The 56098-nt window shown below is 70.5% G+C and carries 41 protein-coding genes; 23 read left to right on the plus strand and 18 right to left on the minus strand.

The genetic code is table 11. The features are described 5' to 3' along the window. Window positions 1-353: 353 nt before the first annotated feature. From ACI3KX_RS13480 to ACI3KX_RS13490, 3 genes are read right to left on the minus strand one after another with little or no spacing between them, the layout of a single operon-like run. On the minus strand, window positions 354-2105 hold the full coding sequence (locus ACI3KX_RS13480; RefSeq protein WP_363354811.1) for an ABC transporter substrate-binding protein: 1752 nt from the start codon (window positions 2103-2105) through the stop codon (window positions 354-356). Between the two features lie 32 nt (window positions 2106-2137). Beyond that, window positions 2138-3094, minus strand: coding sequence for a carbohydrate ABC transporter permease (locus tag ACI3KX_RS13485; RefSeq protein WP_331910963.1), 957 nt, complete (start codon window positions 3092-3094; stop codon window positions 2138-2140). Window positions 3095-3104: 10 nt separating this feature from the next. Next, complete coding sequence (locus tag ACI3KX_RS13490) at window positions 3105-4106, minus strand: ABC transporter permease subunit (RefSeq protein ID WP_404910049.1); 1002 nt, start codon at window positions 4104-4106, stop codon at window positions 3105-3107. Between the two features lie 332 nt (window positions 4107-4438). Between ACI3KX_RS13490 and ACI3KX_RS13495 the strand changes: the two genes are divergently transcribed. Further along, the gene (locus tag ACI3KX_RS13495; RefSeq protein ID WP_363354815.1) at window positions 4439-5446 is read left to right on the plus strand and encodes a LacI family DNA-binding transcriptional regulator; all 1008 of its coding nucleotides are present in this window, start codon (window positions 4439-4441) and stop codon (window positions 5444-5446) included. A gap of 23 nt (window positions 5447-5469) precedes the next feature. On the opposite strand, the gene ACI3KX_RS13500 is transcribed toward ACI3KX_RS13495, so the two are convergent. Then, window positions 5470-6141 carry a rhamnogalacturonan acetylesterase gene (locus ACI3KX_RS13500; RefSeq protein ID WP_404910050.1) on the minus strand — a complete coding sequence of 224 codons (672 nt, stop codon included), beginning with the start codon at window positions 6139-6141 and terminating at the stop codon, window positions 5470-5472. A 52-nt stretch (window positions 6142-6193) separates the two neighbouring features. Here ACI3KX_RS13500 and ACI3KX_RS13505 point away from each other — a divergent pair, with 52 nt between their 5' ends. Next, entirely contained in the window at window positions 6194-7981 is a 1788-nt protein-coding gene (locus ACI3KX_RS13505) for an ABC transporter ATP-binding protein (RefSeq protein ID WP_404910051.1), read from the plus strand. Between the two features lie 105 nt (window positions 7982-8086). Then, entirely contained in the window at window positions 8087-9181 is a 1095-nt protein-coding gene (locus ACI3KX_RS13510; protein WP_404910052.1) for a Gfo/Idh/MocA family protein, read from the plus strand. Window positions 9182-9664: 483 nt separating this feature from the next. Here the strand turns inward: ACI3KX_RS13510 and ACI3KX_RS13515 are convergent, their stop codons facing one another. From ACI3KX_RS13515 to ACI3KX_RS13540, 6 genes are all read right to left on the minus strand, one after another. Beyond that, entirely contained in the window at window positions 9665-12307 is a 2643-nt protein-coding gene (locus ACI3KX_RS13515; RefSeq protein ID WP_404910053.1) for a Tat pathway signal sequence domain protein, read from the minus strand. Next, window positions 12304-12948 carry a DUF1961 family protein gene (locus ACI3KX_RS13520; RefSeq protein WP_363354825.1) on the minus strand — a complete coding sequence of 215 codons (645 nt, stop codon included), beginning with the start codon at window positions 12946-12948 and terminating at the stop codon, window positions 12304-12306. Before ACI3KX_RS13520 ends, ACI3KX_RS13515 begins: the two co-directional genes overlap by 4 nt. Then, a complete protein-coding gene (locus ACI3KX_RS13525; RefSeq protein WP_363354827.1) occupies window positions 12945-13826 on the minus strand; it encodes a carbohydrate ABC transporter permease in 882 nt (293 codons plus the stop codon). The genes ACI3KX_RS13520 and ACI3KX_RS13525 overlap by 4 nt, the downstream gene beginning before the upstream one ends. Beyond that, window positions 13826-14797 carry an ABC transporter permease subunit gene (locus ACI3KX_RS13530; RefSeq protein ID WP_363354829.1) on the minus strand — a complete coding sequence of 324 codons (972 nt, stop codon included), beginning with the start codon at window positions 14795-14797 and terminating at the stop codon, window positions 13826-13828. Before ACI3KX_RS13530 ends, ACI3KX_RS13525 begins: the two co-directional genes overlap by 1 nt. 67 nt (window positions 14798-14864) lie before the next feature. After that, the gene (locus ACI3KX_RS13535; protein ID WP_404910054.1) at window positions 14865-16412 is read right to left on the minus strand and encodes an extracellular solute-binding protein; all 1548 of its coding nucleotides are present in this window, start codon (window positions 16410-16412) and stop codon (window positions 14865-14867) included. A 57-nt stretch (window positions 16413-16469) separates the two neighbouring features. Next, window positions 16470-17129, minus strand: coding sequence for a YesL family protein (locus ACI3KX_RS13540; RefSeq protein WP_404910055.1), 660 nt, complete (start codon window positions 17127-17129; stop codon window positions 16470-16472). A 425-nt stretch (window positions 17130-17554) separates the two neighbouring features. On the opposite strand from ACI3KX_RS13540, the gene ACI3KX_RS13545 reads away from it, so the two are divergent. The 6 genes from ACI3KX_RS13545 (at window position 17555) to ACI3KX_RS13570 (ending at window position 25009) form a co-directional block, all read left to right on the plus strand. After that, window positions 17555-18856, plus strand: a complete 1302-nt coding sequence (locus tag ACI3KX_RS13545; RefSeq protein ID WP_404910056.1) for an ABC transporter substrate-binding protein — start codon at window positions 17555-17557, stop codon at window positions 18854-18856. Window positions 18857-18930: 74 nt separating this feature from the next. Then, window positions 18931-19926, plus strand: coding sequence for a carbohydrate ABC transporter permease (locus tag ACI3KX_RS13550; RefSeq protein ID WP_404910057.1), 996 nt, complete (start codon window positions 18931-18933; stop codon window positions 19924-19926). Further along, entirely contained in the window at window positions 19923-20846 is a 924-nt protein-coding gene (locus ACI3KX_RS13555) for a carbohydrate ABC transporter permease (protein ID WP_363354837.1), read from the plus strand. Before ACI3KX_RS13550 ends, ACI3KX_RS13555 begins: the two co-directional genes overlap by 4 nt. Window positions 20847-20869: 23 nt before the next feature. Beyond that, complete coding sequence (locus tag ACI3KX_RS13560; RefSeq protein ID WP_404910058.1) at window positions 20870-21517, plus strand: hypothetical protein; 648 nt, start codon at window positions 20870-20872, stop codon at window positions 21515-21517. Between the two features lie 48 nt (window positions 21518-21565). Further along, window positions 21566-23695: a beta-galactosidase gene (locus ACI3KX_RS13565; protein WP_404910059.1), complete on the plus strand. Its 2130-nt coding sequence runs from the start codon at window positions 21566-21568 to the stop codon at window positions 23693-23695. Window positions 23696-23725: 30 nt separating this feature from the next. Then, a complete protein-coding gene (locus ACI3KX_RS13570) occupies window positions 23726-25009 on the plus strand; it encodes an ABC transporter substrate-binding protein (RefSeq protein ID WP_404910060.1) in 1284 nt (427 codons plus the stop codon). A gap of 84 nt (window positions 25010-25093) precedes the next feature. Here ACI3KX_RS13570 and iolG read toward each other — a convergent pair whose 3' ends face one another. Genes iolG through ACI3KX_RS13605 form a run of 7 tightly spaced genes read right to left on the minus strand, consistent with a single transcriptional unit; the run spans window position 25094 to window position 32836 of the window. Continuing rightward, a complete protein-coding gene (gene iolG, locus ACI3KX_RS13575; protein WP_404910061.1) occupies window positions 25094-26104 on the minus strand; it encodes an inositol 2-dehydrogenase in 1011 nt (336 codons plus the stop codon). A gap of 46 nt (window positions 26105-26150) precedes the next feature. After that, on the minus strand, window positions 26151-27068 hold the full coding sequence (locus ACI3KX_RS13580) for a sugar phosphate isomerase/epimerase family protein (protein WP_404910062.1): 918 nt from the start codon (window positions 27066-27068) through the stop codon (window positions 26151-26153). A 40-nt stretch (window positions 27069-27108) separates the two neighbouring features. Then, entirely contained in the window at window positions 27109-28005 is an 897-nt protein-coding gene (locus ACI3KX_RS13585; RefSeq protein WP_404910063.1) for a deoxyribose-phosphate aldolase, read from the minus strand. Beyond that, window positions 28002-29702 carry a hypothetical protein gene (locus ACI3KX_RS13590; RefSeq protein ID WP_404910064.1) on the minus strand — a complete coding sequence of 567 codons (1701 nt, stop codon included), beginning with the start codon at window positions 29700-29702 and terminating at the stop codon, window positions 28002-28004. Before ACI3KX_RS13590 ends, ACI3KX_RS13585 begins: the two co-directional genes overlap by 4 nt. Window position 29703: 1 nt before the next feature. After that, window positions 29704-30597 carry a carbohydrate ABC transporter permease gene (locus tag ACI3KX_RS13595; RefSeq protein WP_404910065.1) on the minus strand — a complete coding sequence of 298 codons (894 nt, stop codon included), beginning with the start codon at window positions 30595-30597 and terminating at the stop codon, window positions 29704-29706. After that, complete coding sequence (locus tag ACI3KX_RS13600; protein ID WP_404910066.1) at window positions 30594-31559, minus strand: carbohydrate ABC transporter permease; 966 nt, start codon at window positions 31557-31559, stop codon at window positions 30594-30596. The genes ACI3KX_RS13595 and ACI3KX_RS13600 overlap by 4 nt, the downstream gene beginning before the upstream one ends. Window positions 31560-31561: 2 nt before the next feature. Then, complete coding sequence (locus ACI3KX_RS13605) at window positions 31562-32836, minus strand: extracellular solute-binding protein (RefSeq protein ID WP_349425281.1); 1275 nt, start codon at window positions 32834-32836, stop codon at window positions 31562-31564. A gap of 242 nt (window positions 32837-33078) precedes the next feature. Between ACI3KX_RS13605 and ACI3KX_RS13610 the strand changes: the two genes are divergently transcribed. From ACI3KX_RS13610 to ACI3KX_RS13645, 8 genes are all read left to right on the plus strand, one after another. Continuing rightward, window positions 33079-35988, plus strand: coding sequence for a glycoside hydrolase family 2 TIM barrel-domain containing protein (locus ACI3KX_RS13610; protein WP_404910067.1), 2910 nt, complete (start codon window positions 33079-33081; stop codon window positions 35986-35988). 64 nt (window positions 35989-36052) lie between these two features. Then, entirely contained in the window at window positions 36053-37585 is a 1533-nt protein-coding gene (locus ACI3KX_RS13615) for an alpha-N-arabinofuranosidase (protein ID WP_404910068.1), read from the plus strand. 116 nt (window positions 37586-37701) lie between these two features. Next, complete coding sequence (locus ACI3KX_RS13620; protein ID WP_404910069.1) at window positions 37702-40110, plus strand: beta-galactosidase; 2409 nt, start codon at window positions 37702-37704, stop codon at window positions 40108-40110. Then, the gene (locus ACI3KX_RS13625; RefSeq protein WP_404910070.1) at window positions 40107-41411 is read left to right on the plus strand and encodes an alpha-galactosidase; all 1305 of its coding nucleotides are present in this window, start codon (window positions 40107-40109) and stop codon (window positions 41409-41411) included. Before ACI3KX_RS13620 ends, ACI3KX_RS13625 begins: the two co-directional genes overlap by 4 nt. A 214-nt stretch (window positions 41412-41625) precedes the next feature. Continuing rightward, on the plus strand, window positions 41626-42828 hold the full coding sequence (locus tag ACI3KX_RS13630; RefSeq protein WP_349425286.1) for a Gfo/Idh/MocA family oxidoreductase: 1203 nt from the start codon (window positions 41626-41628) through the stop codon (window positions 42826-42828). A 14-nt stretch (window positions 42829-42842) separates the two neighbouring features. Beyond that, window positions 42843-44126, plus strand: coding sequence for a dihydrodipicolinate synthase family protein (locus tag ACI3KX_RS13635; RefSeq protein ID WP_404910071.1), 1284 nt, complete (start codon window positions 42843-42845; stop codon window positions 44124-44126). A 127-nt stretch (window positions 44127-44253) separates the two neighbouring features. Next, window positions 44254-45135, plus strand: coding sequence for a sugar phosphate isomerase/epimerase family protein (locus ACI3KX_RS13640; RefSeq protein WP_404910072.1), 882 nt, complete (start codon window positions 44254-44256; stop codon window positions 45133-45135). A 10-nt stretch (window positions 45136-45145) separates the two neighbouring features. Further along, window positions 45146-46342, plus strand: a complete 1197-nt coding sequence (locus tag ACI3KX_RS13645) for a dienelactone hydrolase family protein (RefSeq protein WP_404910073.1) — start codon at window positions 45146-45148, stop codon at window positions 46340-46342. A gap of 572 nt (window positions 46343-46914) precedes the next feature. Here ACI3KX_RS13645 and ACI3KX_RS13650 read toward each other — a convergent pair. Next, complete coding sequence (locus ACI3KX_RS13650; protein ID WP_404910074.1) at window positions 46915-49227, minus strand: beta-L-arabinofuranosidase domain-containing protein; 2313 nt, start codon at window positions 49225-49227, stop codon at window positions 46915-46917. A 105-nt stretch (window positions 49228-49332) separates the two neighbouring features. Here ACI3KX_RS13650 and ACI3KX_RS13655 point away from each other — a divergent pair, with 105 nt between their 5' ends. The 6 genes from ACI3KX_RS13655 (at window position 49333) to ACI3KX_RS13680 (ending at window position 55952) form a co-directional block, all read left to right on the plus strand. Further along, window positions 49333-50367 carry a LacI family DNA-binding transcriptional regulator gene (locus tag ACI3KX_RS13655; protein ID WP_404910075.1) on the plus strand — a complete coding sequence of 345 codons (1035 nt, stop codon included), beginning with the start codon at window positions 49333-49335 and terminating at the stop codon, window positions 50365-50367. Window positions 50368-50456: 89 nt separating this feature from the next. Beyond that, window positions 50457-51467: a LacI family DNA-binding transcriptional regulator gene (locus ACI3KX_RS13660; RefSeq protein WP_404910076.1), complete on the plus strand. Its 1011-nt coding sequence runs from the start codon at window positions 50457-50459 to the stop codon at window positions 51465-51467. A 93-nt stretch (window positions 51468-51560) separates the two neighbouring features. Next, window positions 51561-52910, plus strand: a complete 1350-nt coding sequence (locus ACI3KX_RS13665) for a Gfo/Idh/MocA family protein (protein ID WP_404910077.1) — start codon at window positions 51561-51563, stop codon at window positions 52908-52910. Then, window positions 52907-53953, plus strand: a complete 1047-nt coding sequence (locus tag ACI3KX_RS13670; RefSeq protein WP_404910078.1) for an NAD-dependent epimerase/dehydratase family protein — start codon at window positions 52907-52909, stop codon at window positions 53951-53953. The genes ACI3KX_RS13665 and ACI3KX_RS13670 overlap by 4 nt, the downstream gene beginning before the upstream one ends. Beyond that, a complete protein-coding gene (locus ACI3KX_RS13675) occupies window positions 53950-54849 on the plus strand; it encodes a 5-dehydro-4-deoxyglucarate dehydratase (RefSeq protein WP_404910079.1) in 900 nt (299 codons plus the stop codon). Before ACI3KX_RS13670 ends, ACI3KX_RS13675 begins: the two co-directional genes overlap by 4 nt. Beyond that, a complete protein-coding gene (locus ACI3KX_RS13680) occupies window positions 54846-55952 on the plus strand; it encodes a mandelate racemase/muconate lactonizing enzyme family protein (protein WP_404910080.1) in 1107 nt (368 codons plus the stop codon). Before ACI3KX_RS13675 ends, ACI3KX_RS13680 begins: the two co-directional genes overlap by 4 nt. Window positions 55953-56098: the final 146 nt, after the last annotated feature.

Consider the following 56098-nt stretch of genomic DNA (forward strand, 5'->3'; position numbering starts at 1 on the left):
CGGTTCACACACCGTCGATGAACTTCCGGCTCACACACCCCCGATGAACTTCCGGCTCACACACCCCCGATGAACTTCCGGCTCACACACCCCCGATGAACTTCCGGCTCACACACCCCCGATGAACTTCCGGTTCACACACCCCGATGAACTTCCGGTTCACACACTCGCATCAACGTCCGGCTCACACAGGTGCGCCGTTTGCCCCAAGGTTGTCTGTTGTGTGAACCGGAAGTTCAGCGGCCCCCACGAGGGATGTCTGGCGACGGCGAAGACCGACGCGGATGCCGTCACCCGGGCAAGAACGAAGGGCCCGGGATGCAGCATCCCGGGCCCTTCGCGTCATGCGGGTGTCAGCCGGCGAACTCCTCCGCCACGGCGACGCGCGCGTCGTTCTGCGACTTCGCGTTGTCCATGTCGAACTCGAGCACCTGCTCGTAGCCGAGGCCGTTCGCGGTCTCGATGAGCTCGTCGCGCAGCGACTCGAACTGCGCCTCGCTCTCGGCGAAGACCATCTGCCACGAGTACTGCTTGATGATCTCCTTGACCTGATTGCGCAGCGTCTCGATCTCGGAGTCGTCGGCGGGAGCCGCGTAGCTCGCGCCCGGGGCCACGAGCACCTGGTCGTTCGCCTGCAGGTACTCCATGGTCGAGGTCGCGTCGCCCATCTTCGCCGACCAGTCCTCGGTCAGCGGGTTGGCGATCGAGGCCTGGTAGGTCGGCCAGAACGTGTAGCTGTACGGCAGGCCGGTCTCGGCGTCGGTGTCGATCGGGAGGACCGCGCTCAGGTTCAGCGCGGACACGCCGTCGGCGTACTCGCCGCCGCCCCATTCCTCGGGAACGGTCGCGCCGCCCTGCAGGAACACCTCATTGCCGAAGTCGGTGAGCTCCGGCTCACCGGCGTCGTTGACCTCCCACGTGAGGCCCTGCGGGCCGGCCGAGGCTCCGGTCTGGCTGCTGTTGGCGTACGCGCCCTCGGCGGAGTACAGCCAGTCGACGAATGCGGCGATGCGCTCCGGGTCGTCGGCCTTCGAGCCGATCGCGAAGACCTGCTTGCCGCCGTACGCCTCGGCGCCGTACGAGAAGATGTTCTGGTCCTGCAGGGGCGCCATCTGGAAGCCCTTGCCGGCGGCCATGTTCTCTTCGGTGTTGAAGGCCGACTGCCCGAGCCAGGGCCACCAGGAGAACAGCACCTGGCCGTTCTGGAACTTCGAGAACAGCGTGTCGTAGTTCTGCGTGGTCGACTCCGGGTCGACCAGGCCCAGCTGGTTGGCGTCGAAATAGAGCTTCAGGTTGCGGATGTACTCGCCGTCGGGGTCGAGGATGCTCTGATAGTCCGAGCCATCGGCCTTGGACAGCACGAACCCGATCTCGTCGTAGCCGTAGAAGCACGCCGGCTGCTTGGCGGTCACCATCATGTTGCCGTCCCAGTCCTTGAACAGCGAGAAGGCGTAGGTGGGCTGGCCGTTGTCGGCGGCGGGGTGGGCCGCCTGCATGTCGGCGAGCACCGGGAGCAGGTCCTCGAGCGTGCCGATCTCGGGGTAGCCGAGCTCCTTGTAGTAGTCCCACCGCACGTACGGGCCGAAGGTCGGGTTCAGGCCCTCGGACGGCTCGGTGGGCTTGAGGGAGGAGACCGCGGACGGGAAGCCGTAGATGCCGTCCTTGCCGTCGTTGAGCTTCTCGACGGCCGCGTCGAACTCGGCGGCATTGTCCATCGCCGGGTAGTAGTTCGACGCGTCCTGCACCAGACCGCCCTCGATGAGCTCGTCGAGCTTCTCGCCCTTGTCGGTGATGATGAGGTCGCCGAGGTCACCGGCGGCCACGCGCGTGTTGTACAGGGTGTCGCCGCCGCCCGCGACGTTCGGGGCGATGATGTTCAACTTCATGTTGAACTTGTCCTTGACGATCTTGGCGAACCAGCCCTGCTGGACGCCCATGTAGTTCGCGAGACCGTCGAACACGTCGATCGTGATCTCCTCGTCCCACGCCTCGGGGAACTGGTCGATCGCACCTTGATCGTCGCCGCCGCCTGCGCTGCAGGAGGCCAGCGATCCCGCGGCGAGCAGCGCCACGAGCGCCAGGGACACCTTCTTTCGAAGCTTCATTGCTTTCCTTTCTTGGTGGTGCGTGGCCGCCGTCAACCCTTGACGGCGCCCAGCATGATGCCCTTCACGAAGAAGCGCTGGAACAGGGGATAGATGAAGATGATGGGCAGCACGACCAGCACCGAGACGGTCATGCGTATCGAGGTCGGCGTCTGCTGGGTCGCCACCCCGGCTATCTGGCCGAGATTGCCGCCCGCGTTCTGCGCGGCCTGCGCCAGACTCGACGCCTGGTTGATGAACATGTAGAGCAGGTACTGCAGCGTGTACAGGCTCTGATCGGTGATGTAGATCAGGGTGTCCTGGAAGCTGTTCCACTGCGTGACCGCGCTGAAGATCGCGATCGTCGCGAGGATCGGCGTCATGTTCGGCAGATAGACGCGGAAGAAGACCTGCAGGATGTTGGCGCCGTCGACCTCGGCGGCCTCCTGCAGCTCGCGCGGCATCGACTCGACGTAGGTCTTGGCGAGGATCACGTTGAACGGCTGCACCACGAACGGCAGCACGTAGACCCAGAAGTTGTTCGTCAGTCCCAGCGTCTTCATGATGATGAACACCGGGATCAGGCCCGCGCTGAAGTACATCGTGATGATGAGGAAGCGGTACCAGAACTTGCGTCCCCACATACGGGTCTGCGTGAACATGAAGCCGAGGAACGCGGAGGCGAGCACCGTCAGCACGGTGCCGATCACGGTGCGGCCGACGCTGACCACGGTCGCCATCGGCAGGCCCGGCAGCTGGAACACCTGCGTGTAGTTCGAGAGGTGGAATCCGACCGGCCACAGGCGCACATCCCCGAGCGCGGAGACGTCGTTGGCGCTGACCGAGTTGATGATCAGGTAGTAGAAGGGGTACGCGCAGATGATCGCGAACAGCAGGAACAGCGCATAGTTCGCGATGCGGAACAGCACATCGCCGACCGTCGCCCGGTAGCGGGCGGAGGTGTCTCCGCGCTTCGCGGTGGTGAGCGTCTTCGTCATCGTCGTGGTCATTGCCCGGCCCTCAGACGATCGATTCGCCGCGGACACGCTTGGAGACCGCGTTGACGGTGAGCAGGAGGGCGACCGAGATGAGGCTCTTCAGCATGCCGATCGCGGTGGCCAGCGACAGGCTGTTGCCCGTCATGCCGATGTTGTAGACGTACAGGTCGAGCACCTGGATCCACTCCTTGTTGAACGCGTTCTGGAACACGTAGTACTGCTCCATGCCGTTGTTGAGGATGTTGGCGATCGCCAGCAGCAGCAGCACGAGGTACGTCGGCATCAGCTGCGGCACGGTGATGTAGCGCATCAGCTGGAAGCGCCCGGCCCCGTCGATGCGGGCCGACTCGTAGAGCGACTGGTCGATGCCCGCGATCGAGGCGAGGTAGATGATCGCGCCCCAGCCGAGTCCCTTCCAGATGCTCCAGAGCGTCATGGTGATCCAGACGTTCTGGTCGCTGTCGAGGAACTTGATCGGCGTCGTGATGAGTCCCGCGTCGTTGAGCACGTCGTTGACCAGGCCCGAGCTCGAGAAGAGCGAGAAGGCGATCATGTACACGAGCACCCACGAGATGAAGTTGGGGAGCGCGGTGAGGGTCTGCACCGAGCTGCGGAACCACGGCGCCTTCACCTCGTTGAGGAGGATCGCGAAGAACAGCGGCAGCACGGATGTCGCGATGCCGAGGAAGCTGATCGCCAGGGTGTTCATCAGCACCTGGCCGATCTGGGCCATCTGCGTCGGCGAGCTCACGAGCATCTGGAACCACTGCAGCCCGACGAACTCGCTGCCCTCGAGGCCGAGGGCCGGCTTGTAGTCGTAGAGCGAGTAGATCCAGCCGTACAACGGGAGGTACGAGAACAGGAACGCGAGGATCAGGAACGGGACGATGCAGAGGAACAGCGTGAACGAGGTGCGGCTGCCCGCGGGGCGCGGCCGCCGTGCGCGACCCTTCCTCGAATTCTTGTCGAGGTTGTGGACCGCGGCCTCCTGGAAGACCGTCTGCGCTTGAGCCTGCGTGGTCATCGGACCGTGCCCGGGTGCGCGGCATCCGCCGAGACTGCCGCCGGGTGAGCATGACGCCGTTCCATGTCACTCCTTCGTGTACGTGGCTGCCGCTCCATCGAGGGCGGGTTTTCGGGTTCCAGTGTCGAACCGCTTCGATTTCGAACCGCTTCGATTGAAGAGTAGGCGGGAGGACCGGATTCGTCAAATGCCTTCCCGTAACGCCGAGGTAACGATCGGGAGCCGTCCGGCGGGGCGTCCGCACCATGGAAAGCGCCTACCATGGTCGGACCGGACGCGCGGAGGCGTCCGTTCCCGGCCGGATGCCGGGAGAACAGGACGGAACGAGCGACATGAAGCGAGTCGGCATCCGTGATGTCGCCGAACGCGCCGGCGTGTCGATCAGCACCGTCTCGAACGCGCTCAACCGCCCGCACATGGTCAGCGAGCGCCTCGTCGACCGGGTGCGCTCGGCCGCCGATCAGCTCGGCTACGTTCCGCTGCAGGCGGCGCAGCAGCTGCGCGCGGGCAGGTCCGGCCTCCTCGGCATGACCGTCATCAACATCGCGAACCCGTTCTTCGCCGAAATGGTCGCCGGCGCCGAGGACGCGGCGTCCGCCGCGGGACTCCGCGTGCTCGTCGGCAACTCCAGCGACGACGTCGCCAAGGAGCGCGATCACCTCGAGCTCTTCGAGCGCGTGCAGGTCGAGGGCGCCCTGGTCAGCCCGTTCGGCCCCCTGGAGCCGTGGCTGCAGCGACTGCGCGGCCGCGGCATCCCCGTCGTGCTGGTGGATGCGGTCGACGACACCGGCGAGCTGCCCTCGGTGTCGTTCGACGACGTCGCGGGTGGCCGGCTCGCGGCCGAGCACCTGCTCGCGACCGGTCGCCGTCGCCTGGCCTTCGTCGGGGCGCGCGAGGAGGTGCGGCAGGTGCGCGAGCGCCTGCAGGGCGCGCGCCTGGCCGTCGCCGCGCACGAGGGCGCGTCCCTCGAGCCCATCTGGACCTCGCGCACCACCTCTGATCTCGGCCGCGCCTTCGGCGAGCAGCTCGCGGCCCGCTCCCCCGCCGACCGGCCCGAGGGGATCGTGACGTCCAACGACCACCTCGCCATCGGGCTCGTCCACGGCCTGATCTCGCAGGGCGCGCGGGTGCCCGACGACGTCGCCGTCGTCGGCTACGACGACATAGAGTTCGCGGCGATCGCCGGCGTGCCGCTCACCTCGGTTCGCCAGCCGGCTCGCGAGATGGGGCACACGGCCGCCGAGATGCTGCTGGCCCGGATCGCGGGCACCGCCGGTGCGGATCTGGGGAACGTCGTCTATCAGCCGGAGCTCGTCGTCCGCGCCTCGACCGGCGGCTGACCGCATATCGACTTCCTGCCGCCTCAGCTGACCAGCTGAGAGCCCTTGGCCGGCCGATCGCCGTCGCGGCGCTCGATCGCCCGCAGTGACCGTCCGACGAAGGCGGCTATCCGCCGCGCGCCCCGCTCGTGGAAGTGGGTGTCGTCTGCGAGCCCGTCGGGCCACAAGGGGTGCTCACCGGGCGCGAAATGCGACAGCAGGGCGACGGATGCCTCCAGCCCGAGATCCTCGTAGAGCCACGTCGTGAACGCCGTAAGGTCGATCAGCGGCACGTCGAGCTCGTGCGCCAGATCGCGCACGGCGTTCGGATAGTCGCCGTGCGTCGCGGTCACGCGGTCGCCGTCGAACCAGCGCCGCTCGACGGAGGTGCACAGCACCGGTCGCGCGCCCCGTGCGCGGACGTCGTCGACCATGCCGCGCAGGCGTGCCGTGTACCCGCCGCGCGCGCCGAGCTCGGGCAGCTTCTGGTCGTTGTGCCCGAACTGGATCACGACGACGTCACCCGCGGCGACGCCGCCGAGCAGGCGGGCCCAGGTTCCGTCGGCGAGGAACGACTCTGTCGTCGCGCCGCCGTAGGCGAGGTTGCGCACCGGCGCCTCGACCACGGGTTCGATGTACGAGCCCCACCCGGTCATGGGCAGCTCGTCGGGCTTGGCGGGGGCGACCGTCGAGTCTCCGGCCAGGTGGTACGTCATGTTCAGCCTTTCGCAGGCGCCGGGGCGCGGCATCCGTCGATACCATGTCATCATGACTCAGAAAGCGTTTACCGGCGCTATCCGCGTCATCGGGATCGCCCAGAATCCTCGACCCGGCCGATCGGTGCTGGCGCTGCTCGCGCGCCGCCCCGCGCGCATGACCGCCGCCATCCTCGCGTTCGCGTGCAAGGAGATCCCGCTCTGGTTCCTGCCGGTGGTGACGGCCAAGATCATCGACCTGGTCGCGACCGGCGGCGACGTGTCGACCGTGCTGGTGTGGTTCGCGATCGCGGCGGTGCTGCTCATCCAGAACTACCCGATGCACATCGTCTACACGCGCAACTTCATGACGGTCGTGCGCGACACCGGCGCGGACCTCCGCAACGCCCTCGCCGCGCGACTGCAGAGCCTGTCGATCGGCTACCACACGCGGGTGAGCTCGTCGATCGTGCAGACGAAGGTGGTGCGCGACGTCGAGAACGTCGAGCTCATGCTGCAGCAGGTGACGCACCCGCTGCTGTCCTCGACGATGGTGCTGATCGGCGCCATCGTGATGACCGCGATCGCCGTGCCGCAGTTCCTGCCCGTGTACGCCCTCGCGGTGCCGATCGCCCTCGTGCTGCGCGCCACCCTCAGCCGCCGCTCGCGGGCCCGCAACGAGGTGTTCCGCCGCGAGGTCGAGGGGTTCGCTGCGCGCGTCGGCGAGATGGCCTCGCTCATTCCGGTGACCCGCGCGCACGGCCTCGAGCGCACCGCCGTCTCGCGCGTGCAGGCCGGCGCCGACGGCGTCCGTCGCGCGGGGCTCGACCTCGACATGCTCAACGGCCACGTCGCGTCGATCTCGTGGGTCGCGATGCAGCTGCTCGGACTCGGATGCCTCGTGCTCGCCGCGATCTTCGCGCTCACCGGCATCCTCCCGATCACGCCCGGCGAGGTCGTGCTGCTGTCGTCGTACTTCACGCTGCTGACGTCGGGACTGACGGCGCTGCTGATGCTCATCCCGGTCGGCGCCCGCGGCCTCGAGTCGATGCGCTCGATCTCGGAGGTGCTGCAGGAGCCCGACCTGGAGCAGAACGAGGGCAAGCGCGCGGTCGAGCAGGTCGGCGGTCATCTGCAGCTGCAGCACGTCTCGCATCGCTACGACGGCGCGGAACGGGATGCCGTGCGCGACGTCTCGCTCGACATCCCGCCTGGCGAGACCGTCGCCTTCGTGGGCTCGTCGGGATCGGGCAAGTCGACGATGCTCAACCTCGTGCTGGGGTTCGTGCGCCCGACGTCGGGGCGCATCCTGCTCGACGGGGCCGACATGCAGAGCCTCGACCTGCGGACCGTGCGCCAGTCCGTCTCGGTCGTGCCGCAGGAGTCGGTGCTGTTCGAGGGGACCATCCGCGACAACATCGCGTACGGCCTCGACGACGTGTCGGAGGAGCGTCTGCATCAGGCGCTGCGCGACGCCAACGCGGCCGAGTTCGTCGACCGGCTCCCGGACGGGTGGGACACCGTCGTCGGCGAGCGCGGCGCGCGCCTGTCCGGCGGCCAGCGGCAGCGTCTCGCGATCGCCCGGGCGCTGGTGCGCGACCCGCGCATCCTCCTCCTCGACGAGGCGACCTCGGCGCTGGACCCGGAGTCGGAGGAGCTCGTCAAAGACGCACTCAACCGCCTGATGCGCGGCCGCACCACCCTGGTCGTCGCCCACCGCCTGTCGACGATCCGCCAGGCCGACCGGATCGTCGTTCTCGAGCACGGCGAGGTGGTCGAGGTCGGCGGGCACGACGCGCTGCTCGCCGCCGGTGGCCGCTACGCCCACCTCCACGCCACGCAGGCGGGCCACCCGCGCTGAGGTGTCTCCGGCGTGGGATAGCGCTTTCCGCTCCCACCGCCTACCCTGGAAGAGCGGATGCCGCCGGCTGCGGCATCCGCTCTCGATCCACCCGAAGGAGCCACCGTGACCGAGAATCTGCGCTGCGCCATCGTGGGCACCGGAGCGATCGCCCACTCGCACGCGAGGGCGATCGCCGCGTACCCGCAGGCCGAGCTGGTCGCCGTGACCGACCTGAGCCGCGCGTCGGCCGAGGCGTTCGCCGCCTCCTACGGCGCCCCCGTCGTGTACGACGACCTCGAGACCCTCCTCGCGACCGAGCACCCCGACGTCGTCCACGTCTGCACTCCCCCGGGCGCGCACGCCGCCCAGACCATCGCCGCCTTCGCGGCCGGCGCGCACGTCGTCGTCGAGAAGCCTCCGGCGCCGTCGCTCGACGAGCTCCAGGAGATGACGGATGCCGCAGCCGCCGCCGACCGCCGGCTCGCGGTCGTCTTCCAGCAGCGCACCGGCACGGCGCCCGCGCATGTGAAGCGCCTGCTCGACTCCGGCGCGCTCGGGCGCCCGCTCGTCGCCCAGTGCCAGACGCTCTGGTACCGCGACGCCGCGTACTTCGCCGTGCCGTGGCGCGGCAAGTGGGAGACCGAGGGCGGCGGCACGACCCTCGGCCACGCCATCCACCAGCTCGACCTGCTGGCGTTCCTGCTCGGCGACTGGACGCGCGTCGAAGGCCGCCTGTGGCGCCTCGACCGCGAGACGCAGACCGAGGATGTTTCGACGGCTACCGTCGTGTTCGAGGGCGGCGTGGTCGCACAGGTCGTCTCGAGCACCCTCTCGCCGCGCGAGGTGAGCACGATCCGCATCGACACCGAGAAGGCCACGATCACGGTCGACCACCTGTACGGCCACGGCCACGAGAACTGGCGCATCACGCCCGCCGCTCACATCGACGCCGACGAGGCCGCGACGTGGGAGATCACCGGCGCCGAGGAGCGCAGCGACCACGTGTACCTGCTGCGGGACGTCTTCGACGCGCTGCGATCGGGCGCCCCGCTCCCTCCGACTGCCGACGCCCCCGCCCGGTCGATCGAGCTCGTCGCGGCGATCTACGCCTCGGCCGACGCCGACGGCGCGGTGGTGACGCCGGCGGATCTCGCCGCGCACCCGACGCACCGCAAGAGCTTCGCCAGCGCCGTGATCGACCTGCGCCCGGCCCACTGAGTCCGAGGCTCGCTGAGTCCCACGAACCGCCGCCGCGCGAGCGGCACGGTGTCGCGGTCCGGCATCCAACAGGTCAACCGGCCTTCCCCAGGACGTTCAGCGCGCAGCTTCTCCTGTAAAGGCCTGGTTGACCTGTCGAAGGGCGCATAACCGGAGATCGGATGCCGCGACACGGCACCCCGCACACGCCGCGGTCCCGCCACGACTGCAAAGGTCACTGTCGCAGCACACCGCGCCCCCAGCATCCAACAGGTCAACCGGCCTTCCACAGGACGTTCAGCGCGCAGCTTCTCCTGTAGAGGCCTGGTTGACCTGTTGGATGCGACGACCGGGAGGACCCGAGGGCGAAGGCGTGCCTGCGAAAATGCGGAGGGATGCCGCGAAGGAATGCCGCGGCGAGGTGCCGCGATGGACTGCCTCTGCGAGGCACCGCGCCCCCGCGGCACCCGCGGCACCCGCGGCCCCGCGGCACCGCACCCCGCGCTACCGCGGCAGCCGGTCGCCGATCAGCGCCAGGTTCTGGATCGCCGCGAGGCCGTACTGCGCGACGTCATTGGTTCCGACCGTCGGCGCCTCGTCGACGGGGTTGAGCACTGCCGGCCCGTCGATGCGCCGCAGCACGAAGTCACGGCGGTGCACCAGCCACTCGCCGATCCCCTCGAACGCCCGCCATGCGGCATCCGCCAGCGCGTCGTCACCTCGGCTCGCCGCCGCGTAGGCGGTGAGCCGGCTGTGGGCCTGCTCGAGATGGATGCCGGTGAGCCGCTGCCCGACCGCGGCCTCCTGCTCGTCGGGTGAAGCGAGGTAGAGCCTGCAGTACTCGAGCCACGCGTCGCGGAAGCCGGGGACGTCGACCAGCGAGATGAGCTCGCTGCACACCTCGACGAGCCCGAACACGGCGCTCAGGTGCGACACGGCGATGCGTTCGCGCGCACTGTCGAATCGGCCGGCGTCGATGTCGTACAGCGCCTCGCCGGTGAGGAATCCGTGCGGAAGTGCGCCGATGTCGGCCATCGTGCCGAGCAGCCGGTCGCGCGAGCGCTCGTTGCCGGTGCGCTCCCAGTCGGCCAGCCACGTCGCCGCCAGCGCGCCCCAGTCGGTGCCGAGCCCCACCGCGAGCGCGGCGCGGTCGGGGCGGTAGGTCGCGGCATCCGTCCGCACCTTGCGGGTCGGATCGGTGTCGAGGAAGCGGGCGTCGCTGTCGCGCAGCTCGGTGAGCAGATCGCCCACGCGCTCGTCGGCGGTCAGATAGTGGAAGATGCGCCGGTAGATCGGGCTCGAGATGCGCAGCTGTTTGGCGCTGCACCCCCAGTGCTGCACGTTGTGCCGAGAGCCGAGCCCCTGCCACCGGCCCAGGTGGTAGACGTCCACCTCCCCCGTGTGGCGGGTCATCGCCTCGGCGAAGCGGAAGACGTCGGCGCGCCCGCTGCGCAGGTACGAGTACCACAGCCAGAGATCGGGCGAGAGCTCGCTGTTGTCCCACGCGTAGCCGCCCACGTCGTAGCGCCAGACGTGACGGTCCGCGTCGTAGGCGTGCATGACGTCGCCGTAGTTCCAGAAGCCGTACCAGCGGCGCTGATCGACCTGCCCGAGATAGAAGTCCAGCAGGAAGTCGACGCTGTCCTCGATCTCGGTGCGTGCCGGCGTCGAGCGGTCGACCGGCGCCCAGTCTCCGAACACGCCGACCGCGTGCAGGTGGTCGGGGGTGGGCTGCAGCAGCGGCGGTCGCTGCACTCTCTCGACGGCAGCGGCCACCTGCGCGATCGGCGGGGTCGCGGCGTATGCGAACAGCGTCAGCTCGTGCGTGCGCGCCACGCCGTGAGCGTCACCGAAGCCGGGCTCGTAGTCCTCGTAGGTGATCTCGAGGCCTTCGAGCTGCGTCGCGAAGTCGTCCTGGCCGAGTCCGTCGTGGTAGAACCGCAGATCCATCGGCCGAGCCTCGGGCGCATACAGCCAGGCGGTGAGCTCCGCCTGATCGCCCGTCGCGCCGCGCAGGTCGAGCTGGCCGGGATGGGACTGCCAGAACGAGCGGATGCCGACCCCGAGCCCGCCGGCCGGATCGCTGATCCCGATGAAGCCTTCGGCACGCATCCCCGCGCCGGCATCGATCCACGCGTGTCCGGGCGCGGTGCGCTTGCGGATCGCGAAGCCGTCGGCACTGAGCTGGGTCAGCGTGAAGTCGCCCCACGCCGGGATGAGCTCGAGGCGCTCCGACACCTGCGGGTTCCAGCGCGGGGTCGGCGGCGTCGCCTCGCCGCGGATCTGCGCGCCGCGCACCTCGGCGCCGGGGTCGCGCCGCAGACCGGTGAGCCCGCGGACCGCCTCGGCGAAGAACCCGCCGTCAGCACCCGCGATCCGGACGTGGCGGTCGTGCAGCGGCGCCCGCAGCGGCACGTCGGCGCGCAGACCGAGCCCGGCGAGGAAGTCGTGCTCGGCATCCCCGTCCCACACCACCGTGTGCACGAGACGCACCTCAGCCGACCCGGCGACCACCACGAAGCGGACGGTGAACGGGAGCCATTCGCGCGAACCGTCCTCGTCCCGGTGCGCGCCCTCGACGCGGACGACCGCGCGGACCGGCCCGTCCTGCTCCACGACGACCCTGTGCACCCGTGACCGGAACCGGCGGCGCGGGCCTGCCCCACCGTCTTCGGGCACGTCGTCCTGCAGCAGGCTCACCAGTCGGATGTCGCGGGCGACGATCCGCCCGTCGCGCACCACGCGGCGCGCGAGCGCGTCGATCGCGCCGTGCTCGGGGCGTGCGAACGCGAGCTCGATCACGCCGTTCGCGACCACGATCTCGTCCGCGTCCTCGCGTACGACCACGGACCCGGTCCCTGCGCCGGCGGCCGCCGTCTGCGGCGAGAGGTCGGTCACCACCTCATACGCACCGGGCGCGTCGAGCGCGCCGACCGCGCACCCCGCCCACTTGACCGAGCCGTCCGGCCAGGTCGCGAGCGGCCAGAACTGCGCCGGCAAACTCGGACCACCCATCTGCCGCAGACCGAGCGCGGAGACGGACGCGACGGTGCCGCGCGGAAGAGGGACTCCCCAGGTGGCGCCGCCGGGGAGCTCTGCCGGCGGGGCGTCGTCGAGCCAGCGGAGCGGGACGGTCGAAGTGGTCACAGCGAGTGAACCTCCAGGTTGCGGTAGCGGGCGACGAGCGGCGACATCTGCCGGAATCCGATCCGGCCGTCGCGTATCCGCGGACCGGTGGACTCGTCATCGATCCAGTCGAACAGGGGCAGGCCGTCGATCGAGAACGAGACGCGAGCGACATCCTTGACGACCTCGATGCGGTAGTACGAGTCCTTCGCATCGACCACCGGCGGCAGCGGATCGGCACCCTGGCACACGAGGTGGAAGCCGGGCGACTTGCGCAGATTGCACGTGTGGAACGCGCGCTCGTCCTCCCATCGGCGGCGGAAGTACGACACGTGAAGAGTCCGCAGGTCGCTCGAGTGGTACTGCGGGTAGACGCCGGTGCGATGCGCGACGCCATCGTCGAAGATGCCGCGCCCGCCGGTCGCCGCCGCACCGAAGAACAGCATGGCGAGACCCGGCTCTTCGCGGGGCGCGAAATCCCACGAGATGCGGACCCGGTCGGGGAAGACCTCAGGGCACCACAGCGTCCAGTGGTCGTCGAAGCCGCCCGAGCTCGACAGCGCCAGGCCGTCCTCGGTCGCGCGGACCGCCACCGGGCCCTCGGCGACCCATCCGTCCAGATCGGATGCCGCCGCCAGCGGATTGCGGTACAGCAGCGTCATCCCTTGACCGACCCGATCAGCATGCCCTTCGCGAAGTGCTTCTGCAGGAAGGGGTAGAACAGCACGATCGGCAGCGTCGCGACGATGATGACCGCGAACTTGATGCCCTGCGCGGGCGGCAGCTGCGTCGGATCCTGCTCCACGACCGACAGGTCGGTGGCGACGGTCACCTGACGCAGGAACATCTGCAGCGTCCACATCGAGTTGTCGTTGAGGTACAGCAGCGGCGACATGAAGTCGTTCCAGATCCCGACCGCGTAGAACAGCGCGAACGTCGCGAGCACCGGCTTCGACAGCGGCAGCACGATGTTCCACAGCGTCTGCAGCTCGTTCGCGCCGTCGATCTTCGCGGACTCCTCCAGCTCGGCGGGAAGCTGCTGGAAGAAGTTCTTGATGATGATGAGGCTGAACGGGTTGATCGCCATCGGGAGGATCAGCGCCCAGTAGTTGTTGAGCAGGCCGAGGTCCTTCACCACCAGGAACGTCGGGATCATCCCGCCCCCGAACACCATCGTGAAGACGATCAGCGAGAGGATCAGACGGCCGCCCGGCAGGTTGGCCTTGCTCAGCGGATAGGCCATCGTCGCGGTCAGCGCCAGCTGGACCGCGGTGCCCACGGCCGTCACCACGATCGTCGTGATGAGTGCCCGCACGAAGGCGGGGCTCGTGAAGATCGCCTCGTATGCGTCGAGCGAGAACGTCTCCGGCCACAGGAAGAACGAGCGCGTCGCCAGTTCGGCCTCGGTCGCGAACGACCCGGCGAGGACGTAGACGAAGGGCACGAGCGCGACGATGCCGATCGCCGTGAGGAGCACGACGTTGAACACGTCGAACACGCGGCCGGCGGGAGTGTTGAACCGGTACTTCTCGCGAGCCATCAGAAGATCCCTACCTGGTTGAAGCGCTTGGCGACCCAGTTCGCCCCGAAGATGAGCACGACGCCGACGACCGCCTTGAACAGGCCCACAGCGGTGCTGTAGCTGTAGGAGCCCTGCGTGATGCCCATGAAGTAGACGTACGTGTCGAAGACGTCGGCCACCGATCGGTTGAGCGAGTTGGTCATGAGGTAGATCTGCTCGAACCCGGTGTTGAGGATCTGCCCCATCTGCAGCACGAGCATCACGATGATCGTGGGCATGATCGAGGGGATCGTGATGTGCCACACCCGCTGGAAGCGGCCCGCGCCGTCGATGATCGCGGCCTCGTACTGCGCCTGGTCGACACCGGCCAGCGCGGCCAGGAAGATGATGGTGCCCCACCCGGTGTTCTTCCAGATGTCCTGCAGGACGATGATCGGCCGGAACCACGCCGGATCGGCGAGGAAGTTGATGTCGGTGCCGAGGATGCCGTTGATCAGCTGGAACAGCGGGCCGATGTCGAGTGCGAACAGCAGGTAGGTCAGCGACGCCACCACGGTCCACGACAGGAAGTGGGGCACGTAGATGAGCGTCTGCGTCGTGCGCTTGAGGATCGTCAGGCGCATCTCGTTGAGCAGCAGCGCCACGATGATCGTCAGCGGAAACGCGATCAGCAGCGACAGCAGGGCGAGGATGATCGTGTTCCCGAGCAGACGCGGGAAGTCGGGGCTCGCGAAGAAGTCCTCGAAGTGCGCGAATCCGACCCAGGGGCTGTCGGCGATGCCGAGGAAGGGGACGTAGTCCTTGAAGGCGATGATCGCGCCGTACATCGGCCAGTACCGGAACAGCAGGAAGTAGACGATGCCGGGTACGAGCAGAAGGTAGAGCCACTTGAACTGGGTGAAGTGGACGCGAACGCCGCGACGGCGCCGGCTCTGCTTCTCAACGGTCAGCGTCTCGGTCGCCGTGACGGCGGTGTCGAGCATTGCCATGGATGGGCCTCTCGGTCAGTGCCGGGGATGACGGGCGCGCAGGCACCCGTCATCCCCGGCCCGGCGATCAGGAGTCGGCGTCGGCCAGCTCGTTGATCTCGGCGATGATGTCGTCGCCGCCGCTGGAGCGCCACAGCTCGACGGCGTCCTCGAGCCCGTCGAGGTCGATCTGACCCGCGATGTACTGGATGCGCGCATCGGCGACGATGGTGTCCAGCTGGGCGCCCTTCGAGACGTATGTCGGCGACACGTAGGGCGCTGCCGGGTCGAACTGGGCCGACTCGAGGTCGGCCGCCTCGATCTCCTTGCGCTTGTCGTACATCTCCTGCTCGTACTCCGACGGCTGCTTGGGCAGATACCCCTGGAAGCCGTTGACGTTGGTGCCGAGCTGTGCGTACGCGCCGACGGTGTCCTTCAGCGCCTGCGGCACGTCGTCCACGGCGACGGCAAGATCGCCGTCCAGGGTGTAGGTGACATCTTCGATGCCGTTGTTGAGGATCGGGCCCGCCTCTGCCGAGTTGAGCTCGTTCAGCACCTCGAGCACGCCGCGCAGCTCCGCCTCGGTGCGCACCTGCGCCTTGGGGATCGCGAGGAAGCCGCTGTAGCCCGAGGTGGGCAGCGCGTACAGGTCGCCGTCAGGCCCGCTCAGGTTGCCGGTGACGTCGACATAGTTCTCGAAGTTGTCGGGATCCGACTGCTTGACCAGGCTGATCAGCTGGCCGACGCGCGAGTGGACGTCGATGATGATGCCGCCCTTGCCGGTGAGGAACGGCTCGTTCCACTTCGCCGAGTCGAACGTCGCGTAGTCGGGGTTGACGACACCCTCCTCGACCAGCTGCCGCTCGAACTGCACGGCCTCGAACCACTCGTCGGTGGTGAAGTTCGGCACGAGCTCTCCGTCGCGCTCGGTCCAGCGGGTGCCCGCGCCGTACCAGGTCTCGATCGCGTCCCACGGGCTGTTCGTGCCGATGGTGCCGGGCCACTTCGGGATGATGAGACCGTAGGTGTCGTCCGCGCCGTTGCCGTCGGGATCGTCCTCGGTGAAGGCCTTCGCGATCTCGTAGAGGTCCTCGGTCGTCTCCGGCAGCTCGAGTCCCACGTTCTCGAGCCAGTCCTTGCGGATGATGACGGCCTCTCGCATGACGTCGCGGGCGCGGAAGACGCCGTACACCTTGCCGTTCACGCTCGACGCCCGCTGCACCTCGGGGAAGGTGGTCTTGAGGTTCTCGTAGTCGTCGAGATAGTCGGTGAGGTCCCAGAACGCCCCGGCCTCCGCGTTGCGGACGAACCCGGGGTCCTTGCCCTGGATCACCATCACCTGGGGAAGATCGTCGCCGGCGAGCGTGATGTTGACCTTGTCGCCGTAGGAGGCATTCGGCACCCACGTCATGTCCAGATCGACGCCGATGACATCCTCGACGGCGGCCTCGATCTCGTTGTCCTCCTCGGGGGCGTTGGTGCTGAGGAACGGCGCCATGATCGACAGGCTCTCGAGCTTCGCGGCATCCGTGCTGTTCGCGTCATCGGCGCCGGTTCCGCTCCCGGAGCAACCGGTGAGGGCGAGGGCGGCGACGACGGCGATGCCGACGCCGACGAGCGGCTTGCTGTGGTTCATTGCAGAACTCCTTCGTTCGGGGGTGGGGATTTTCTCTGGGGAGGTGGACGGAGAGGATCAGGAAGGGGGGGACCCCGCGGCGACGCGGTCGGCGACGGCGCGGTCATTGGCGGTGAAGAACGAGAGGCACATGACCGTGCTGAGCGTCAGCCACGCCCCCACCGTCAGGAACGGGACGATCCCGGGCAGGATGCTGCCGACCGCCGCGATCGCGACGGCTCCCAGCAGCAGCAGGACCACGTGGAGGACGTTGCGCATCGCCCAGCGGCTCGCGGTGGGGAGGTAGGCGCGGAGCGGCAGTTCGTAGTGGACGTACAGCGGGACCGAGACAGCGGTGATCAGGAAGGCTGCGGCCAGTGCGACGACGGTCGAGACGCCGAGCACCGAGCCGACGGTCCCGGCTGCGAGCTGCCCGGCGGCGCCGACCGCCAGCATCCCGGTCACGAGGAATCCGACGCCGAGCGCGACGTTCGCCTTCCGCAGATCGCGGCGCCATGCGGTGGCGAAGGACCGTGCCACCGGGAACACCTCGCCCCGGAGGCGTCGCCGTGTGAGATCGGCGGCGGCGGTGCTCGAGGGCACGACGCCGAACAGGATGCCCCCGGCGAGAGCGAACACCCACCACAGCGCGTTGACGTACGCCATCCACCACACCCAGTCGAAGACGGCGTGAGCACGCAGGGCCCACGTCGGCATGGCAGACGAGTGGTCCGTCATCACATCTCCATCGTTGTGGGCGAGAGGCATTGCCGGGAATACGTTTTCCCGGCAAAGCCACGAGTAACGTAACCGCCACCGCGAGCGGAGTCAACTCGTCGACCCGCCGGAAGTGAAACGTCTCATGCAAATCTCAGAAACGTTTCGACGATTGCGCACCCAGTCCGAGCCGGCTGCGCAGCGCCGACGGCGGCCGGCGACTGGGACCGTGCACGGCCCCGAGCGCAGAAGCCGCGTCGAGCGTTACTGAATCGTTTAAATTTGTGCGGAGAATGGCTTGCGAAACGTTTTTAGACGAGGTACCGTAGCGGGCAAGCGCTTTCCAGCACCGCATGTTCCGAATCCGGATGCGCCCACACCGCACTCACAGACGACGAACGTCTCACGCGGAGAAGCGAACGCAGACGTTCACAAGGAGGACAAGGATGTTCAGCAAGAAGCGGGCCCTCGCCATAGCCGCGGTCGCGGCCGGCGCCGCCCTGGTGCTCGCCGGCTGCGCCGGCGGCAGCGACGAGACCCCCGACGCGGCTCCCACGTTCGACCCGAACGAGGAGGTCACCCTCAACCTCGCGTTCTGGGGCAACGATGTGCGCGCCGACCTCTACAACGAGGCGATCGTCGCGTTCAACGAGGAGTTCCCCAACATCACGGTCAACTCCACGTTCCTCACCTTCCCCGAGTTCTGGGAGAAGCGGCAGACCGAGGCGGCCGGCGGCAACCTCCCCGACGTGATGCAGTTCGACTACTCCTACCTGCGTCAGTACGCGGAGAACAACCTGCTGCTCGATCTCGACCCGTACCTCGGCAACATCATCGAGACCGACCCGCTGCCCGAGAACATCCTCGACATCGGCGTCGTCAACGACACGACCTACGGCATCACCACGTCCACCAACGCGTGGGGCCTCTTCACCAACCCGGTCCTCCTCGAGAACGCCGGCGTCGCAGAGTTCGAAGGCGGCAGCTGGGACGACTACGCCGAGTGGATGGGCGAGGTCACCGACGGCGCGGGCGGCGAGTTCTGGGGTGGGTCCGACTTCACCGGCCGCATCCAGAACTTCGAGCTGCAGCTGCGCGCCGAGGGCCAGAACCTCTTCAACGAGGACGGCACGCCCGGCTTCGACGAGGAGCGCCTGACCGAGTTCTGGGAGTCCGGTCAGGACGTCCGCGACGGGATCGGCATCCCCCAGCAGCGCGTCGCGGAGGTCGCGCCGAAGGGCGCCTTCGACAGCGCGCTGACGGCGAGCGAGCTCACGTGGGACAACTTCGGCGCCGGCTACCTCGCCGGCCTCGGCGAGGGCTACACCGAGCTCGGCCTGATCGCTCCCCCAGTGACGGAGGAAGGCGCGAAGGACCTGTACCTGAAGCCCTCGATGCTCCACACGATCTCGGCCAGCACCGAGCACCCCGAGGCGGCGGCGACGCTCGTCAACTTCCTCGTGAACTCGCCGGAGTCGGGCGAGATCTTCGGCACCAACCGCGGCCTGCCGGCCTCGGAGACCGCCCTCGCCGCGGCCGAGCTCGACCCGCTCAGCCAGCAGGTCAAGGACTACGAGGCCTCGATCGCCGACCGCCTGGGCGACGCCCCGCCGGTGCCGATCGTCGGCTACGGCACCCTCGAGGAGAAGTTCCGCCAGCTCGGTGAGGAACTGAACTTCGGCACGGTCACCGTCGATGACGCGGTCTCGCAGTTCTTCGCCGAGATGGACGTCGTCCTCAACCAGTGACAGCCTTCCGGGCCCGGGCGCACGATGCGCCCGGGCCCGGAACACCACTCCATGAACCCGTATCGGAGAGTCTCGTGAGCACCACAGCGACCAGAGTCATCGTGACCGGTGAGAAGTCATCGCGTCGTTCCCTGTTCCGCCGGTCCCGGCCGGAACGGACGGATCGTCCGGGCATGCGACAGCGTGCCGTGAAGGAGACGGTCGCCGGCTACGGGTTCCTCGTGCCGTGGCTGGTGGGGTTCTTCGGCCTCACGCTGATCCCGATGGCGTACTCGCTGTACCTGTCGTTCACGAGCTACAACATCTTCAGCCCGCCGAAGTGGATCGGCTTCGACAACTACATCCGGATGTTCACGTCGGACCCGGCGTTCATCCAGTCCGCGCAGATCACGCTGATCTACGTGGTGGTCGGCACCCCGATCACCCTCGCCGCGGCACTCGCGGTGGCCATGCTCCTGAACTACCGCGACAAGGGCGCCGGGTTCTTCCGGTCCGCCTTCTACGCCCCGTCGCTCATCGGCGGATCCGTGTCGGTCGCGATCGTGTGGCGGGCGATGTTCGCCAGCGACGGCCCGGTCGACAACGGCCTGTCGGCGATCGGCATCGACCTGGGCGGCTGGATCGGCAACCCCGCGCTGGTGCTGCCCGCGATGATCCTCCTCGCGATCTGGCAGTTCGGCGCCACCATGGTCATCTTCCTCGCCGGCCTCAAGCAGATCCCCAAGGAGCTGTACGAGGCGGCCGAGATGGACGGCGCCGGCGCCTGGCACCGGTTCCGCGCCGTCACCCTGCCGATGCTGTCACCGGTGATCTTCTTCAACCTGCTGCTGGGCCTGATCGGCGCCTTCCAGGTGTTCGCGTCGGCCTACATCATCTCCAACGGCACCGGCGGCCCCGCCGGCATGACGAACTTCATCACGCTGTACCTCTACAAGCGCGGCTTCAGCGACGGCCAGATGGGCTACGCCGCCGCCATCGCCTGGGTGCTGCTGATCGTCGTCGCCGTCATCGCCTTCATCCTCTTCCGCACCCAGCGAAGCTGGGTCCACTACGCCGGAGACAACCGATGAGCACCACAAGTTTCGGCGAACCCGCCATCGCCACCCTCGAGAACCAGATCGACGCCACCCCCCGCGCCCCGCGCCGCAAGGTCAAGCGCAAGACCTGGCAGACCGTCATCTGGTTCATCGTGCTCATCGCGGTCACCGCGGTCGTGCTCTACCCGCTGGTCTGGCTGCTGTTCGCCACCTTCAAGCCCAACAGCGAGTTCGGCTCCAACATGGGCCTCATCCCGAACGCGCCCACCATCGACAACTACACCAAGGTGTTCGAGGGCATCGCCGGGGTGCCGATGTGGCGGTTCTTCCTGAACTCGTTCATCATCGCCGCCGGCTCCGTGATCGGCGTGCTGCTGTCCTCGTCGCTCGCCGCCTACGCGTTCGCCCGCATCCAGTTCAAGGGCCTCAGCGTGCTGTTCGCCGCGATGATCGGCACCCTGCTGCTGCCGTTCCACGTCGTGATCATCCCGCAGTACATCATCTTCAACCGGCTCGACATGATCGACACCTTCTGGCCGCTGCTGCTGCCGAAGTTCCTCGCCACCGAAGCGTTCTTCGTGTTCCTGCTCGTCCAGTTCATCCGCCAGATGCCCCGCGACATGGACGAAGCCGCCCGCATCGACGGCGCCGGCCACATGCGCATCTTCTGGTCGATCATCCTGCCGCTGATCAAGCCCGCCCTGATCACCTGCTCGATCTTCGCGTTCATCTGGGCCTGGAACGACTTCCTCGGACCCCTGCTCTACCTCACCAGCCCCGAGAACTACCCGCTGCCGATCGCGCTGCGCCTCTACAACGACCAGACCTCGGTCAGCGACTACGGCGCCACCGTCACCGCGTCGTTCATCGCCCTCATCCCCGTCCTGCTCTTCTTCCTCGTGTTCCAGCGCTTCCTCGTCGACGGCGTCGCCACACAGGGCCTCAAGGGCTGACGGACCCAGGAAAGAGACCGCACATGAACCGCCGAGAACTCCGCGCCGCGCGCCGGGCCGACGCCTCCGGCAGCGGCCCCACGCTCGACGAGCGCGAGCCCGCCCGCTACCCGGGCGCGAAGGGCGCCTTCGCCCTGTTCGGCGAGGTGCTGCTGACCGGGCTGCTGGTGACCGCCGCCGGGATCCTCGTCGTCACGCTGCCCGCGGCACTCTCCGCCGGCATCCGGCACCTCCGCCGCTATGTGAACGCCGAGCAGTCGCATGCGCGGACGTTCTGGCAGGACTGGCGTGCCGCGCTCCCCGGTGGCCTGGTCGTCGGCATCGCAGCCGTCGCGCTGACGCTCCTGCTGCTGCTCGACATCGACCTGGCGAACTCGGGCGCACTGCCCGGCGGCGCCCTGATCTCGATCGTCGGGTGGCTGGGACTGGTCGCCGGCGCCGTCGCCCTGCTCGTGGCGGCGGGCGCGTGGACGCCCGAGCGCGGCTGGCGGGGCGCGGTCCGCGGCATCCCATCCGCTCTCGCGGCCGATCCCGTCGGCGCGCTGTACCTCGCGGCGGCGGCCGTGCTCGTCGGCGTGGTGACGTGGATGCTCGCCCCGCTCATCGTCGCCGGCCTCGGCTGCGCCGCCTTCGCGGTCGTCGCGGTCCCGGCACGCCGCGGCCGTCGCTGACACGGCCTCCGAACCCCCGCTGCACCATCCAGACAGGAGCTGCTCGACGTGCTGTACGGCGCCGATTACAACCCCGACCAGTGGCCCGAAGACGTGTGGGACGACGATGTGCGCCTCATGCAGGAGGCCGGTGTCAACATCGTGAGCCTCGGCATCTTCGCGTGGTCGCGCATCCAGCCCGCCGAGGACGTGTGGGACTTCGCGTGGCTCGACACCGTCATCGAGAAGCTGCACGCGGGCGGCATCGCGGTGAACCTCGCGACCGCCACCGCGTCTCCCCCGCCGTGGGTGAGCGCCACCTACCCCGAGACCCTGCCCGCCGACGAGTCCGGCGCGTCGTACTGGCCGGGAAGCCGCCAGCACTTCGCCCCGTCGTCGCCGACGTACCGGCGCCTCGCCGGGGAGCTCGTGCGACGCCTCGGCGAGCGCTACGCCCACCACCCCGCCGTCGTGATGTGGCACGTGGGCAACGAGTTCGGCTGCCACCTCTGGATGGACTTCTCGGATGCCGCGCGCGACGCGTACCGCGTGTGGCTCGAGGGCCGGTACGCCACGATCGACGCGCTCAACGCGGCATGGGGGACGAACTTCTGGTCGCAGCGCTACGGCGCCTTCGACGAGATCTTCCCGCCGCGTCTCGCTCCTTACAGCCACAACCCGTCGTCGATGCTCGACTGGCGGCGCTTCACCAGCGACATGCTGCTCGAGTGCTACCTCATGGAGCGCGAGATCCTGCAGCGCGCCGGCGCCACGCAGCCGATCACCACGAACTTCATGGGCCCGTTCAAGCCGGCGGACTACCGCAAGTGGGCGCCGTTCATGGACGTCATCGCGGACGACTGCTACCCCGACCCCGCCAACCCGCACCGCGTGCGCGACGCCGCCTTCCAGCGCGACCTCATCCGCTCGCTCAAGCCCGGCGTGCCTTGGCTGCTCTGGGAGCAGGCGACGGATGCCGTGAACTGGCGTCCCGCCAACCCGGGCAAGCGCCCCGGCGCGCTCATGGCCGAGACCGCGCAGTCCGTCGCGCGCGGCGCCGACGGCATCATGTTCTTCCAGTGGCGCCAGTCCCGCGCGGGCAGCGAGAAGTTCCACTCGGCGATGCTGCCCCACGCCGGCACCGAGACGCGCACCTGGGACGCGGTGACCGAGCTCGGCGCACGCCTGGCCGCGCTGCCGGAGCTTCCGGCGCCCGGCCGCGACGCCCAGGTCGCACTGGTCTTCGACTGGGAGAACTGGTGGGCCGTCGAGGAGCGCGACCACCCGACCGAGGTCGACTATCTGGCGCTCGTGCTGGAGTGGTACGGCGCGTTCCACGCGCGCAACATCCAGGTCGACATCGTCGGCCCCGAAGAAGTCGACGACACCTATCGTCTGGTGGTCGCCCCCGCCCTGTACCTGCTCCGCGATGAGGGCGCAGCCGCGCTCGCACGCTTCGTCCACGACGGCGGAACGCTCCTCACCGGCCCCTTCACCGACATCGTCGACGAGCACGACCAGTTCCGCGACGGTGGATTCCTGACGCAGCTCGGCCCCGTGCTCGGCCTGCGGTTCGAGGACTTCGGCGCGCTCGCGGGATCCTCGGCGAGCGCCGGCGGCGTGGGCGCCCTGAGCACCGACGCCGTCCGCGCCGCGCGCACCGCCGCCGCGGCGGGCACCGTGACATTCGGCCTCGACGGCGCCGAGCAGCGCGGCCGCCTGGTGGCCGAGAGCGTCCACGCGGGCGGAGCAGACGTCGTCGCCTCGTTCGAGTCCGGCCTGCAGGCAGGATCGCCCGCCCTCACGCGTCACCGCTACGGTTCCGGCGAAGCCTGGTACGTCGCCACTGTGCCTGTCAGTGATGCGCCGGTGAGCGACGGACGTTCGGCCGGCGGCCGCGAGACCGACGCGCTCGACGCCGTCGTTGCGACCGTGGTCGCGGCATCCGGTGTCCGTCCTGTCGTCGAGGGACTGCCCGCCGGGGTCGAGGCAGCGCGTCGGGGCGACCTCGTCACCCTCATCAACCACAGCGACGAGCGGGTCGAGATCGCGATCGACGGAACGGATGCCGAGACCGGCGTCACCGTCGACCGCGTGGTGCTCGACGCGCAGGGCGTCGCCTTCGTCACCGCACCGCTCACCGCAGGCCCCGACCACGCCCCCTCATCCGCCGCGCGCGATGCCCTGAGCGTTTCCTGACCCCATCCCGATCACGACTGGAGCACCCTGATGCCCGCACCCCGCACCCTGTTCGCGGCAGCCGCCCTGACCGCCGGCGCCGCCCTCGTCCTCGCCGGCTGCGCCGGCGGCGAGCCCGACGACGCGGCCGCGTTCGACCCCGACGAGAAGGTCACCCTCGACTTCGCGTTCTGGGGCAACGACGACCGCGCGACCCGCTACAACGACCTGATCGCGGCGTTCAACGAGGAGTACCCGAACATCACGATCAACACCTCGTTCACCGACTTCCCCAGCTTCTGGGAGAAGCGTCAGACCGAGGCCGCGGGCGGCGGACTGCCCGACGTGTTCCAGTTCTCCGACAGCTACCTGCGCCAGTACGCCGAGTCGGGCAACCTGCTCGACCTCGGCGAGGTATCGGACTACATCGACACGACCACGTTCGATGAGTCGCTGCTGGGCACGGGCGCGCTCGACGACGTGCAGTACTCGCTTCCCACCGGCTACAGCCTGTGGGCGAACTTCGTCAACGACGACCTCGTCGCACAGGCAGGCGTCGACGCACCCGAGGGCGGCACCAGCTTCGCCGACTTCGACGACTGGATGGCCGACGTCACCGACGCCACGGGCGGCGCGGTCTACGGCGGCACCGACTACACGCAGCGCATCCAGGTGTTCGAGCTGGTGCTCCGCGCCAACGGCGGCAACCTGTACACCGACGACGGCGAGCTCGGCTTCACCGAGGACGAGCTGCGCGACTTCTGGGAGTCCGGCTCCGACATCCGCGACGGTGTCACGGTGCCGCAGCAGAAGCTCGAGGAGCTCTCGCCCAAGTCGGGCTTCGGCGCCGCCATCACCGCGAGCGAGATGAGCTGGAGCAACTTCCTCGGCGGGTACCTCGCCGACTCGGGCGCCTCGTCCATCTCGATCGTCGCTCCGCCCACCGCGGAGGAGGGCTCGAAGGACCTCTACCGTCAGGCCGGCCTGCAGGTCGCGATCGCGAAGAACACCGAGCACCCGGAGGCCGCGGCCCTCTTCCTCGACTTCGTGGTGAACAGCCCCGAGGCCGGCGAGATCTTCGGCACCACGCTCGGCTTCCCCGCCTCGTCGTCGAAGCTCGAGGGCACGACCCTCGAGGGCGCCGACAAGCAGGTCGCCGACTACATCGAGTCCGCCGCCGACCGCATCGGCGACGCCCCGCCCGTCCCGGTCGTCGGCTACGGCTCGCTCGAGCAGACCTTCTGGGACCTCGGCAAGTCGATCGGCCTCGGCGCCCTCTCGGTCGACGACGCCGTGACGCAGTTCTTCTCGGAGGCGGACGCCATTCTCGGCTGAGCCTGTCGAACGCAGGAAGACGGATGCCGCGGCCTCGTGCCGCGGCATCCGTCTTTCGTCCAGCGGGGTCGACGCCCGCGCAGATCAGTCGGTGCGCACGGCCACCGAGACACGCTCGGTGGCGGACCTCTGCGCGGCGTCGGCGAGGACCAGCGCGGCGCGGCCGTCTTCGAACGTCGGGCTCGTCGAGGCGCCGCCGCGCACCAGGGCGACGAAGGCCCCGAGCTCGGCGGCGTACGCGTCGGCGTAGCGCTGCAGGAAGAAGTCCTCGAACGGCGCGCGCGCGTCCACCCGCTCGGCCGTCGAGAGGCTGACCAGGCTCATCGAGCGGTTGGCGACCTGCAGCGAGCCCTTCGCGCCGAAGGCCTCGAGCCGCTGGTCGTACCCGACCGCGCTGTGACGCGAGTTGATGATGGTGACGACGGCGCCCGAGGCCGCGCGCAGCGTCACGACGGCCGTGTCGAAGTCGCCGTGCTCGCGCGCACCGTCATCGAAGGTCGTCGTGCCGACCGCCGTCACCTCGACGATGTCGGGCAGGAAGAAACGGGCCATGTCGAAGTCGTGGATCGTCATGTCGCGGAAGATGCCGCCCGACACCCCGATGTAGGCGGCCGGCGGCGCGGCCGGATCACGGCTGATGATCGTGAGCTGCTCGAGAGCGCCGATCTCGCCCGCCACGACCCGCGCCTGCACCTCGGCGAACGCGGGGTCGAAGCGGCGGTTGAATCCCAGCGCCACGGGCACGCCGGCGGCCGCGACCTTCGGGCGCAGCGCGTCGACGCGGGCGATGTCGAGGTCGATCGGCTTCTCGCAGAGCACCGGGATGCCGCGTTCGACAGCCTGCGCGATCAGGTCGACGTGGGTCGGGGTGGGCGAGGCGATGAGCACCGCATCCACGTCGGCGGCCGCGAACAGCTCGTCGGCGGCATCCGTCACCCGACCGCCGAAGCGCCCGGCCACGGCGTGCGCGCCGTCGACCATCGGGTCGGCGACCCAGGTGAGCACGGTGTCGGGGCTCGCGGCGATGTTCGCGGCGTGGACCTGGCCGATGCGACCGGTGCCGATCAGGCCGAAGCGAAGGGGGGCGTCGGTCACGGTGGTGTCCTTGTCGGTGAGGGATCGGTTCTTGCGGCGTCGGGCGTCAGGCCCAGGGCTGGAGCGCTGCGCGATTGACGCGCTGGTCGTCGCCGCGCGCGGCGCGGAACGCGTCGATGTCGACGTCCGGGGTGTTCAGCACATCCTGCTCGACGACGACCCAGCCGTCGAAACCACGTGCCGCCATGGCATCCATCACCCGCGCGAGGTCGAGGTCGCCGTGGCCGAAGGCGACGAAGGCTCCCGACGACCACACCTCGGTCATCCCCCCGCCTGCAGCGAGGACGCGACGCAGCTCGGCGCGATCGACGTCCTTGAGATGCAGGTGGTTGATGCGGTCCCCCCAGCGCGACACGGCGTCGGCGGGATCGCCGTCGGCGATGAGCAGGTGACCGGTGTCGAGGGTGAGATCGACGTCGACGTGGGCGAGGAAGCGGTCGATCTCGTCGGGCGACTCGACGAAGGTGCCGGCGTGGTGGTGGAACGTCGGCTCGAAGTCGGCGGCGCGCACGATCGCGGCGGCGCGCTCGGTGTTGGCGAAGAGCCGCTCCCAGGCGTGGGCGTCGAGCGCGTCCACCTCGGCACCGCGGCCGGGATGCGCTCGGCGGGTGAGCGACCCGTCGTCGGCGAGCGTGGGCAGCGGCAGCCGGCGGGGCCCCGCCTCGGCGGCATCCGAGAACACGCGCAGGGCGTCGTGCAGCGACGGCAGCGAGGCCTCGAACGCCTCGTCGTCCGACAGCGGCAGCTGCACCCACCCGCCGGCCAGCTCGAGCCCGAAGTGGGCGAGTCGCGCACGCAGCTCGGCGTCGCGGCCGAGGAAGCCCACCGGACCGAGGTCGACGCCGCCGTAGCCGGCATCCGCGAGCACCGCCAGCATGTCGTCGGCCGCCACGGTGGCGGCGCCCTCGGGCGTCATCTCGAAGACGCCGAAGCTCACCGGCGCACCGGCCACCTCGGCGTTCATCGGATCTCCTCGGCACGGGGCATGGGCTTCTCCATCGGGTCTAGAGGTCGGGGTGGACGAGGCGGGCGGCGGCGTCGACCGCGCCCGCAACATCTCCGTCGGGCGGATACAGCAGCGCGCGCCCCGCCGTCAGCCCGCGGACGCCGGGCAGCGCGAGGGCATCCTCCCACGAGGAGAAGGTATCGTCCGGGTCGCCGCCGGAGTCGCCGCCGAGAAGCAGCGTCGGCAGGGTCGTCGCCTGCATCACGCGTTCCATGTCGGGCACGACCGGCAGCTTCATCCAGGTGTACGCGCTGCTGGCGCCGAGCCCGGCGGCGATGGCCATCGAGAGCACGACGGCATCGGGCGTGAGGTCGTTGACGATGCGTCCGCCGTCCCATCGGCTGATGAACGGCTCGATCATGATGGGCATGCGGGCCTCGGCCGCGGCCGTCACCGCACGCGCGGTCGCTTCCAGCGTGGCCGCTGTCGCGGCGTCGGCGAGGTTCACCCGCAGCAGCACCTTGGCGAAGTCGACGCCCGAGCGCACCATCGACGCGACGTCGTAGCCGGTGAAGCGATCGTCCATCTCGAAGCTCGCACCGCGCAGGCCGCCGCGGTTCATCGAGCCGACGACGACCTTGTCGTCGAGCAGCCCGAGCAGCGCGAGGTCGTCGATGATGTCCGGCGTGCCCAGCACTCCGTCGACGCCGGGACGCCCGAGGGCGATCGCGAGCCGCTCCAGCAGCAGGTACCGGCTCGCCATCGCGTCGTCGCGGCCGCCGACCGACAGGGCGCCGCGCGCGGGGTGATCGGCGGCCACGATGAAGAGTCTTCCGTCACCGCGCACGATGTCGCGGCGCGCCCGCGACGACAGGGCCTCCTCGACGGCGTGCGGGCGCTCGGCGCGGAGCGTCCGCAGCGCATGGAAGCCGACCGCGTCGACGACCGCGCTCATCGGGCGTCGCCTTCGGCGCGCAGCGTGAGCTCGAGCCGGCCGGGCGATCGTCCGGTCAGGTAGACGCGCTGACCGTCGGCGGCATCCGTCGCGCCGAGGAACGCGTAGTCCTCGCCGGGGTGATAGCGTCCGGGGCCTTGGGCGGCGTACCCGTCGCCCGCGTCGAAGGCGATGACGCTGTCGCCCACCCGGTAGCGTCCGATGCCGTCCGTGAGGACTGCGGCACCGTCGGCCCGCGTCGTCACACCCTCGAATCGACCGCCGTCCCGGAACGCCAGCTCGAGTGCCCACGGGCTGTCGGGGCCGTCGATCGCGATCGAGACGACGGCGCCGTCATCCGTCGGCCGGATCTCGACCGTGGTGCGCAGGCGCACCTCGTCGCGCGCGCGATCGGGGAACGCCATCGAGCCGAAGAACCGGCCGTCGTCGGTGAGGGCGTACTCGCCCGAGGGCGAACGTCGCGCCGCGTCGATCGGCTGGTAGTAGTGCGCGGACACCGTCTCGGTCAGTTCGTGCCGCAGGACGCCGTCGGGCCCGGGCGCCGAGACCATCCGGTCGGCGCGGAACGGGCCGAGGCCGAAGAAGTCACGGGAGAGGCGCACCGAGTCGAGCACGGCAGCGCCGGCGAACATGCGGAGGAAGGTGGGATTGGCCGACAGGCCGGAGCGGACGCGGCGGAACCGCGGATAGTCGCTTCCGCCGAACACCACGAGGCGCCGGCGCGGTGACGCGGCGACCACCAGGGCGGACTGCTCCCAGCGCTCCCGCGGAGTCGGGGGTGCGGCATCCGGCAGCTCCTCGCCGATGAGCGGCGTGATGAGGAGGTCGGCGAGCACGGCGCCCGGGTGCACCACGCCGGCGCGCAGCGCGCGCGTCGCGGCCCAGGCGAAGTCTCCCCGGCCGAGCTCGACGGCGTACCGCCGGTACGCCGTCAGGTAGGGCGCCACCGGGAACCGGCGCAGCTGATCCTGGCGTCGCGAGTGCACGGTCTCGACGGTGTCGTCGGGATGGATGAGCCCGAGCGTGCTCTCGAGATTGCGGATGACGGCGGCCCGGGCCCCGTCGTGGTCCAGGACGTCGGCGATGACGCTCAGCGACGGGTTCGAGACATACGCCGCGTAGTTCGCGCTGCGCTCGGAGTAGACCCCGTCGGGCGTGATGTCGATGCCCTCGGCGAGCCACTCCGCCGCGCGGTCGCGCAGCTGCGGCGAGGGGCGTCGGCGGTGCAGGCGGGCCAGGGCGGCGGAGATCTCCCAGCGGTGGTTGGGCGTGTGCACGCCGCCCGCGACGAGCGCGGGCTCCACAGCATCCGCGATCGCCCCGAGGTCCGTGGCCAGCGCGGCGAGGGCGTTCCGCGCCTCGGCCGGAGCAGCGCCGATGATGTGCAGCGTGTCGCACACGTCGTTCACCGTGAACGACGAGTCGGGCGGCGAGTCGACGTTGTCGCCGCCGATGAACAGCCCGCCGGCGCCCTGCCGGGCGCGGAGCGCACGCACGCTCTCACGCGCGGCGTCGATGAGCGCCGGATCGCCGGCGTGGGCCGACCGTGGCCACACGTACGCAGCGACGAACAGCTTCGCGCGATCCATGAGGCGGCGGTGCCCGTCGTCGGGAGCGATCGCGGTGACCAGCGACGCGTGAACCTCGTCGGCCACCGCCTCGCTCAGCACCGTATGGAAATGGGAGTCCTCCGCCATCTCAGTCCTTCAGGCCCGAATTGACGTCGGCGTTCATGATCTGCCGCTGGAAGATCGCGAAGAGGATGAGCATCGGGACCAGCGAGATCACCGAGGCCGACAGGAGCACCGACCAGTCGACGTTGTCGGCGCCGACGATGGAGCGCAGGGCGACCTGCAGGGTGTAGCGGTCGGGGTCGCGCAGCACGATGAGCGGCCAGATGTAGTCGTTCCATCGCCACTGGAACGAGAAGATCGCCAGCACGACCGCGATCGGCTTCGCCAGCGGCAGCATGATCCGCCAGAACGCACCGAACTCCGAGACGCCGTCGATGCGCGCCGCCTCGAGCAGCTCGTCGGGGATGGTCTTGAAGTACTGACGGAACATGAAGATGCCCGTCGCGGTGATGATCGACGGCACGATGATGCCGGCGAGGGTGTTGTACAGACCCAGATCGCGCACCACGGCGAACGAGCTCGGCATGATGACCTCGGTCGGCAGCATCGTCGTGGCCAGGATGCAGATGAAGAAGACCTTGAGCCACCATGCCTGGTACTTGGCGAGCGCGTAGCCGGTCATGGCGCTGACCAGCACGGTGAGCACCGTCGTGACGACCGCGACGATCGAGGTGTTGAGGAAGTACTGGGCGAAGTTGAACCGGTTCCAGGCGGTCGTGTAGCCGCTGACCGTCCAGTTCTCGGGGAAGAGCGTCAGCGGCAGGCTGAACAGCTCGGAGCCGGGCTTGAACGAGCTCAGCAGGAACCACGCGACCGGGATGAGGAAGCCCAGGGCGAGGAGCCAGAGCACGAGGGTGCTCGGCAGCGCGCGGAGCGGACGGGACGTGCGCGTGCGTGGGCCGGCGCCGGCGCCGGTGCTGGCGGTGCGGGCGCGGGTCCCGGGTCGAAGAGTCGTCATGCGAGATCGTTCCTCTTGTCGAAGCGCAGCTGGATGATCGCGATGATGATGAGGATCACCATGAGGACCATCGACGCCGCACTGGCGTACCCGACGTCGGCGCGCTCGAATCCGGTCCGGTAGATGTACTGGACGATGAACATGTTCGACGTGCCGGGTCCACCGCCGTTGAGCGCCTGGACCATGGCGAACTCCTTCATCGCCCCGATCGTGGTGAGCAGGATCACCATGAACGAGGTGGGCCGCAGGAGCGGCAGCACGATCCGGTAGAACCGCTGCCAGCCGTTGGCGCCGTCCAGCTGGGCGGCCTCGAGATATGACTGCGGGATGTTGCGGATGGCGGCGATGAACAGCAGCATGTTGAACGCCGTCCCGCCCCACGTGCTCACGATGAGGATGAGCACCAGCGCCAGGTTGGGATTCGTCTCCCACTGCAGCCCATTGCCTCCGAGCATCTCGATGAGGTAGTTCACGAGGCCGAAGTTCTCGCCGAACAGCCACTTCCAGATGACACCGGCCACGATGGGCGAGATGAGCCACGGCAGGAAGAAGATGATCCGCGCCACCGACTTGCCCTTGGCGAAGGTGCTGGTCAGCAGCATGGCGATGCCGAGCGCCGCGACGTAGTGCAGCGGCACCGACAGCAGCGTGTACAGCAGGGTGCGGCCGAGCACGGTGTAGAACACCGGATCCTGCGCGAGGTCGATGTAGTTCTCGGCCCCGATGAACTCGGGTGTGCCGACACCCGAGTAGTCGGTGAACGAATACCAGAGTCCGAGCGCTCCCGGCCACAGGAAGAACAGTGCGAACAGCACCACCGCGACCGCGATGAACACCAGCGGGGCGAGCACGAACCTCGTAGAGCTCCGCCGGGGGCGGCGCGCGCGCCGCGCGCCCCGCCCCACGCTGATGAGCGCAGAAGTCTCGGCACTGCGCCCATCGACGGACTTGGTGGTGGACATGGTCACTCCAGGGCGCCCAGCTGGTCGGTGAACAGCGCGTTGATGTTCGCGATCGTGGTGTCGACGTCCTGCTCGCCGTTGAGGTACTTGACCGTCTCGTCACGCACCGGGTCGCCGTCGGTCGTCACGCCCTGCGCGCCGTACTGCAGTTCCATCGCCTTGATCTCGCCCACGATGTCCGGCGAGGCGGCGATGTCCTGGTTGTAGATGGCGAAGGCGTCCGCGTGCGCCGCGTACGTGATGTCGAGTCCGTCGATCGCGGGGATGAACGACGAGGTCTCCGACAGCTCGGTGTAGTTCTCCGGCTCGTACAGCCACTTGATGAAGTCGTGCGCGGCCTCCTCCTGAGGACCGTCGAAGACGACGACCGACGCGGCGTTGCCGAAGTTGGTCGCGCGCTCCTCCTCCTGCGGCATGTAGACCGAGGCCCACTCGAAGTCGGCGATGTTCACCGCGAAGTCCGCGATCTGCCACGAGCCCGAGAGGTACGAGACCACGTCGCCGCTCTTGAAGAGGGCGTTGGGGTCGGCATCCGACAGCCAGACGGAGCGGGGCATGAACGAGTCGTCGTTCAGGGAGTTGAAGTACTCCAACGCCACCTTGGTCTGGTCGTTGGTGCTGAACTCGCCGCTGTCGTCGGCCTGGAAGTAGTCCGAGCCGAACTCGTACAGGAGCGCCTTGAGGCGGTGCGACGACTTGTCCATCACCATGCCGTAGCTGGTGCCGGTCGCCGCCTGCACCTGCTTCACGGCGGCGACGTACTCGTCCCACGTCCAGATGTCGTCTTCGCTGGTCGGGTACGCGACGCCCGCCTGGTCGAACAGCGTCTTGTTGATGAACATGCCGACCGCCGTGATGTCCGACGGGAGCGAGATCACGTTGCCGTCGTCGTCCTTGTCGGACAGATCGGTGCGGATGTCACTGCCCTCGGTGATGTCCGACAGGTCGGTGGTGACGTTGCGCCACACCGGGTCGACGGCGCCGACGCGGGCGATGGCCGGCAGGTCGTTGGCCTGCGCCGCGTTGCGGAGCTTGGTGGCGAGGTCGTCGTTGGCGATGTCGACGATCTCGACCTTGACGCCGGTCTCTTCCTCGTACTTCTCCGCCATGTGGGCGTACCCGCCGCCCTGGTTGGCGTCGCCCGACAGGAAGAACTGGATCGGCTCGTCGGACTCGCCGGCGTCACCCGAGCTGCACGCCGTGAGCGAGACGGCGGTCAGGGCAGCCGCTGCGAGGGCCAGAGCCACTCGCGTGCGGGATGTGACTGAATGCTTCATTGGACTTCCCTTTCACCCCGGGAGACCAGGGGTCAACGTCGTTGTCGATGAGCGCGGGATTTCGCGCCCCGTGTGTGTCACCGAGCTGGGGCCCGGATCCGATCGCTGATACGATGTTAGGACATTAATGCAAAGTACACCAGCGGGCAAGCGCCTTCCCGTGGAGATCCCTCACATGGGGTAAACGCATTCCACGCGGTAAGGTCGAGCTTCGACGCTCTTCACTCATCGATGAGGAACCCATGGAGATCGCCACCACCCGCCCCGGGTCCGGCACCATCACTCCCCGCGCCCGCCTCCACTCGGACGCTCCGCAGCAGACGCTGGACGGCACGTGGCGCTTCCGTGTCTCGCCGTCCCTGCGTACCGCTCCCGACGAGTGGCGCACCGAGGACGCCGCCGGCTGGGGGGCGATCGAAGTGCCCGGCCACTGGAACCTGCAGGGCTACGGATCACCCGCCTACTCCAACGTGCAGATGCCCTTCCCGGTCGACCCGCCGCACCCGCCGGACGCCAACCGGATCGGCGACTACCGGCTGGACTTCCACGCCTCGCCGTCGGTTCTCGCCCACGGTCGCAGGCTCCTGCGCTTCGACGGGATCGAGTCCGCCGCCGAGGTCTGGCTGAACGACACCCTGCTCGGCACGACGCGCGGAAGCCGGCTCACCCACGAGTTCGACGTGTCCGGCATCCTCGCCGACGGCGTGAACCGCCTTGCCGTGCGCGTGGCCCAGTTCAGCGACGCGACGTACCTCGAGAACCAGGACATGTGGTGGCTGCCGGGGATCTTCCGCAGCGTCACCCTCCTCGGCCGGCCGGACGGCGGCATCGACGACCTCTTCGTCCACGCCGATTACGACGCGCGGGCCTCCGAGGGGATCCTCGACATCACCGCTGTCGTGGACCAGGGCGGGACCGCCCGCCTCACCATCGCGGAGCTCGGCATCGACGACGTTGCCGTGGGCGAGAGGCTGCGCGTCGCGGGCGTCGAGCCGTGGACCGCGGAACGGCCGCGCCTGTACGAGGCGACCGTGCGCACCGGCAGCGAGGCGGTCACGGTGCGGATCGGGTTCCGGCGGGTCGAGGTGCAGGACGCACGCCTGCTCGTCAACGGTGCGCCGATCATGCTGCGCGGCGTGAACCGGCACGAGCACCGTCCCCGGCACGGCCGCGTCTTCGACGCGGAGGTGGCGCGCGACGAGCTGCTCCTGATGAAGCGCCACCACATCAACGCGGTCCGCACGTCGCACTACCCGCCGCATCCCGACGTCCTCGATCTGTTCGACGAGCTCGGCTTCTGGGTCATCGACGAATGCGACCTCGAGACGCACGGCTTCGAGCACGTGGGCTGGCGCGGCAACCCGAGCGCCGATCCGGCCTGGCGCGACGCCTTCCTCGACCGCATCCGCCGCACGGTGCACCGCGACAAGAACCATGCGAGCGTCATCATGTGGTCGCTCGGCAACGAGTCGCATGCCGGAGCGAACCTCGAGGCGATGGCGCGGTGGGCGAAGCTGACCGACCCGAGCCGGCTCGTCCACTATGAGGGCGACCACGAGAGCCGCTACGTCGACGTGTATTCGCGCATGTACGCCCCGCATGACGAGGTGCGCGAGATCGGCGAGGAGACGCTCCGGCCCGCACCGCACGACGCCACCCCTGCCGAGATGCACCGCCGCACGCTCCCGTTCCTCCAGTGCGAGTTCGGCCACGCCATGGGGACCGGGCCCGGCGGACTGCAGGAGTACTGGGATCTGTTCGAAGCGTATCCCCGTCACGCGGGAGGCTTCGTCTGGGAGTGGGTCGAGCAGGGCATCGAGGTCGACGGCCCCGAGGGCGAGGCGCGCATCCTGTACGGCGGTGACTTCGGCGAGGACGTGCACGACGGCAACTTCGTCATCGACGGACTCGTCGACGCCCACCGCACCCCGCGCCCCGGTCTGCTCCACTACGCGGCCGTGATCGCGCCGGTGGTGGTCGACGTCGACGCGGACCGCTCGGCGGTGCGCGTCGCGAATCGCTACGACTTCCTCGACCTCGGGCACGTCGCCGTGCGCTGGACGCGCGTCATCGACGGCGAGGTCACGGCATCCGGCACGCTCGACCTTCCGCCGTGCCCGCCGCGGACGACCGTCGCCGTCGACCTGCCCGCAGAGTGCCGGACGGATGCCGCGTCCCGCGTCGCCGATGTGCTCACGGTGGAGGCGGTGACGACCGTCGCTGCCCCGTGGGCGGACGCCGGCCACGTCGTCGGAAGCGGGCAGCACGTGACCCAGGGGCATCCCGCCCTGCTGGCGGCGAGCGCCGCCGGGCCGCGCGAGGACCGCGTCGGGGCCGCGCGCTTCGATTCCGCGACGGGCGGCCTCCAGGAGCTGGCGGGCCTGGCGATCACCGGACCGACCGTGGGAGTCTGGCGCGCCCCGACCGACAACGACCGCGACCTCGGCAACGACGAGCTCGACCTGCCGTCGTACGCCGACCGCTGGCGTGCGGCGGGCATCGACCGCATGGTGACGCGCCTAGCGGACATGAGCGCGGATGACGGCGGCCTCCTCGTGCGCACACGGACGGGCACGCCGATCCTCGCCAGCTCGATCGATGCGCGCCTGCGGTGGACCGCGATCGCAGACGACGCCGTTCGCCTCGACGTCGAGCTCGAGCCCAACGATGCGTGGACCACCGAATGGGCCCGGCTCGGCCTGGACTTCGTCCTCGAGGGCGAGCCGCTGGGCGCCGACATCGCCGGGTACGGCCCGATGCCGAGCTACCCCGACCTGCGCTCCGCGGCGAGGTTCGGCTGGTGGCACCTCGACGCCGACGACCTCACCGTCGACAACGTCCGCCCCCAGGAGAGCGGCTCGCGGATGGGGGTCCGTGACGCACGGATCCTCACGCGGGGCGGTGCGCTGCACGTGTCGTCGCTCGACAGCTCGTTCGCGCTCACGGTGTCACGCCACAGCAGGCCGGCCCTCGCCGCCGCAGCACACAACTGGGAGCTGCCCGCCGAAGGCCGCACCTTCGTGTCGATCGACCTGGCCCAGTCGGGCGTCGGCACGGCGACCTGCGGGCCCGGCGTGCTGCCGCGCTACCGGCTGCCCGCCCGATCCGCGGCCATCTCGCTGGTGCTCCGGCACGATCCGGCCTCCGCCTGACCGCACCGCCGGCATCGCTTTCGCGCGCCGGCTGTCCGACCGACCCATCCGAAGAAGGAGCCCCATGACCTCTCCGACCGACGCCTCCGCACGCCTCGACCCGCACTACGAGATCGCCGACATCGACCGGCGCCTGTTCGGCGGGTTCGTCGAGCACCTCGGCCGCCATATCTACGACGGCATCTTCGAGCCCGGGCATCCGTCCGCCGACGGGGACGGGTTCCGCACCGACGTGATCGAGCTCGTGAAGGAGCTCGGCGTCTCGACCATCCGCTACCCCGGCGGCAACTTCGTGTCGGGGTACAAGTGGGAGGACGGCATCGGCCCGAAGGCCGAGCGCCCGCGCCGACTCGACCTGGCGTGGCACTCGACCGAGACGAACGAGGTCGGGCTGCACGAGTTCCAGGCGTGGCTCGACCGCGTCGGCAGCGACCTGATGCTCGCGGTCAACCTCGGCACGCGCGGCACGCCCGAGGCGCTCGACCTGCTCGAGTACGCCAACAGCGACGCCGAGACGGCCTGGACCGACCAGCGCGCGTCGAACGGCCGCGAGACCCCGTTCGCCGTGAAGATGTGGTGCCTCGGCAACGAGATGGACGGCCCGTGGCAGATCGGGCATCTCGACGCCGACGACTACGGCAAGCTCGCCTCGCGCACGGCGAAGGCGATGCGGATGCTGGATCCCGGCGTCGAGCTGGTCGCCTGCGGCTCATCGGGCCGCGGCATGCCCACCTTCGGCTCGTGGGAGCGCACCGTCCTCGAGCACACGTTCGACGACGTCGACTTCATCTCGTGCCACTCCTACTACCAGGAGCACGACGGCGATGCGCAGGAGTTCCTCGCCTCCGGCGTCGACATGGCGCGCTTCATCGAGTCGGTCGTCGCGATCGCCGACACGGTGGCGGCGACGAAGAAGAGCGACAAGCGCATCATGATCTCGTTCGACGAGTGGAACGTCTGGTACCTGCACCGCGAGGACGGCACCGAGTCGGGACACGAGTTCAAGGGCGGCGCCTGGCCGGTCGCGCCCCGCCTGCTGGAGGACAAGTACAACGCCCTCGATGCCGTGGTCTTCGGCGACCTGCTCATCACGCTGCTGCAGCACGCCGACCGCGTGCGCTCGGCATCCCTGGCGCAGCTCGTGAACGTCATCGCGCCGATCATGACCGAGCCCGGCGGCCCGGCCTGGCGGCAGACCACGTTCTTCCCGTTCGCGATCACCTCGCGGCTGGGGCAGGGCCGCGCGTTGCGCGTGCCCGTGTCGTCGGCATCCTTCACGAGCGAGAAGCTCGGCGAGGTGCCGACCCTGAATGCCGTCGCCACGATCGACGACGAGGGCGTGTCGCTGTTCGTCGTGAACCGTTCGACGACGGATGCCACGGACCTGCGTGTCGACCTGGCTCCGCTGGTGCGCGAGCTCGGCCGCGACGTCGAGGTGGTCGAGTCGCACCTGCTGCACGACGACGACCTCTACGCGGCCAACACCCTCGAGAACCGGGAGCGGGTCGGCGTGCGCGGGGCGGCGGCATCCGTCGACGGCGACGTGCTGTCGGTCGCACTGCCCGCCGTGTCGTGGGCAGCGATCCGACTCGCGTGACCACCGCGAGGAGCGGACGAGATGTGACGGGCGGAGGGCCCTTCACCCTCGGATCCACCTCCGCTCCTCGCATCTCCTCCCCTGATCCCCTCCTCCCCCGCCGATCGGAGACCTGGATGCTGCGCGTGGACGCGACCGGACCGCTGCGCGAAGAGCTTCGGCCCGCCATGGCGAACGCCGATGACCGGCGCCCCGGGCTCACGCTCACCAGCCGCAGCCTGCTGCGGGACGGGCGCCCATGGCTGCCGGTCTCGGGTGAGCTGCACTACACGCGCGTCCCCCGGGAGCGGTGGACCGAGCGCCTGCGGCTCATGCGCTCGGGTGGCGTGTCGGTCGTCTCGACCTACGTGCCGTGGCTGCACCACGAGCCGGTGCGCGGTCAGGCGCGCTTCGACGGACGATTCGACGTGGGCGGGTTCGTGGACGCCGTGCGGGCCGAGGGCCTCGAGCTCGTGCTGCGGATCGGCCCGTGGGTGCACGGCGAGATGCGCAACGGCGGGCTGCCCGACTGGGTGCAGCACGCGCCGGTGCGCCATCGCACCGACGACCCGGCATACCTCGACCTCGTGCGGGAGTGGTTCGCGCGCATCGCAGATGCCCTCGACGGGCGCTGCACGCCCGAGAACGTGCTGGCGATCCAGCTGGACAACGAGCTCTACGACCAGCCCGGTCACCTCGCGACCCTGAAGCGGCTGGCTCGCGAGGCCGGCATGTCGGCGCCGCTGTGGACGGCGACCGCGTGGGGCGGCGCCCAGCTTCCCGACCCCGAGGTGCTGCCGCTGTGGGGCGGCTACGGCGACGGGTTCTGGGTCGACCCGGGCGACGCGTGGGACCCCACCTTCCGGGCGCACTTCTTCTTCTCCGACACGTGGGACGACCCGGGCATCGGCGCCGACGTGCGGGGCGCGGACGAGCGGGGCGCCGACGAGCGGGGCGCCGACGAGGCATCGACGAGCGGGCGCGCCGAGCTGTCGCCGTGGTTCCCCGCCGCCACCTGCGAGCTGGGCGGCGGCATGGCGACCGCGTACCACCGGCGGCCGCGACCCGGCGCCCGTGACATCGCCGCGGTCGCGCACGCCAAGCTCGGCAGCGGGTCGGCCTGGCAGGGGTACTACATGTACACCGGAGGCACGAACCCCGGGCCCGGTCTCGAAGAGACGCAGGCCACCGGCTACCCCAACGACATGACGCGGCTGAGCTACGACTTCCATGCGCCGATCGGCGAGTCCGGCCGCGCAGCGCCGAGCCATGCGGCGCTGCGCCTGCAGCACGCGTTCCTCGAGGCGTTCGGCGAGCGACTCGCCCCCGCGCCGTCGCATCTTCCCGACGTCCGCCTGACGGGGGTCGAGGATGCCGAGACCCTGCGCTGGGCGGTGCGCGCCGACGACGGCTCGGGGTTCCTGTTCATCGGGTGGCATCAGCCGCATGTGCCGCTGCCGACGTACCGCGGTGCGCGGTTCCGCGTCGATACTCCCCGTGGCGTGGTCGAGCTGCCCAGCGCTCCGGTCGACATCCCGCCGGGGACGCTCGCCCGCTGGCCGCTCGGACTCGAGGTGGGCGGCGTCACGGTCGACTGGGCGACGGCGTCCGCACTCACCGTGCTCCCCGCCAGCACGGCCGACGGCGCACCGACGCTGGTGCTCATCGAGGATGCCGGCATCCCCGTCGAGCTCGCACACGACGGTCTCACCCACCGCCTCGCACCGGCGGCGACGCCGCTGCGGATCCAGGAGCCGCACGGCGCCGCGCTCGACGTACTCGTCCTCGCGTCGGCCGACGCCGACCTGGTCTGGGTCGTCGACGCGGCCGCCGGCGGGCGGCGGCTGCTCGTGTGTGCCGACGAGGTGACATGGGATGCCGAGGGCCGGGTCGCGGTGCGGGCGAGCGGCTCCGAGCCCGACCTGCGCGAGTATGCGGGCGGCACCTGGCGCCACCTCGGGTGGGAGGACCCCGCCGCCACCGCGGCTCGGCGCTCGGCCGCCGACGGCACCCCGGCGGCGACGCCGGAACGCGACGCGCACCCGGGCGGCGCGGCATCCGTCCGCATCCGGCTCGTGCGGGCCGAGACCATGCCGTCCGGCGACTACGGCTCGCGCGACGGCCGGCAGGCCGCACCTCACGATGCCGTGCTCGACGCCCACGCCGCGGTGTATCGCCTCGACGTGCCCGAGAAGTTCGACGACGACGCGGTGCTGCGGGTGCAGTGGGCCGGCGATGTCGCGCAGCTGCGCGTGGACGGCGTCACGGCGACGGACCGGTTCTGGGACGGATCGGACCTCGTCGCGAACCTGCGCGACCTCGGCGCCGCGCCCGCGACCCGCGTCGAGCTGCGCGTCCTGCCGCTGCGCACCGACAGCCGCGTGCACCTGCCGGCCGACGCCGCCGCGCGGCTGGCGGCAGCCGACGGCGCGCTGTGCGAGGTCAGCGCCGCCTGGATCGACCAGCGCACGCTGTGGACCGAGAAGACCCCGCACCGCGGAACCCCCGCCCGTGTCGACGACGACAGGAAGACGAGAGAGCGATGACGCTGCACAAGACCGCCACACCCCCGATGGGCTGGAACAGCTGGGACTCGTACGGCACCACCGTCACCGAGGCGGAGGTGCTCGCCAACGCCGAGTTCATGGCCGAGCACCTGCTGCCGCACGGCTGGGACACGATCGTGGTCGACATCGACTGGGCCGACCCGACGGCCCGATCGCATGGGTACAACGAGACGGCACCGCTGATCATCGACGGCTCCGGCCGCCTGCAGCCCGACCCCGCACGGTTCCCGAGCTCGGCAGACGGCGCCGGCTTCGCGCCGCTCGCGGCACGCCTGCACGCGCTCGGACTGAAGCTCGGCATCCACGTGATGCGCGGCATCCCCCGCGTCGCCGTCGCCGCCGACGTCCCGATCGCCGGGACCGGGACCACGGCGTCGCAGATCGCCGACGCGACGAACGTCTGCGAGTGGAACCCGCACTACCTCGGCCTCGACCACACGCATCCCGGCGCACAGGCCTACTACGACGCGTGCGTCGCGCAGTATGCCGAGTGGGGCGTGGACTTCCTCAAGGCCGACGACATGCTGTGGCCGTACCAGGCGCCCGACATCGAGGCCTACTCGCGCGCCGTGCAGCGCGCCGACCGCGACATCGCACTGTCGCTGTCGCCCGGCCGCGACCTGTCGGCCGCGAACCTGGAGCACCTGCGCGCGCACGCGACGATGTGGCGCATCTGCGACGACCTCTGGGACCGCTGGGAGGACGTCGAGGCCAACTTCGCCCGCTTGGCACGATGGGCGCCGCTGGCCGGCCACGAAGGGTGGCCGGACGCCGACATGCTGCCGCTCGGCCGCATCGGGCTGCGTGCCGAGCGGGGCGAGCCCCGCGAGGGCGCGCTGACGCTGCCCGAGCGCCGCGCGCTCGTCACGCTGTGGGTCATGGCGCGCTCACCGCTCATGATCGGCGGCGACCTGCCCACCAGCGCGCCCGAGACCATCGCGCTGTTCACCAACGACGAGGTGCTCGAGATCCTGCGCGACTCGACCGGCAACCGCGAGCTCCTCCGCGAGCGCGACCTCGTCGTGTGGACCGCCGCGCGCGGCGACACCCACTGGACCGCCGTGTTCAACACGGCGGACGAGGCGCGGGAGGTGCCGTTCGACACGCGGTCTCTCGCGCTCGGCCCCGCGCCGGCCCGCGTGGTGGACGTGTGGAGCGGTTCGGACGTCCCCGTCGAAGGCGTCCACGTGCAGTCGGATGCCGCGCGCGGCGTCGCGCCCGGCAGCTCGGTCGTGCGGCTCGCCCTGGAACCCCACGGCTGCGTGCTGCTGCGGGCGTGAACATCTCCGCTCGCCTGTCACGAATCGGGGCCATGCGCCACCATTCGTGACAGGTGAGCAGATCAACCCCCGACGGCGCACGGACGCGCCGCCCGCCGGAAAGCGCTTGCGCGGCATCCGATCGCATGGCACACTGTTGGAAAGCGTTTACCCGATGTGCGGACAACCGCGCCGCCGGGTACCCACAAGCCTTCAGAGAAGAAAGCAGGACCCCGTGACCGACACGACTATCGCCCCGGCCCCGGCCGAGGCCTCCGCCCGCCCCGCCGTGCGTGAGATCGGCATCATCATGAACGGCGTCTCGGGCCGCATGGGGTACCGCCAGCACCTGGTGCGCTCGATCCTCGCGATCCGTGACCAGGGCGGCATCGAGCTCGCCGACGGCACGAAGGTGACCGTCAAGCCGCTCCTCGTCGGCCGCAGCGAGGCGAAGCTCGCCGACCTCGCCGCCCAGCACGGCATCGAGGACTACACCACCGACCTCGACGCGGCTCTCGCCGACCCGCGCTGGGAGATCTACGCCGACTTCCTCGTCACGAAGGCGCGCGCCTCGGCCCTCCGCAAGGCGATCGCCGCCGGCAAGACCATCTACACCGAGAAGCCCACGGCCGAGACGGTCGAAGAGGCCCTCGAGCTCGCCAAGCTCGCGCAGGAGGCCGGTGTGAAGACCGGCGTCGTGCACGACAAGCTCTACCTCCCCGGGCTGCAGAAGCTCAAGCGCCTCATCGACTCCGGCTTCTTCGGCCGCATCCTGTCGGTGCGCGGCGAGTTCGGCTACTGGGTGTTCGAGGGCGACTGGCAGCCCGCGCAGCGGCCCAGCTGGAACTACCGCGCCGAAGACGGCGGCGGCATCATCGTCGACATGTTCCCGCACTGGAACTACGTGCTCGAGAACCTGTTCGGCGACGTCAAGACCGTCTACGCGCAGGCCGCCGTGCACATCCAGGACCGCTGGGACGAGAAGGGCGAGCACTACACGGCGACCGCCGAAGACGCCGCGTACGGCATCTTCGAGCTCGAGGGCGACATCGTCGCTCAGATCAACTCGTCGTGGACCGTGCGCGTGAACCGCGACGAGCTCGTCGAGTTCCACGTCGACGGCACGCACGGCTCGGCCGTCGTGGGTCTGTTCGGCGCGAAGATCCAGCACCGCAACGCGACGCCGAAGCCGGTCTGGAACCCTGACCTCGCCGACGACCACGACTACGACGCCGACTGGGCAGAGGTTCCCACCAACGACGTGTTCCAGAACGGCTTCCGCCAGCAGTGGGAGGAGTTCCTCGAGTCGTACGTGCTCGGCACAGAGTACGAGTTCGACCTCCTCTCGGGCGCGCGGGGCGTGCTGCTCGCCGAGGCCGGCCTGCAGTCGAGCCGCGAGGGCCGCAAGGTCGAGCTGCCCGCCCTGTCGCTGGACTGAGCAGGGATCACCGGATGCCGCAGCTCACACTCCTCTCACCCGACGGCGCCACTTCGACGGCCGAGCTGAACGAGTCCCCGGGCTACACCAAGCCCGGGGGCCCGCTCCGCAGCCGCGTCGCCTATGCCGCCGCGCACGTCGTGCCGCAGACCTGGGCCGACAACACCCCGGGCCGGCCGGCAGAGGTCGACTGGGACGCCACCCTCGACTTCCGCCGCGCCGTGTACTCGTGGGGCCTCGGCGTCGCCGATGCCATGGACACCGCCCAGCGGACCATGGGCCTCGACGCCGCCGCCACCCGTGACCTCATCGCCCGCTCGGCGCAGGTCGCCCGCGAAGAGGGCGGCTCGGTCGTGGTCGGCGTGAACACCGACCACGTCGAGGCCGAGCGCATCTCGATCGACGAGGTGATCGACGCCTACAAGGAGCAGCTCCACTTCACCGAGGAGCAGGGCGCGGGCCCGGTGCTCATGGCCTCGCGCCACCTCGCCCGCGTCGCCGAGTCGGCCGACGACTACCGCCGGGTCTACCGCGAGGTGCTCGCCTCCGCCACGACCCCGGTCGTGCTGCACTGGCTCGGCACCGCGTTCGACCCGTCGCTCGAGGGCTACTTCGGCTCGCCCGACTGGCGCGACGCGTCGGCGGTGCTGCTCGAGATCATCGAGGAGAACGTCGATAAGATCGCGGGCGTCAAGATGAGCCTGCTGGATGCCGCCTCCGAGGTGTCGGTGCGCGAGCGCCTTCCCGAGAGCGTGCGCATGTTCACCGGCGACGACTTCAACTACGTCGGGCTGATCGGCGGGGACTCCATCCGGTCGTCGAGCGAGCGAGGAACGAGCGAGACGAAACGCGCCGAACCCATCGACGACGTCGGCTCGGGGCGTCTCGACTCGCAAGCTCGCTCAACGACCGGGGGAAAGCAGCACTCGGACGCGCTGCTCGGCGCCTTCGCGGCGATCACGCCGGTCGCCTCGGCCGCCATCCAGGCGCTCGACGCCGGCGACCCGGCGCGGTACCTCGAGATCCTCGGCCCGACCGAGGAGCTCAGCCGCCAGGTCTTCGCCGCACCGACGTTCTACTACAAGACGGGCGTCGCCTTCCTGTCGTGGCTCAACGGCCACCAGCCGGCGTTCCAGATGGTGGGCGGCCTGCACTCGGCCAGGAGCCTCCCGCACCTGTCGCGCATCGTCGAGCTCGCGAACGCGTCGCTCGCCCTCGAGCGGCCCGAGCTCGCGGCCATCCGCTGGCACGGGATGCTGCGCCACAACGGCCTCGACGTACCGGGGCTGATCACATGACGGCGCGTCAGCGCAGCGCGTCGGGTGCGGCATCCGTGTCCCGGCGCTCTCCCCTCGTGTTCCGGACTTCATCGCTCGTTGGCGCGTCTCGCGATGAAGTCCGGGACATGCTCCAGGAAGGCCCCGCATGACCACGCCCGACCCCCGCCTGTCGATCAACCAGGCGACCATCAAGTACGCCGATCTCGCGACGGCGCTGCGCGTGACCGCCGAGGCGGGCGTCTCCGCGATCGGCCTGTGGCGCGAGCCGGTGCAGGAGGTCGGGCTCGCCACCGCGGCGTCCATGCTCACCGACTCGGGGCTGCGTTTCACGACGCACTGCCGGTCGGGCTTCTTCACGATGCCCGAGGGCCCTGCCCGCCGCGCGTCGATCGACGACAACCGCGTCGCGATCGAAGAGGCCGCGACGCTCGCCGCCGCCGGAGCCCAGGGCTCGACCGCGATCCTCGTGCTCGTCGCCGGCGGCCTGCCCGAAGGATCGCGCGACCTGGTGGGCGCCCGCGAGCGGGTGCGTGATGCGATCGGCGAGCTGGTTCCGGATGCCGCCGCCGCCGGTGTGACTCTCGCGATCGAGCCGCTGCACCCGATGTACGCGTCGGACCGCTGCGTCGTCTCGACGCTCGGGCAGGCGCTCGACATCGCCGCGGACTTCGACCCGGCCGTCGTCGGCGCGACCGTCGACACGTTCCACATCTGGTGGGACCCCGACGTGCTGTCCGCCATCGCGCGCGCCGGCCGCGAGGGCCGCATCGCCACGTACCAGGTGTGCGACTGGAAGACGCCGCTCCCGGCCGACGTGCTGCTGGCCCGCCACTACCCGGGAGACGGTGTCATCGACTTCGCCTCGCTCACCGCCGCCGTCGAGGCGACCGGCTACGACCGCGACATCGAGGTCGAAATCTTCAACGAGGAGATCTGGGCCACCGACCCGCTCGTCGCCGTGCAGCGCACGGCCGCCGGGTTCGCGGCATCCGTCTCCCCGCATCTGCGCGCTCGCGTCGCGAGCTGAACGCACTTCGATGAGCACAGGAGCGCTCGCGGGGTACGCCGATTGGCCGGCGTTCCTCGCGGGCGCTCCGGCGTTCGCGCCCGTCGGTCTCGACGGACGCCGGAACGCCGGCGCCGGGAAGCCCGGCGCCTCGCCGACGAACGACACCGCTTCGCCAGGGAACGACGCCGCGACCGGCACGACCGCCGCCTCCCGCCCTGCCCTGGTCGAGGTGCTGGGTGTGCGCGCGGCAAGCGCCGCCGACCTGAAGATCGAGCGCGAATGGCTCGCCGACGGCGTGCGCGGCCGTGAGCTGAGCTGGTGGCTCGGCTTCGGCCCGCGCACGCGGGCATACCTGCTCGAACCCGCCGAGCATGACGGTGATCTCCCCGGCGTGCTCGCCCTGCACGCCCACGGCGGCGTGCGCTCGACCGGCGCCGAGCAGCTCGTCGACACGGGGCGGGCGCCGAGCCCCTCTGCGGCCCGCATGCGCGCCCGCTGCTACGCGGGACGCACTCCCGCCAACGACCTCGCCCGGGACGGCTTCGTGGTGCTGATACCCGATGCGTTCTCGTGGGGCAGTCGCGCGTTCGACCTGTCTTCGCCGCCGGACGTGCTCGCGCGGCTCGGCGCCGCGCTCGACGCGCTGCACCGCGAGCGCGGCGAGACGCTGTCGGACGACGAGCGGTTCGACGAGCTCTCGTCGCTGCACGAGTACGGCCTGGCGAAGGCCGCCGGGGCGCTCGGCACGAGCTTCGCCGGAGCAGTCGCGACGGATGATCTGGCCGCGCTCGAGGTCCTCGCAGGATGGCCGGGCGTCGACGCCGCGCGGCTCGGCGCGATCGGCTTCTCGGGCGGCGGCGGACGCGCGCTGTTCGTGGCCGCGCTGGACGGCCGGGTCGCGGCATCCGTCGTCTCCGGCATGATGGCGACGTCCGCCTCGCTGGTTCCGGACTACCTCGACACCCATTCGTGGCTCCTGCACAGCCCGGGCCTCGCGAGCCGCTTCGACCTTCCGGACCTCGCCGCCCTCGGCCGCCGGCTGCTCGTGCAGTACGGCGAGCTCGACGAGCTCTTCCCGCCGCAGGGGATGAGGGATGCCGACACCCGCCTGCGCGCCCTGCTCGGCCGCCGCTACACCGGCGTCTGGCACGACGCCGGCCACGAGTTCACCGCCGCGATGCAGGACGAGGCGCGGGCGTACCTCGCGCGGACGCTGCGCTCCTGACCCTCCGCCCGGCGTCGGGGCCGGCGCTTCGGGCTTCGGGCTTCGGTCTTCGGGCTTCGGGCTTCGGGCTTCGGGCTTCGGGCTTCGGGCTTCGGTCCCGCCTTCCCAGCAACCCCTCCGGGAGCCTCCGAGTCCCGGACCGCGCGGCCACGGGTCTCGGTCGTCTCCGGGGCCACGGATGCGGTCCAGGTTTCGCCGGAAACGCTCGCCCGAGACCTGCAATTCCCGGACCGCACGCAGCGGCCCCCCGACGTCCCGGTGTGGCTGGGCGGTCCAGGTTTCGCCGGAAACGCTCGCCCGAAACCTGCAAGTCCCGGACCGCCCGCAGGGGTGATCGTCCTCGGTGTCCCCCGGTACCCGGGGCGGTCCAGGTTTCGCCGGAAATGCTGGCCCGAAACCCGCGAATCCCGGACCGCACGCAGGGTGACCGTCCTCGGTGTCCCCCGGTACCCGGGGCGGTCCAGGTTTCGCCGGAAACGCTCGCCCGAAACCTGCGGATCCCGGACTGCGGCTCGACCACCCGGCCTGGCGCGCGCCGACTCTCGCGTCTCCGCGGCAGCAGCAAGAGGGCGTCAGCGGTCCGAGGCCGCCGACAGGAGCCGCAACTCGCGCAGGCGCGGCGTGACCGAATCCGCCGAGGACTCGATCCGGACGGCAAGCTCCACCGTGCCCGTCGCGTCGCCCAGCGGCACCTCGCGGGTCGCGTCGCCGGCCCCGGCGGGCACCGGTTCGTCGAGCACCACCTGGTCCGCCACCGACACCCGCAGGTGCGCATCCGCATCGCCGTCGAGCCACGAGACGCGCAGCGCGTCGGCTGTGCCGCTCCAGTCGCGCAGCGTCAGGGTGAGCGCGCCGCCCGTGCGGCGCCAGCGGGCGTCGCCCTGCACGCCGATCTCCTCGTCGGATGCCGAGAGCCCGTGGTCGGATTCCGGCTGCTGCTCGCCGAAACCCACGACGTCGCGTGTGCGCGCCTCGAGACCCAGCGACGCGGCGTCGATCCGCTCGAGCTCGGAGCGGCGTGCTGCGACGGTGGCAGCATCCGTGCCCCGGGCGACCGGCCACGACACCGTGTAGCGCGCGTCGTGGATGCCGGCGAAAGGCTCCAGGTCGACCGCACCGCCGTCGGCGGTGGGCACGCGGACGTGCCCCGGCACCTGGCGCACGGCGCGGTCGAGCGCATCGGCGGTCAGCACCGGGGTGTCGGCGAGCGCACGCAGCGGACCGACCGCGATGTGTCCCATCCGCGCGCCGGTGCCGCGGTAGGCGACGACGGCGTCGTCGGGCTGCCGCAGCGCCAGCACCTCCGGGCCGTCGACGATCCAGGCCCAGTCCGAGCCGTCCGCCGGGCGCTCGAAGCGCAGCCGCCGCGGCAGCGCGAACCGCAGGACCGTGACACCAGCCCCGACGCCGACCCTCACCCTCGTCCCGGCCGCCGCACGCCGGGGCTCGGCATCCGCCTCACCCTCGATCTCGACGACCGCATCACCCTCGACCCAGTCCGGGACGAGCACCGCGAGGCGCGTGGGTCGCGGCGCGCGCACCTCGACGGTCGCGTGGACCACCGCGGGATCGGCGCGTTCGTCGACGGCGACCGCGACCTCGACGTCGTCGACGATCGCGCGGGACGGCACGAACGCGTTCACGCGCACCTCACCCGGCGCCACGGCGTAGACCAGGGCGCCGTGGCGCGACTGCGCCTCGAACCCCGAGCCCATGCAGCACCAGAAGCCCTCGGCGTCGGGTGAGTACACCCGGTAGTGCGCGGGGCGCTGCGGCGTGAAGTACACCAGCCCGCCGTGCTGCGGATGCTGCGCCGAGCGCAGATGGTTGGCCCGTGCCCGCTCGGCCCACAGCAGGTAGGCGTCGTCGCCGGTGAGCAGGTGCAGCTCGGCGGCGAGCTTGACCATGTTGTAGGTGTTGCAGGTCTCGGGGCCCTCGCGGGCGATGAACATGCTCGAGAAGTCCGACGGGAAGTGCTCGCGCACGCTGTCACCGCCGATCGCGGCGCTGCGGTGGCGTGCGACGCGGTCGAAGAAGACCCGCGCCGCCGCTCCCTCTCGCGCGGCGACGTCGGGCACGATCTCGGGCGCCACCTCCCGCGCCGCGCGCTCGATCGTCGCGAAGCCGACGGCCACCGGGATCTGCGTATTGGCGTGCAGTCCGTCGAGCTCGTCGCGGCCGGCGGCGAGCGGCTCGACGAGTCCGCGGCGTGCGAAGCGGCGCGCGACGCGCAGGAACGCGGCATCCTGCAGCACCATCGCCAGCCGGGCGAACGCCTCAGTCATGCCGCCGAACTCGCACTCGAGGATCCGCTCGAACGTCTCGTCATCGAGGTCGGCGCTGACCTGCAGCCACCATGCCGCGAGTTCGGCGAGCGTCTCTCGCGCGAGCGGGTCCTCGGTCAGCTCGACCGCGTCGATGAGGCCGGCGAGGATCTTGTGCAGGTTGTACAGCGGCACCCAGCGCCCGTTGAGGTGGAACGCCCCGACGTCCACGCGCCCGGCGCGCAGCTCGTCCCAGAGCGCCTCGCCGCCGGGCACTCCTCCGACGTAGCCGCTGCCCGTCGCCAGCTGGCACTCCCGGATGCCGCGCACCAGCGTCCGTGCGAGGTCGGCGGCCGCGGCATCCCCCGCCGCGGCGAGGGTGCTCGCCGCCGAGAGCACATGGCCGGCGGTGTGCCCGTCGAGACCGTCGGACTCCCAGCCGCCGTAGGAGTCGGCGCGCGAGGGCAACCCCGCCTCGCGGCGGAACGGCGCCAGCAGGCGGTCGGGATCCAGTCGCTGCAGCGTCGCACTGACCGTGTGCTGCGCCGCCAGATCGGCGCCCGGCGCGAGGCGCACGTGAGCGGCCGGCGCGAAGGCCGCCGGGGCAGCCGTGCGGGACATGGCACTCCTTCGAGCCGGTGACGGTCGCTGCTTCGGAGCAGCAATGCAGGGAAACCGCTTCCCAATCTATCGTCCGAACCGGACACAGGGCCTAGACTCTGGCCTGTGAGCGACACCACGGCGCCTGCCCGAGGCGCAGCAACCCTGCACGACGTCGCGCGCGTGGCCGGCGTCTCGCTCGCCACCGCCTCGCGCGTGCTCAACGGTTCGACCCGCAAGGTCGCCGAGAGCTACCGCGAGCGGGTCGAAGCCGCGGCCGAACAGCTCGGCTACACGGCGAACCTGTCGGCGCAGGCCACCGCGCGCGGCACCTCCGCGATCGTCGCGCTCCTGGTCGCCGACATCGCCGACCCGTACTTCGGGCAGCTCGCCTCCGGCGTCGCCCGCGGCGCCGACGAGGCGGGACTCGTCGTCACCATCGCGATCACCGAACGCGACCCGCAGCGCGAGGTGAAGCTGGTGCGCGCACTGCGCGGCCAGCGCCCGCGTGGCCTCATCCTCGCGGCATCCCGTGTCGAAGGACCGGACGCCGTCGGCCTCCAGGGCGAGCTCGACGCCTTCTCGAACATGGGCGGCCGGGTCGTCGTGGTCGGCCCCGGCGGCGGCTCCGCGCGCTCGGTGGCCGTCGACAACCGCGGCGGTTCCGCGGCGCTCGGTGCCGAGCGCGCGGGCCTCGGCTATCGCGACGCGATCGTGGTCGCCGCCGCCGAGGGCATCCGCACCTCCGACGACCGGCTCGCCGGCTTCACCGAGGGGTTCACCTCGGCCGGCGGCGTGATCCGCGATGTGCGACGCGTCGGCTTCACCCGCGACGCCGGCTACGCGGCCGCATCCGACCTCCTCGCCGGCGACGTGCCCGCCGGCACGCTGATCTTCGGCATCAGCGACGTGGTGGCGATCGGCATCATGTCGGCCGTCCGCGACGCCGGGCGCCAGGTCGGCGCCGACGTCGCGGTCGCCGGCTTCGACGACATCGCGACAGGACGCGACATCCGTCCGGGCCTGACCACGGTGCGCGTGCCCCTGGAGGATCTCGGCTACCAGGCCCTGCACGCCGCGACCGACCCTGAATGGACCGCGGGCGAACCGCAGCTGCCGCTCGAGGTCATCGTGCGCGGCAGCACCCCGCCGCGCAGCTGAGTCGCGGGGTCGCGACGTGCACCGGCGCCCAGCCGGGTCGGGAAACGTTTCCGGGTAGGCTGAGCGCGCCGCGACCCAAGGAGACACGGATGCCTCGACCGCCCCGCGCCGACCGAGCGACGCGCGTCACGATCGCCGAGGTCGCCGCCCGCGCAGGAGTCTCGCTGTCGACCGTGTCACGTGCGCTGAACGGCAATCCCACAGTCGACCCGGTGCTCGCGGAGCGGGTGAAGGATGCCGCGGCCGCCCTCGACTACACCGCCAGCCCCGTCGCGCGCAGCCTCGTCCTCGGCCGCACGCAGACGGTGGCGGTCATCGTGCCCGATCTCGGCAACCCGACGTTCCAGGCGATCCTGCGGGGTCTCAGCCACGCCGCCGGCGCCGACGACTACCACGTGCTGGTGGCCGACTCGGCGGAGTCGGTCGAGGAGGAGCGCGTACTCGCGGGCGCGACCCGCCGCCGCACGGACGGCGTCATCCTGTGCGCACCGCGCCTGCCGCAGGAAGAGCTCGACCGGCTGGTCGGCGGGCTGCGGCCGGTGGTGCTGATCAATCGCTCGTCGGGCGACGTCCCCTCGGTGCGCGCGGACTACGGCACCGCCCTCGCCGCCGAGCTCGGCCACCTTCACGAGCTCGGACACCGTCGCATCGTCTTCCTCGCCGGCGCCCCGGGCAGCGTGGCAAACGCGGCGCGCCTCGAAGCGATCGCGGGCTTCGTCGCCGCGCACGCCGACACCGTGGTGACCGAGATCCCGTGCGGTGTCGACTTCGAGGCGGGCGCCGACGCCGGCGCCGCCGTGCTGGCGTCGGGCGCGACCGCGGCGCTGGCCTTCAACGACCTCGTCGCGATGGGGCTGTTGAGCGCGGTGCAGGCGAGCGGATGCCGCGTGCCCCAAGACCTCTCGATCGTCGGGTTCGACGACATCCCGTTCGCGCAGTACACGACCCCGCCGCTGACGACGGCCGCCGTGCCCGCGGCCGAGCTCGGCGCGCAGGCGTGGGCGCGCATGCGCGAGCTGCTCGAGGGCGACGAGCCGGGTGGTCCGCTCACGGTCCTGCCTGAGCTGACGGTGCGCGGCACGACCGGCCCCGCCGCCTGACCTGCACCCTCCGCTCCCCGGCCGGAACACCTGTTCCGAGCTACGGAGGGAGAACGGGTGGTACCATGAGAAAACGTTTCCTGAAGGAGTGAGATGAGCCACCGCCGGTACGCCCTCGTGGGCGCGGGACACCGCGCTCAGATGTACGTCGACGCGATCATCGGGCGCTATCGCGGCGACGCCGTGCTGGTCGCGATCTGCGAGCCGAACCCGGTGCGCGCGCAGTACTACGTCGACCGCGTGGTCGAGGCCGGCCTCCCCGCGCCGGCCGTGTACAGCCCCGATGACCTCGAGACGATGGTCCGCACCGAGCGGGTCGACCGCGTCGTGATCTGCGCCCGCGACGACCTGCACGCCCCGCTGATCGTCCGATCGCTGGATGCCGGAGCCGACGTCGTCGTCGAGAAGCCGCTGACCATCGACGGGCCGAGCGCCGCAGCCATCGAGGACGCGATCGACCGCACCGGCCGCGAGGTCGTCATCACGTTCAACTACCGCTACTCGCCGCGCAACTCGGCGCTGCGCCAGGTCATCCAGGACGGCGTCATCGGCGAGGTCACGAGCGTGGACTTCTCGTGGGTGCTCGACACCAAGCACGGCGCCGACTACTTCCGTCGGTGGCACCGCGAGAAGGAGCACTCCGGCGGCCTGCTGGTGCACAAGGCCAGCCACCACTTCGACCTCGTCAACTGGTGGATCCGCTCGGCACCGCGGCGCGTCTTCGCCTCGGGCGGGCTGCGCTTTTACGGTGCTGACAACGCGGCGGCCCGCGGCCTCGGCGACCGTCCCGCCCGCGGCACCCACGACGACGGCGATGCGTTCGAGCTCGACCTGCGGGGCGATGAGCGACTCAAGGCGCTGTACCTCGACGCCGAGCAGCACGACGGCTACCTCCGCGACCGCGATGTGTTCGGCGAGGGCATCACCATCGAGGACAACCTCGCCCTCGTGGTCGACTACGCCTCGGGCGCGACCCTCAGCTACTCGCTCAACGCCCACTCGCCCTGGGAGGGCTACCGGGTCGCGGTCAACGGCACCCTCGGCCGCGCCGAGCTGGAGGTCATCGAGCGCGGCGCCGTCCTCGCCGACGAGGGCCTGCACCCGGTGATCGATCCCTCCGCGGTGGATGCCGGATCCTCCGGGTCGCTCCGCCCCGAGGGCGAGCGCCTCATCGTGCAGCGGCACTGGGAGGCCGCGTACGAGGTGCCGATCCACGCCGCCGGCGAAGGCGGCCACGGCGGCGGCGACGCGCTGCTGCTCGCCGACGTGTTCGAGGGCCCCGGAGACGACCCACTCGCCCGCCCCGCCGACTGGCGCGACGGCGTCCGCTCCATCGCCGTCGGCATCGCCGGCAACCGCTCGCTCGAGACCGGGCTGCCCGTGCAGGTCGCCGAGCTCGGCATCCGCTTCCTGGCCGCCGACGCCGCGGTCGCACGCGCATGACCCGCATCGCCGTCACCGGCGGCGCCGGCAGGCTCGGGCGCAGCCTCGTCGCCGGTCTCGCTGCGGCCGGCCACGAACTCGTGTCGCTGGACCGCGAAGTCTCGGACGCCGCCGAGCTGCGGGGCCTCGAGCAGATCGCGGTGGACCTGACCGACACGGATGCCGCAACTCGAGCCATCGCCGGCGCCCGCGCCGAGGCGCTCATCCACCTGGCCGCGATTGCCGTGCCGTTCAGTGCGCCCGAAGAGGTCATCCTCCGCACCAACGCGACGATGGCGCTCACCGTGATGTCGGCCGGCGTCGCCGCCGGCATCCCGAAGATCGTGACGGCATCCAGCCCCACGGTCCTCGGCTACGGGGCGCCCAGGGGCTGGCTGCCCGACCGCTTCCCGCTCGACGAGGAGACGACCCCGCAGCCGTGGAACGCCTACGCGCTGTCGAAGCACCTCGCCGAGCAGACGATCGCGATGCTGGCACGCCAGACCGGCGACGCGACCCGCTTCGCCGCCTTCCGTCCGTGCTACGTCATCGCCCCGGAAGAGTGGCAGGGCGCGCTCACGCAGCAGGGCCACACGGTGGTCGAACGCCTCGCCGACCCGGCCCTCTCGGCCCCCGCGCTCTTCAACTACGTCGACGCCCGCGACGTCGCCACGTTCATCGACACCCTGCTGGTGGCCCTCCCCGAGATCCCGAACGCCGAGGTGTTCTTCGTCGGCGCCGACGACGCGCTCGCGCGGCGGCCCCTCGCCGAACTGCTGCCGCAGTTCGTGCCCGGCACCGACGAGCTCGCGGCGGGACTGACCGGCACCTCGCCGGCGTTCTCCAACGCGAAGGCCCGCCGCGTGCTGGGCTGGCGCCCGGCGCACAGCTGGCGGGGCGAGCTGGGCGAGCCCCTGCCCGCCTCCGACGCGTTTCGTCTCGCTCGTTCCTCGCTCGCTCAACGACCGGATGAGGACGTCGACTCCCGGTCGTTGAGCGAGCTTGCGAGTCGAAACGCCCCGGACCCGGACTCCGCCTCAACCCGAAAGGACGTGCTGGCGTGAACTTCGACGGCATCCTCTTCTTCCCTGTCACCCCGTTCGACGCCGCCGACCGCGTCGACGAGGATCTGCTCCGGCAGCACCTCGACACCACACTCGCGCACGCCCCCGGCGGCGTCTTCCCGGCCTGTGGCACGGGCGAGTTCCACGCCCTGTCCACCGACGAGGCGATCCGCGTCGTGCAGGTGGCGACCGAGACCGTCGCGGGCCGCGTGCCCGTCGTCGCCGGCACCGGCGGCCCCCTCGGCCACGCCAAGGCCCTCGCCCGCGCTGCCGCCGACGCCGGAGCCGACGCGCTGCTCGTCCTGCCGCCCTACCTCGTCGGCGGCCCGCAGGCCGGGCTCGTCGCGTACGTCGAGGCGGTGGCGGCGGCATCCGATCTTCCCGTCGTGATCTACCACCGCGCCAACGCGCAGTTCTCGGTCGACTCGGTGCGCCGCCTCGCCCGCAACCCGCGGGTCGTCGGCTTCAAGGACGGCGTCGGCGACGTCGGCCTCGCGCAGCAGATCGTGCGTGCGGTGGCGGCCGAGGGGCGCGACGACTTCGCGTTCTTCAACGGCCTGCTCACCGCCGAGCTGACGCAGGGCGCCTACCGGGGCATCGGCATCCCGCTGTACTCGTCGGCGGCGTTCGCGATGATCCCGAAGGTGGCGAACGCGTATTACCGCGCGTACATCGACGGCGACGAGGCGCGCCGCGCCGAACTGCTCGACGGGTTCTACTCGCCGCTCGTGGCCCTGCGCGACGAGACCCCGGGCTTCGGCGTCTCGCTCATCAAGGCCGGGCTGCGCCTCGGCGGGCTTCCGGTCGGCTCGGTGCGTGCACCGCTCGTCGACCCGGCCCCTGCGCAGGAGGCGCGTCTGGCCGAGATCCTCGAGGCGGGGCGAGCACTGCTGTGACGACGGCTCCCGAGTCGCCGACGATCGCCGCGTTCGACGCGCGGCTCGTCAGGGTGCCGCTCACGCGCCCGTGGGCTGCCGACGTCACGTCGGTCGGCGTGATCGCGACGCACGTCGTGCGGTCGGACGGCGCCGAAGGGTGGGGCTTCTCGTGGACGCCGCAGATCGGCGCCGAGGCGGTGCATGCACTCCTCGCGCACGACATCACGGCGTTCGCCGTCGGCCGGTCGGCCGACCCGGGCTCCGAGTGGCTTGCGCTCTGGCAGCACCTCCACGAGGCCGGTGGCGGCGGCATCACCACCATCGCGATGGCCGGCCTGAACCTCGCACTGTGGGATGCCGCAGTGCGGGATGCCGGCACGTCGCTGTCCGGCTTCCTCGGCGCCCAGCGCGAGAGCGTCCGGGCCTACGGCTCGGGCGTGAACCTCCACTACACCGAGGACGAGCTCGTCGCCCAGGTGCGGCGCTGGGTCGACGCCGGGTTCGATGCCGTCAAGGTGAAGGTCGGCAAGCCCGACGTGGCGGAGGACCTCGACCGCATGCGCGCCGTGCGCGAGGTGCTCGGCCCCGACCGCGCGCTCATGATCGACGCGAACCAGCGCTGGGAGCTCGACCGCGCGACGCGCTCGCTCGAGGTGCTCGCCGACGTCTCGCCGGCGTGGATCGAGGAGCCGCTGCGTGCCGACGACCTGTACGGCCACATCGAGCTCGCGCAGCGCCTCGGCGCCTCGAGCGGCATCCCGATCGCCGTCGGCGAGAACCTGCACAACGTCTTCCGCTTCGACGACTTCCTCCGCACCGGCGCCGCCCAGATCGTTCAGCCGAACATCGTGCGGGTCGGCGGCATCACTCCGTTCCTGGGAATCGCGGGTATCGCCGCCGAGTACGGCGCGGCCGTGCACCCCCACCTGCTGCCCGAGCTGTCGGGCCAGCTCGCCCTGTGCCTGCGCGCGGTGCCCGGCGTTCCCGCGCCGATGGCCGAGGACGTCGAGGACGCCGGCTTCGGCGCGCTCGGCGCGCTCCTCGACGATTCGCCGGTCCGCATCTCGGAGGGGCTCCTCACCGAGGTCGACCACGCCGGTCTCGGCATCCGCTTCTCATGACCCCATTGCACGCTTCCGGAGGAGTCTCATGACCACCGCCATCACGACCACCAGCACCGTTGAGCTCGACGCCCTCGCCGCCGCCGCGGCCGCCCGCCACACGGGGGCGGCGGCCGACGCCGCGACCCGGGCGACGTGGCTGCGCG

Source organism: Microbacterium sp. ZW CA_36 (assembly GCF_044987475.1).
GTDB lineage: Bacteria > Actinomycetota > Actinomycetes > Actinomycetales > Microbacteriaceae > Microbacterium.

Coding starts and splice junctions, on each gene's coding strand:
- ACI3KX_RS13480 (WP_363354811.1), bottom strand. CDS start 2,105: ATGAAGCTTCGAAAGAAGGTGTCCCTGGCGCTCGTGGCGCTGCTCGCC.
- ACI3KX_RS13620 (WP_404910069.1), top strand. CDS start 37,702: ATGCTGCGCGTGGACGCGACCGGACCGCTGCGCGAAGAGCTTCGGCCC.
- ACI3KX_RS13670 (WP_404910078.1), top strand. CDS start 52,907: ATGACCCGCATCGCCGTCACCGGCGGCGCCGGCAGGCTCGGGCGCAGC.
- ACI3KX_RS13625 (WP_404910070.1), top strand. CDS start 40,107: ATGACGCTGCACAAGACCGCCACACCCCCGATGGGCTGGAACAGCTGG.
- ACI3KX_RS13590 (WP_404910064.1), bottom strand. CDS start 29,702: ATGGCGGAGGACTCCCATTTCCATACGGTGCTGAGCGAGGCGGTGGCC.
- ACI3KX_RS13540 (WP_404910055.1), bottom strand. CDS start 17,129: ATGACGGACCACTCGTCTGCCATGCCGACGTGGGCCCTGCGTGCTCAC.
- ACI3KX_RS13560 (WP_404910058.1), top strand. CDS start 20,870: ATGAACCGCCGAGAACTCCGCGCCGCGCGCCGGGCCGACGCCTCCGGC.
- ACI3KX_RS13650 (WP_404910074.1), bottom strand. CDS start 49,227: ATGTCCCGCACGGCTGCCCCGGCGGCCTTCGCGCCGGCCGCTCACGTG.
- ACI3KX_RS13605 (WP_349425281.1), bottom strand. CDS start 32,836: ATGAAGCATTCAGTCACATCCCGCACGCGAGTGGCTCTGGCCCTCGCA.
- ACI3KX_RS13505 (WP_404910051.1), top strand. CDS start 6,194: ATGACTCAGAAAGCGTTTACCGGCGCTATCCGCGTCATCGGGATCGCC.
- ACI3KX_RS13600 (WP_404910066.1), bottom strand. CDS start 31,559: ATGTCCACCACCAAGTCCGTCGATGGGCGCAGTGCCGAGACTTCTGCG.
- ACI3KX_RS13585 (WP_404910063.1), bottom strand. CDS start 28,005: ATGAGCGCGGTCGTCGACGCGGTCGGCTTCCATGCGCTGCGGACGCTC.
- ACI3KX_RS13615 (WP_404910068.1), top strand. CDS start 36,053: ATGACCTCTCCGACCGACGCCTCCGCACGCCTCGACCCGCACTACGAG.
- ACI3KX_RS13485 (WP_331910963.1), bottom strand. CDS start 3,094: ATGACCACGACGATGACGAAGACGCTCACCACCGCGAAGCGCGGAGAC.
- ACI3KX_RS13525 (WP_363354827.1), bottom strand. CDS start 13,826: ATGGCTCGCGAGAAGTACCGGTTCAACACTCCCGCCGGCCGCGTGTTC.
- ACI3KX_RS13530 (WP_363354829.1), bottom strand. CDS start 14,797: ATGGCAATGCTCGACACCGCCGTCACGGCGACCGAGACGCTGACCGTT.
- ACI3KX_RS13660 (WP_404910076.1), top strand. CDS start 50,457: ATGCCTCGACCGCCCCGCGCCGACCGAGCGACGCGCGTCACGATCGCC.
- ACI3KX_RS13640 (WP_404910072.1), top strand. CDS start 44,254: ATGACCACGCCCGACCCCCGCCTGTCGATCAACCAGGCGACCATCAAG.
- ACI3KX_RS13545 (WP_404910056.1), top strand. CDS start 17,555: ATGTTCAGCAAGAAGCGGGCCCTCGCCATAGCCGCGGTCGCGGCCGGC.
- ACI3KX_RS13635 (WP_404910071.1), top strand. CDS start 42,843: ATGCCGCAGCTCACACTCCTCTCACCCGACGGCGCCACTTCGACGGCC.
- ACI3KX_RS13535 (WP_404910054.1), bottom strand. CDS start 16,412: ATGAACCACAGCAAGCCGCTCGTCGGCGTCGGCATCGCCGTCGTCGCC.
- ACI3KX_RS13570 (WP_404910060.1), top strand. CDS start 23,726: ATGCCCGCACCCCGCACCCTGTTCGCGGCAGCCGCCCTGACCGCCGGC.
- ACI3KX_RS13645 (WP_404910073.1), top strand. CDS start 45,146: ATGAGCACAGGAGCGCTCGCGGGGTACGCCGATTGGCCGGCGTTCCTC.
- ACI3KX_RS13665 (WP_404910077.1), top strand. CDS start 51,561: ATGAGCCACCGCCGGTACGCCCTCGTGGGCGCGGGACACCGCGCTCAG.
- ACI3KX_RS13580 (WP_404910062.1), bottom strand. CDS start 27,068: ATGAACGCCGAGGTGGCCGGTGCGCCGGTGAGCTTCGGCGTCTTCGAG.
- ACI3KX_RS13595 (WP_404910065.1), bottom strand. CDS start 30,597: ATGACGACTCTTCGACCCGGGACCCGCGCCCGCACCGCCAGCACCGGC.
- ACI3KX_RS13520 (WP_363354825.1), bottom strand. CDS start 12,948: ATGACGCTGCTGTACCGCAATCCGCTGGCGGCGGCATCCGATCTGGAC.
- ACI3KX_RS13500 (WP_404910050.1), bottom strand. CDS start 6,141: ATGACGTACCACCTGGCCGGAGACTCGACGGTCGCCCCCGCCAAGCCC.
- ACI3KX_RS13490 (WP_404910049.1), bottom strand. CDS start 4,106: ATGACCACGCAGGCTCAAGCGCAGACGGTCTTCCAGGAGGCCGCGGTC.
- ACI3KX_RS13495 (WP_363354815.1), top strand. CDS start 4,439: ATGAAGCGAGTCGGCATCCGTGATGTCGCCGAACGCGCCGGCGTGTCG.
- ACI3KX_RS13555 (WP_363354837.1), top strand. CDS start 19,923: ATGAGCACCACAAGTTTCGGCGAACCCGCCATCGCCACCCTCGAGAAC.
- ACI3KX_RS13610 (WP_404910067.1), top strand. CDS start 33,079: ATGGAGATCGCCACCACCCGCCCCGGGTCCGGCACCATCACTCCCCGC.